This window comes from Stenotrophomonas sp. 169, assembly GCF_014621775.1.
Classification (GTDB): domain Bacteria; phylum Pseudomonadota; class Gammaproteobacteria; order Xanthomonadales; family Xanthomonadaceae; genus Stenotrophomonas.
In genome coordinates, this window is record NZ_CP061204.1 from 3,888,571 (window position 1) to 3,945,341 (window position 56,771).

Genomic DNA, 56,771 nt, shown 5'->3' on the forward strand with positions numbered 1-56,771 from the left:
CCTGTCGCGTGGCGTGTTCGGTGAACCGGTCACCGCGTGGCAGGCGCTGCGTGCGCAGCCGGGCTGGCAGGTCGCCGGCTTCTGGGGTTACCTGGGGTGGCGGCGCTTCAGCGCGGTGCGCAATGTGTGCCTGCCGGTGAACCTGCTGGAAGGCACGGACGCCGCGCACCGCGGTCAGCGCCGCCGCGCGGTACTGTCTGCCGCCGCCGGTCCATCGATGCTGCTCACGGTGCTGTGCATGGGCTTCGAGGCCGTGCTGGTGATCGGCGCGTTGACGGCCGTTTTCATGTTCGTACCGGTGGAACTGCTGTCCGATTCGTGGCGCGCAGCGTGGGAGCTGGTGCGTCAGGACACCCCCGCTTGGGCGAAGTTCGGTATGAACCTGCTGCTCTGGCTGGCGGCCAGTGTGATGGGGCCTTTCCACGTCGGTGCCGGGTTCGGACTCTATTTGAACCGACGCACGCAGATGGAGGCCTGGGACGTGGAGATCAGCTTCCGCCGCCTGCGCGAACGGCTGCAGCAGGCCATGCCGCTGTTGCTGCTGGTGGTCCTGTTCGCGCTGCCTGTTGCCACTGTGCCGGTGCATGCACAGCAAGCGCACGCACACGACGATGCAGGCGCGGCGGATGAGGAGCGGGCAGAAGAGGCTTCCGATGACGACGAGGAGGAGCCGCCGGCCATCGATCCCGCTGACACGCCGGCTGGCATCTTCGGTGACGTGCCCGTGGACACGGCGGGCTTCCGCCAAGCCGTGCAGCGCGCTTACGAAGATCCGCTGCAGCGCCCCACCCGCTCCATCAGCGAGTGGGAACCCCGCAAGAAGGACGACGACGAAGAGGCCAAGCGCAAGGAGCGCGAACGACTGAAGCGCGAGGCCGACGAACAGTCGGCGAAGCAGATGTCCGGTGGTGCGGCGAAGATCGCGGCGATGGTGGCCGAATGGGGCCTCTGGCTGCTGCTGGGCATCGTCGTCGTGGCGCTGCTGCTCACTGCGCGGCGCTGGTTGCCCTGGCTGAGCGGATCGGCGCGGCGCAAGGCCCCGGCCGCGCCTGCGGTGAGCGAAGATTCGATCGTGCTGCCCGAGGTGGTGCCGCCGGATGTGGCCACGCGTGCACGTGCGCTGTGGGCGCGCGGCATGCCACGTCAGGCACTGGCCCTGCTGTATCGCGCCAGCGTCGGCACGGTGGTGGAGCGGACTGGCGTGGCCTTGCCACCCGGCGCAACCGAAGCCCAGGTGCTGCGTGCATCGCGGCGCATGCCGGACGCGCGTGACCGCGACCTGTTCGCGGCGATCGTGCGCATGTGGCAGTACGCCGCGTATGGCAACCGGCTGCCCGACCACGCCGATTTCGAAACGCTGGCCGACGCACTGCAGGCGCAGTACCGGTGGCCGGCATGAAGGCGCGGGTGGTGTGGTCGTTTGTGATCGGGCTGATCGTGCTGCTGGCGGTGCCGCTGGTGGTGCTGTTCCTGCGCACGCACGAAAAAGTGACGCGCACCGAGGTGATGCCGCCGCAAGGCGAGGCCAGCTACAACCCGTTGTACGTGCTCGGCCAAGCGCTGCGCGCCGACGGCCTGCAGGCAGAGTCGCGGGCCCGGCTGGACCTGGCGGCGATGACGCTCGCGCCGGGCGATACAGTGGTGCTGCTGCAGGACAGCGGTGAACTGGCGCCCTCGCAGGTGGATACGCTGCTGGCGTGGGTGAAGCGGGGCGGCCACCTGCTGGTGCGCACGCCCCCCACCGGCGAAGACACCACGCGAAACGAGCCTTTGCTGTTGCAGCGCCTGGGCGTGGAAAGCCTTGGATTCGGCAGTGCCTGCCAGCGTTTCCATGTGGACGATGACACCGGCCACGTGGAGTTCTGCAAGGGTCGTCGCTTCGATCTGACCGAGGCGGCGTACGCACAGGTGCAGCGTGAGTGGGGCAGCGAAGACGGCTTCGTGTTCGCTCGCCTGCGCCATGGCCAAGGCAGGGTCGATGTGCTGGCGGACATGGACTTCATGCGTGGCGTACCTGAAACCACCTCGCTGCTCCCGGCTGCACTGCGGCCGAGCAAAGACCTGGAGCAGCCGCGCGATGGCCTGCACGACCGTGCGCACCGCGACCTGACCCGCCATCTGCTGGCGCCGAATTACGGCAAGGGCACCGTGTGGCTGGTGTATGCCAGCCGACCGCCCTCTCTATGGGCGCGCATCGTGCTGCAGGGTTGGCCGGTCTGGTTGCCGTTGCTGCTGGCGTTGCTGGGCTGGTTGTGGGCGCGCGCGCAGCGCTTCGGCAGCGTGCAGCCTTCGCCGGTGGCAGAGCGCCGCTCCTTGCTGGAACACGTGCGCGCCAGTGGTGAACTGCTGCTGCGCCAACGCCAGGGCCCGCGACTGCATGCGGCCGTACGGGACCTGTTCCTGCGTCGGCTGCAGGCCCGTGCACCGCTGGCGGCCACGCTTGAGGGTGCCGCACAGGAACAGGCCATCGCCGCCTTGCTGCAGTGGCCCGTCACCCGCGTACACACCGCGCTGGCACCGCCAGCCGCCAATGACCAGACCGCGCTGAAAGCGCGGATCACCCTCCTGCTGCAGATGAGAAGCCTGCTATGACCGAACTGGACTCTTCCCCCTCCGTGCCGCCGCCGCTGGCTGCCGTATCGGCCGCAGCCGACGTGCTGGAACGCGTGGACGCCGTACGCGAAGCCGTGGGTCATGCCTTCATCGGCCAGCCAGAGGTGCTCGACCAGATCCTGATCGCACTGCTCGCGGGTGGCCATGTGCTGATCGAAGGCGTGCCCGGGCTGGGCAAGACACTGCTGGTGCGTGCGCTGGCACAGGCGTTGGAGCTCGACCACGGACGTGTGCAGTTCACCCCCGACCTGATGCCCAGCGATGTCAGTGGCCACGCGGTGTACGACCCGAAAAGCGAAAGCTTCAAGATCCGTCGCGGCCCGGTGTTCACCAACCTGCTGCTGGCCGACGAGATCAACCGCGCGCCGGCCAAGACCCAGTCGGCCCTGCTGGAAGTGATGCAGGAAGGCCAGGTCACCATCGAAGGGAAATCGTTCGCGCTCGCGCCGCCTTTCATGACCCTGGCCACGCAGAACCCAGTGGAACAGGAAGGCACCTATCCGCTGCCGGAAGCACAGCTGGATCGTTTCCTGCTGAAGATCGTCATCGATTACCCGGGATTGGAAGACGAAAAGCGCATGGTCGATGCAGTGACCACCGGCCGCAGCGCCAGCGACTTCGACCTGCAGCGGGTGCCCCGCGTACTCAACGCCGGGGATGTCGTGGCGTTGCAGCAGGCCACCGCGGCGATCACCGTGGACGCCGAAGTGATCGACTACGCGGTGCGCATCGTTGCGGCCACACGCAAGTGGCCCGGCATCGCCCTCGGCGCAGGCCCGCGCGGCAGCATCGCGCTGGTGCGTGCGGCACGCGCACAGGCGCTGCTGGCCGGCCGTGACTTCGTGACGCCGGACGATGTGCGCGATATCGCCCGGCCGGCGCTGCGCCATCGCATCGCGCTGGCACCGGAGCTGCAGATCGAAGGACAGGGCGCCGACGATGTACTCGGTGCACTGCTGGCCAAGGTGGATGCACCGCGCCGATGAGGCCTGCCCTGCCCCTGCTCGGATGCCTGCTGGTGTGGGCCGGCGTAGGCGCTGCCGTGCTGGCCGGCTGGCTGCCGCGCTGGAGCTGGCAGGCCGTCTTGGCGATCGTGGTCGCGGTAGCGTTGGTGGACCTGCTGCGTCTGCGCAGGCTGCCCTCGCCGAGCGTGCAGCGGCAGCTTCCCGAAGCACTGGCATTGAACGTGCGACGTGCAGTGCAACTGACCCTGCAGGCTGAGCGCACGCTGCGGCTGGACGTGTTCGATCTGCTGCCGGGCGCCTGGCAGAGCGAGGGCATGCCGCGGCGTCTGCGCCTGCGTCCCGGGTTTGCCGCCACGCTCGACTATCACGTGCAACCGCTGCAACGTGGCCACTTCCGCTTTGACGGCGTACAGGTGCGCCTGCACTCACCGTGGCGGCTGTGGCGGCAGCAGCGCGTCGTGCCGCCTGCGCTCGATGTACGCGTATTCCCGAACTTCGTGCCGCTCACACGCTTCGCCTTGTTCAGTGCCGAACAGGCCTCGCGGATGGTCGGTGCGCACCTGAAGCGGCGCCGCGGTGAAGGCACCGATTTCCACCAGATGCGCGAATACCGCATCGGCGACAGCCTGCGCCAGATCGACTGGAAGGCGACGTCGCGTGCACGGCGATTGGTGTCGCGCGAGTATCAGGACGAAAAGAACCAGCAGATGCTGCTGGTGCTCGATTCTGGCCGAAGGATGATGGCCAGTGATGGCGGCCTGTCGCACTTCGACCAGGTGTTGAACGCCGCCTTGGTGCTTGCCTATCTGGCCCTGCGGCAGGGCGACGGCGTGGGCCTGCATGCGATGGGCGGCGAGCAGCGCTGGGTGGCGCCGAAACGCGGCATGGGCACGATCGATGACCTGCTGCGCGCCAGCTACGACCTGCAACCGCAGCCAGTGGCGACGGACTACCTGGCCACCGCGACACAGCTGTCGGTGCTGCAGCGCCGTCGCGCGCTGGTGATGCTGGTGACCAACGTGCGCGACGAAGATATCGAAGACCTGCTGGCCGCGGTGAAGCTGCTGCAGCGCCGGCACCTGGTGTGCGTGGCCAGCCTGCGCGAGCAGGTGCTGGACCACGCGTTGCAGGGTCCGGTGCAGACGGATGCCGATGCCGCACAGGCCGGCGCGGCGGCCCTGTACCTGGAACAGCGCGCGCAGGCGCATGATGCGCTGCGCGGACACGGCGTGATGGTGCTGGATGTCACCGCCGACGCCCTGCCCGGCGCGCTGGTAGAGCGCTACCTGTCGGTCAAGCGCGACGGCTTGTTGTAGCCGGTTTCAGACGTAGATCTGCGTCGGCGCTTCGTCGATGATCGCGTGCGGAACGAACCGCGACGTATCCCGGGTGATCGCGCTGTCATCCTCGCGGATGCCGATGCCACAGGCCTGGTCGCCGATCACCCAGCTGCCGATCAGTGAATAGCCGCCTTCGAAACGGGTCAACGGATGCGCCTGCTGGATGATCGCCGGACCGTGGTACGGGCCGTCGCTGCGCTGCGTGGTGCCGTCGGCCAGATGCATTTCGATGTTCGCGCCTTCGCGCGAGAACAGCGGCTTGCGTACCCACCCCGCGCGCAGCGTACTGCCATCGTCGAAGTGCGATTCCAGCAGGTTCGGGTGCCCGCGATGACGCTCCCACAGCAAGGGCAGGATGCCCTTGTTGCTCAACACCGCCTTCCAGGCCGGCTCCAGCAGCTGCAGGCCGGATGTCGGCAAGGCGCGACCGAACTCCTCGGCCATCAGGTCTTCCAGCGGATACAGCTTGAACAACGTGCCGATCACCGTGTCGTCCACCGCGGTGAAGCGCCCATCGTCGGACAGCCCGATGTCTTCCACCGCGATGCCTTCGCCATGCAAGTTGGCCTGGGCGGCGCAATCACGCAGGTACTCCACCGTGCCGACGTCTTCCTGCGAACTGCCCACGGCGCTGAAATACAGCGGCGGCGGCAGTCGGGAAGCAAGCTCACCGAAGCGTTCCACCAGTGCTTCATGCAGCGCATTGAACTGGTCAGCGTGCGCCGGCAGGCGGCCGGCGTTGCGCTGTTCTTCCAACCACTGCCACTGGAAAAAGCTGGCCTCGAACAGCGAGGTCGGGGTGTCGTAGTTCAGCTCGTACAGCTTGGCCGGGCCGGTGCCGTCGTAGGCCAGGTCCAGGCGTCCATACAGGTGCGGCTGGCGCTGGCGCCAGCTGTCGGCGATCCAGTCGCGGTAATGCGCCGGGATCGCCAAGCGTTCCATCAACGTATCGGAACCGACCACCTCCTCCACCAGCGCCATTGCCATCTGGTGCAGCTCGGCGCTGGGGTCTTCGATGTCCTGCTCGATCTGCCGCAGGGTGAAGGCGTAGTACGCCGTTTCATCCCAGTACGCCTGACCATCGATGGTGTGGAAGCGGAAGCCGGCTTCTTCGGCCCGAGCGCGCCACTGGGGGCGCTCGGCGATACGGACACGCTGCATCGGTCAGCCGCCGAAGCTGCCGCCGCTACGGCGCGCACTGGTGCTGCCGAAGCCGGCGCGGCTGGCGGTGGTGGCGCGGTTCGGCTGGTTGGTGACCGGCGCCAGGCCGGCCTTGCCCGCGCCGATGCCGCTGGCGGTGTTCAGGCCGCCGCTGCCACCCGGGGCTGCACGCGCCCACCCGGCGTTCTTGTCCTGGAAGGCCGGGCTGGCGGCCGCCGGTTGCTGGGCCAGGCCCGCGCGTCCGCTGTTCATCATCTGCGACATGAAGAAGCCCATCATCATCGGCCCGATGAAGGACGTACCGGCCGAGGTGCGCTGCTCCACGCACTGCTCCGGCTTGTAGTCGGCTTCGCAGGCCGCCTTGTCGGCGTACTTCGGCGCGGCATCGGCAGACTGCTGCTGGGCGGCGGCGAACGCGTTGCGGCACGCCGACGGATCAGCCGTGGCCTCGGTACAGGCCTGCACGGAGGTATACAGCCCTTCCTGCACCTGCACCTGTTCTTCCTTCTGGCAGGCGGTGAACAGCAGCGGTGCGGCGCTCATCAACAGCAGCGCGGTGGTGCGGGAACGTTTCATGGCCTCATGCCTCTCATGCGGGTCAACCCCACAATAATGCCGCATCAGCGGCTGCAACCAAAGTCGGCAAAGCACACAACATGAACGGTGGGTCAGATCGACACTGGCCCGGTGGTTGCAAACGCAACCGGAAAAATTGGGCATCATCCAACGACACCCACGTCGTACGGCCCGCCCGTTGCTGCCAGCCCATGCCTGATTACCGTTCACGCACCTCCACCGCCGGCCGCAACATGGCCGGCGCCCGCGCCCTGTGGCGTGCCACCGGCATGAAAGACGGCGATTTCCACAAGCCGATCATCGCCATCGCCAACTCGTTCACCCAGTTCGTGCCCGGCCATGTCCACCTGAAGGACCTCGGCCAGCTGGTCGCGCGCGAGATCGAGCAGGCCGGCGGAGTGGCCAAGGAGTTCAACACCATCGCGGTGGATGACGGCATCGCCATGGGCCACGACGGCATGCTGTACTCGCTGCCCAGCCGCGAGATCATCGCCGACTCGGTGGAATACATGGTCAACGCGCATTGCGCCGATGCCATCGTCTGCATTTCCAACTGCGACAAGATCACCCCCGGCATGCTGATGGCCGCCATGCGCCTGGACGTGCCGGTGATCTTCGTGTCCGGCGGGCCGATGGAGGCGGGCAAGACCAAGCTGTCCGAGCACAAGCTCGACCTGGTGGATGCGATGGTGATCGCCGCCGACGACAGCGCATCGGACGAGAAAGTCGCCGAGTACGAGCGCAGTGCCTGCCCGACCTGTGGATCGTGCTCGGGCATGTTCACCGCCAATTCGATGAACTGCCTGACCGAGGCCCTGGGCCTGTCGCTGCCCGGCAACGGCACCACACTGGCCACCCATGCCGACCGCGAGCAGCTGTTCCGCCGCGCGGGCCGGGTGATCGTGGAACTCTGCCACCGCTGGTATGGCGGTGAAGATCCGCGCGCCTTGCCGAGCGGTATCGCCACGGCCGCCGCGTTCAACAACGCGATGACACTGGACATCGCGATGGGGGGGTCGACGAATACCATCCTGCACCTGCTCGCTGCAGCACAGGAAGGTGGCGTGGACTTCGACCTGACCCACATCGACGCGCTGTCGCGGCGCGTACCGCAACTGTGCAAGGTCGCGCCGAATACACCGGAGTATCACGTCGAAGACGTGCATCGCGCCGGCGGCGTGTTCGGCATCCTCGGCGAACTGGATCGCGCCGGCCTGCTGGATACGTCCGTTCCGACCGTCCACAGCACCACGCTGGCCGATGCGCTGCAGCGCTGGGATGCCACCCTGACCGACGACGCCAAGGTGCACGAGTTCTTCGCTGCAGGGCCGGCCGGCATCCCGACCCAGGTCGCCTTCAGCCAGTCAACGCGCTGGCCGTCGCTGGACCTGGACCGCGCCGAAGGCTGCATCCGCTCGCTGCAGCATGCGTATTCGCTGGAAGGCGGCTTGGCCGTGCTGCGCGGCAACCTGGCGTTGGATGGCTGCGTGGTGAAGACCGCCGGCGTGGATAAATCCATCCATGTGTTCGAAGGCCCTGCCCGCGTGTTCGAAAGCCAGGACGCCGCAGTGGCCGGCATCCTCGGTGATACGGTAGAGGCCGGCGACGTGGTGGTGATCCGTTACGAGGGCCCCAAGGGCGGCCCGGGCATGCAGGAGATGCTGTACCCGACCAGTTACCTGAAGTCCAAAGGGCTGGGCAAACAGTGCGCGCTGCTGACCGACGGCCGCTTCTCCGGCGGCACCTCGGGGCTGTCCATCGGCCACGTCTCGCCGGAAGCGGCTGCTGGCGGACTGATCGGCCTGGTGGAGGACGGCGACCGCATCCGCATCGACATTCCGACCCGCGGCATCCATCTGCTGGTGGACGAGGCCACCTTGGCCACGCGCCGCGACAAGGCCGACAAGCGCGGCTGGAAGCCGCTGGAAGCCCGCCCGCGCAAGGTCACCAGCGCCCTGAAAGCCTACGCGCTGCTGGCCACCAGCGCCGACAAGGGCGCCGTACGCGACACCACCCTGCTCGACTGACGAGGAGGCCTCAGCACGGTAGCGCCGAGCCATGCTCGGCGGCCTTTCGAGCCCGGCCCTCAGCGCGTTGCCAGCGCGGCCGGGTGATGGCACAGTGCTGGAAACGACTTAATCCCCTCCGTCCCCTTTTTCGACAAGGAAGTTGTGATGGCGTTGATTTCACTCGTGCTCGCCGCCGCGCTGGCCGGCGGCGTGCAGGCGCCCACCGAGGCGGACTGCAGCGTGGACCGCAAGGCGATGCTGGCGTTGTCGTTCGAGGCGTTCGATCAGGACCTGCAGGGCGGCTGGCGTACGTTGGGCGAAGCAAAGGGCTGTCACGCCGAAGCGGCAGACCTGATTGCCGAATACCGCAGGGTCCATCAACCGCAGGAAGGCAACGTGCTGACATGGCACGAAGCGCAGATGCGGGCGAACGCCGGCCAGTCCGCGGCCGCCGTGCCCTTGATGCGGCAGTCACTGCGCGGTCCAGACGGCGAGGCAAGCGGCTGGAACGCCAATGTCGAAGGAAGCATCGCCTTTCTTGAACGGGACAACGCCGCCTTGCAGCGCGCTGTCGCCAAGCTTGCCGCAACACCCCCGCCACCGGGCCTTGATGTGAAGGACGGAAAGTTTCTTATCACCGATCCGGAAGGCAACAGCGTGGAAATCCGATGGCCCGCGAACCTGGACGTGCTGCAGGCGCTGCAACGCTGTTTTGACACGCCGTATCTGCAAGCGATGCAGACCTGCAAGCAGTAAAAAGGGGACGGAGGGGATTAAGTCGTCTTCAGCACAGCCTGCAGATGGCAGGGTGGCAATTACGACTTAATCCCCTCCGTCCCCTTTTTCGGTGTACCGCCCCGGTCAGCCGATCACGCGCTTGAACGGGGGGAGCGCGTCGATGATGCGCTTGCCGTAGCGGCGGGTCAGCAGGCGGGAGTCGAGGATGATCACGCGGCCGGTGTCGGTGCTGGTGCGGATCAGGCGGCCGGAGAACTGGGTCAGCGTGCGCAGGGCATGGGGCACGGCAATCAGGTTGAAGGCGTTCAGGCCGCGGGCTTCAAACCATTCGCTCAACGTGGCGGTCTGTGGATCGGTGGGCACGGCGAACGGCACCTGGGTGATCACCACCGTGGTGCAGGCTTCACCGGGCAGGTCCAGGCCTTCGCCGAAGGAGTTCAGCCCGAACAGCACTGACCCCTCGCCCTCGGCGACACGGCGCAGGTGTTCATCGATCAGCCGCGTCTTGGACATCTCGCCCTGCACCAACACCTGCTTGCGCTTGGCAGCGGGCATCAGGCCGGCGACCTTCTCCATCTTCCAGCGCGAGGTGAACAACACCATCGAGCCCTTCTTCCAGTCCAGTTCCTTGGCGAGGTAGCGCGCCACTTCGCGTGGATGGCCATCGCGGTCATCCGGCGTCACCGGGAACTGCGGCACGATCAACTCGGCCTGGTTGGGCAGGTCGAACGGCGAGGACAGCGACACCATCTCGGCGTCCTCGGGGATGCCGTTGTCGATCGCCAGCGACTGGAAATCACCGCCGCCGGTCAACGTGGCGGACGTCATCACCACCGAATCCACTTCGTCCCACAGCAACTTGCGCAGCACGTGCGCGGCCGACACCGGTGAGCCGTGCAGCACCAGGTCGCCTTCGCGCGTGGCGGTGATCCAGCGTGCCATCGGCGGTGCGCCATCCCTGTCTTCGCGACGCCACGCCTGCCACAGGTTGTACTGGCCTTCGATCATCTCCAGCGCCATGCCGAGGTTGCGCTGCAGGCGTTCGCGCGCGGCATCATCCGGCTTGCCCTTGGCGACCTGCGCGTTGGCCGCGTGCGCCCAGTTGAACAGGCTGCGGGTGTCGTCGGCCAAGGCCTCGATCGGCTCGCGCCACGCTTCGGGCAGGCGACCATTCGCCGCGCGCCACATCGGTTCCTCGTCGGCCGGTGCCGGCATCCACAGCGCTTCGACGTGATCGCGGAACGCGCGCAGCTGCTTGGCCACGTTGGTGGCCACGTCGATGGCTTCATTGGGCAGCAGGTTGCCCAGGCGGTCCTTGTCCACCGCGCGGTACGCCCCGGCGATCAGGATCTGCAGCCGGCCCACGCGCTTGGCCATGTCATCCAGCGCCAGACTGGCTGCGCCCTGGTCGATCGCCACATTGCCGATGTGGTGGCCTTCGTCCAGCACCAGCAGCATGTCCGACGGTGCGGCGATCATCGGCTGACCGTTGTCGCTCTCGCCGATGGACAGGGCCGACAGCAGCAGCGCGTGGTTGGTGACCACGATCTGCGCATCCCGCACGGTGTTGCGTGAGCGCAGCACCGCGCACTGCGCCGAGTACGCGCAGCGCCTGCCCGCACACGCGGATGCCGGCGTGGTAATGCGCCCACGCAATCCGGGACTGATGGTTTCCGGGGCGTTGTCGATGTCACCGTCCCAGCTGCCGGAGGTGAACGCCACCGTCAGGCGCGCGGCGATGTCCATTTCAATCGGGGCCAGCGGGCGGTCGTACAGCGGCTGCTCGTCTTCGAACATGCCACCCTGCGATGCCTCTCCCTGCGCTTCGGCGGCGTTGCGGGTGCACAGGTAACGCGTGCGCCCCTTGGCCAGTGCCACGGTCGCCTCCAGGCCGGTGGCCTTGAGGAAATTGGGGATGTCACGCTCGACCAGCTGCGACTGCAGCGCGACGGTGCCCGTGCTGATCACCAGCTTCTTCTTGGTGGCCAGGGCGATCGGCACGCCTGCCGTGAGGTAACCCAGGCTCTTGCCGACGCCGGTCGGTGCCTCCACCACGCCCACGCCCCCGCTCTTGGCCAGCGCACGCGATACCACGCCGATCATCTGGCTCTGCGAGCGGCGGGTGGCAAAGCCGGGGGTGTTGGCCTGCAGCGTGGTGTAGGCCTTGCGGATCGAATCCTTCAAGGCGTCATCAAGCGCACGCGGGACGGCGACGGGTTCGGTCACGCCAAGGTTACCGTTACAGGATCAGGCCGCGTATTGTCGCACGCCGGGCCCGCGCGCCCGGGCCAGCACGCTGAACCTGTCAGCGTGCTGCGGGCGGGTCCCCGCCATGGCGCCGGCACCGCAGCAGGGTCAGGCCGGGCGCGGCACGCCACCCCGCAGTGCGCGGGTCAGCGCCCACACGATCAGGACCAGACCGAAGGCCTCCAGCAGCGACAGGACGAAGTGGACGACGCCGAAGATCATGTTCATGCCGGAGATCGACTCGTAGCGGCCCATGCTGACCAGCACCATCGGTAGCATGGACGCCAGCAGCCCGATGACCGTGGTCACTGCCAGCAACAGCAGGCCGGCCAGGGCCCCACTTCGCACCGGCCCGCGTGGTACATCCATCACCCAGACCACGCCGACGGTCAGCGCGATCAACACCGGCAGGCGCACACCCACCAAGCTCAACACGGTCATCAGCAGATCGGTACCTTCCATGCTTAGTCCTCCAGGTTGTGGCTGTCGGCACGCAGCTCGGCGTAGACCGCATTGGTATCCGGGCGCACTTCGTGCCACTGCTGGAAGCTCTCGGCGGCCTGCTCCACCAGCATGCCGAGGCCATCGACGGTGTTGCGGCATTCTGCCGAGCGCGCCCAGGCCAGGAAGGCGATGGCGGCGTCGCCGTAGTTGAGGTCAACGGCGGTGGTCATGCTGTTGACCAGCGACAGGGGCAGTTTGAAGGTAGCCGCAGGATCGCGTCCGGCCGAGGTCGCGTTGACGATCAGCTCGAAGTCGCCGAGGTCATGCAGGTCGTCCCAGTAGCGGCTGAGCGCACGGCCCGGCTCACCCATCGCGTCGATAAGCTCATCGGCCCGTTCTGGCGTGCGGTTGACGACCACCAGCTCGCGGATGCCGGCGTCCAGCAGCGACGGGGCGACGCTGCGGGCCGATCCACCGGCACCCAGCAGCAACACGCGACGACCGCGCAGGTCCTGGCCATGGCGATCGGTCAGGTCGCGCACCAGCCCCGCACCGTCGGTGGTATCGCCATGCCAGCGATCCCCCTTGCGCAGCAGCGTGTTGACCGAGCCGGCGCGGGTAGCGCGTGCGGTACGCGTGGTGCACAGCGCATAGGCCGCTTCCTTGTGCGGCAGGGTCACGTTGGCGCCACGACCGCCGTCCGCCGCGAAGGCGTCAAGCGCGGCGAGGAAAGCGTCCGGCGCGGCGTCGATGGCGCGGTAGTCCACGGCGATGCCTTCCTGCCGACCGAAGGCGGCGTGGATGTCAGGCGAACGGGAGTGGGCAATGGGGTGGCCAAAGACAGCGTAGCGATCGGTCATGGAATCCTCGGAGGGTTCAAAGGGGACGCCCTACACTGGGCGGCCCTGTACTGCCTGGACGTGGACGATGCGAACTGCCCTGCCCCTGTTGGCGATTGCCGCCAGTTTACTCTTCGCCCCCGTGGCGGTGGCGTTGAATGAGTTCGGCATCGAGGGCATGGGGGTCGTGTCGACCAAGGCCAACGAAGGCCGGGCCAGCATCAGCGCTGATGGACAGCACATCGTGTTCGCCAGCGACCGCAGCGCTGGCGTGGGCGGCTGGGATCTGTGGCAGGCGACGCTACGCGAGGGTCGCTGGCAGGATCCGCAGCCGCTGGCCTTCAACAGCGCCGGCGATGACGTGGACCCCTATTTCAGCCGCGACGGGCGTTGGCTGCTGTTCGCCTCGGACCGCAACGGGGGCCTGACGCTGTACCGGGTGGCCATCGGCAGCGGCGGGCGCTTTGGCATGCCTGAGACATGGCGAGATCCAGCTGACGCCGCGCCGGAGCGCGCGCCCGCACTGAGTGCCGATGGCCTGCACTTGCTGTTCTCGCGACAGCGGGGCAAGGGGCATGGCTGGGATCTGTTCGCGGCACCTGTAGTCGACGGTCGGCGCGGGGCTGCCATTGCGCTTGAGGGGTTGAACACTGCCGCTGACGAGAGCGACGGCGACTGGCTGGGACGCGACGGCGCGGTGGTATTCACGCGTGCCATCGGTGACACGGCACAAGTGTGGCGCAGTGGCTGTGCGTGGACCGGCGAGGCCGTGCAGCCGGTCGTGCTGTCGTTCAATACTGCGGACGGCCACACTGCCACCCCGGTCGTGGACAACGCCAAGCCGGGCGAGTTGATGCTGGTCAGCCGCAGCGCGCGTGCGCCACGTGCTGGCGGCACCGATGTCTACCGGATGATGACGCCGCGGGTGGAGCCGGTCGCGGGTTGTGGCCCGACGGTGGGCGCGGCGAGTGCCGGCGTCCGATAGAGCGGTCTGCCGGAGGCATGCCCGCGCTCCGCCCGTACGGGTGCAGCCAAGGCGTCAGCCCATTCGATGCATCACCGATGGATCCTGCTGCACGCACGGGTCGGCCTGCACTGTGCTCGGCTCTCGCGCCATCGGCTCGATGCGCGCGAGGCGGGCCAATGAGGCATCCGCGGGCACCGCCAGTGCATCGTCCGTCCCCATCTGTGCACGCAGGTGCGCCGGATCGTTCATGGCGCCCTGCACCACGATGACGTCCGCACCCTGCGCCGCCCTTTCTGTAGCGCTGCTCAGCACGATGTGGTCGATGTGATCAAAGCCGTTTGCCTTGGCGAGGCAGGCCACACTCGCTGCCATGCGTTCGCTGTGCGCGTCGTAGCCGCGTCCCAGGCTTTCTTCCAGGTGCTGCATGGCATCCTGCGCCTGGGCGAACAAGGGGTCGGAGTGTGCATCTCCTGCGGGCGCGTCATGCAGTTGCGCCTGCCCATCGAGAAGTGCGGGCGAAGCGGGGTTGCGGGCGGAGTTCACCGCCGGTGGAAAGATCGTAGGGGCGATGCGCTGCAAGGTGGCCGCATCGAGGTCGCCGCTCTGCGGCAGTTCTTCGGCCGCTTGGTAGTTGATGACCGCCCTCTGCATCGACAAGCGGTAGGTCCCATCCTCTGCGAGCCGCTCTCCGTCTGCGCCGCGAAATCCGCCCTCGTTCAAGCGCTGCTGCACGATCCGCACGACCCCGTTCGATTCGCCGACGCGCGTGACGCCATCATCGACGACCGCGCGCGGTTCGATCCCTGTGCCACGGTCAGCCGGAACCAGTGCCAAGCGGCCGCTGACGAGGTCTTCAACGTAGTTCGCGTACTGCTGATACTGTCCGGTGTCGACTTCCATGTGGACATGCTTGCGTCCGTCCCGACCCAGACCGACGGCTCCCTGCGTACCCAGCGTCTGTCCATACTGGACGGTGTCGCCCACGCTGACATCGATCGGCTTCAGGTGGCGGATCCTGGCCAGCAGTTCACCGTCCTTCCGGTCAAGGATATCGACCAACCCTTGCCCGGGGATGACCCTGCCGACATATCCGGCGAAGGGAGCGGGCACGTCGACGTCGCGCGCACCGCGGCCGAATGGAGCGGTCCGACTGTCTTCCAGGATGAAGTCTTTTATGAGGAGCACCTGGTCCGGGCCAATTGGACTGAATTTGGCGTCGGACTGGCGGGTTTCGAGCTCTTCCAGCTTGCCTCCGATCAGTCCGTAGCTGCGATGTCTGGCATCCTCTACTTCAGTCGGCAGGCCGCCTTTTATTTCGGCGCCAGCATTCGAGATCGGATGGTGCGTGACGAGGCCCTCGAACTCACGCACGGCGACATTTCCAGTCTTCCGATCGTATAGCTGAGCAACGCGGTAATTTCGACGATCACCCACTCCCTTGACCTGAGTCATCTGAACATCCTTCAACAGCACGGACATTCAACGTGCAAGGCTAGCGGCAGCGGCGGTAGTACTTGGTAAATTCTCCATCTGTAATCGTCAGATGATCTCCCTTCAGGACATAGATGTCGCTGGTCACTATCTGCGGAGCGACATCGTTATCAGTCCGAATGACCCACACGGCGGGCACAACGGAAACCCGACGCACCTTGGTTGGGATTTCATTATTCTCATAGCCACGAATCGATGACGCGTCTATCCACTTGGGCGAATCCAGATCCGGTTCAAGTGGCAAGCTGCAAGGATCTGGCCCCAAGTCCCATGTCCCCCAGAGCGCCTTCGGCATCCGTACCGCGTCGGCTGCCACAGTGGTCGAAGACAGCGTCAGCGCGCCCAGCATCAGGAGGGTTGGCCAGCAGGAATAGCGCATGGAGATCCCCAGCAGATGCCGAATCGGCACCGGTCGACCTTAGCGGCTGGGGCCGTCCTTCGTCAGAGCCACCGCCGACGTCTGCGGTCATTCGGGGCATTGGATGCAGAGGTTGACGGCCAGCGGCCGTCACTACCAAGGCGCGGCGTCACTATCAGGAACGACGCCGTCAGTACCGATGATCAGCCTGCGAGCAGCTTTGCGCGTGCCTGCTGGTACTCCGCTTCGCTGATGGTGCCCTTGGCCTTGCGCTCATCGAGTTCGGCCAGGGCCACCTGACGCGCGGCCGAGGGCAGTTCGGGCTTCTGACGGCTCTGGCGAAACGCGGCCAGCGCAAGCCACACGATCAACGCGCCGAATACCACCACGCCGATGATCCAGATCATCCAGTGGCCTGTGCCCAGAATTTCCATCGTTCCGTTCTCCTCGTGCCGAAGCGGCTATTGTCAGCGCTCGTGCAGCCAGCGTGCTACCTGCGGTGCGAAATAGGTCAGCACGCCATCAGCACCTGCGCGCTTGAAGCACATCAGGGACTCCATCACGCACGCGCGCTCGTCCAGCCAGCCATTGGCAACGGCGGCCTTCAACATCGCGTACTCGCCACTGACCTGGTACGCGAACGTCGGGACGCCAAAGGTCTCTTTGACCCGGCGAACGACATCCAGATATGGCATGCCCGGCTTGACCATCACCATGTCCGCGCCTTCCTCCAGATCCAGTGCGATCTCACGCATCGCCTCATCGCCGTTCGCCGGGTCCATCTGGTACGTCTTCTTGTCTGCCTTGCCCAGGCTGCCGGCGCTGCCCACCGCATCGCGGAACGGGCCGTAGAACGCCGACGCATACTTCGCCGAGTACGCCATGATGCGCGTGTTGATGAAGCCTGCGTCGTCCAGTCCGCGGCGGATGGCACCGATGCGGCCGTCCATCATGTCCGATGGCGAGATGACGTCGACGCCGGCCTGTGCGTGCGACACCGACTGCCTCACCAGTGCGTCGACCGTGATGTCGTTGAGCACGTAACCGCTGTCATCGATGATGCCGTCCTGCCCGTGCGTGGTGTACGGATCCAACGCCACGTCGGTCATCACGCCCAGCGTGGGGAAGCGTTCTTTCAATGCGCGCACGGCGCGTTGCGCCAGCCCGTCATCGGCCCAGGCAGCCTCCGCGTCCAACGACTTCAGCGCCGGATCGATCACCGGGAACAGGTCGAGCACCGGGATGCCGAGCGCGACTGCGTCCTCGGCTACTTTCAGCAGCTCCTCGATCGACAGCCGCTCCACGCCCGGCATCGAAGGAATCGCCGTGCGTCCTGCATGCTCATGCACGAACACCGGGTAGATGAGGTCGTCCACGGTGAGCGTGTTTTCGCGCATCAGTCGACGTGAAAAATCATCGCGACGCATGCGGCGGGGGCGGTACAGAGGATGGGACATGAGGGGGCTCCGTCGGGATATCAGGTCACTGCAGGCGATAGTCGCGCGGCAGCAGGGGTTCGGGTAGCGGGCGCTGGCCCAGCGCATCCAGGCGGGCCACCGAGCGCGATTCCAGAATCAGCTGCCCATGGCTTTCGGCCCTCCCACCATCGCTCGTAGCAGGCGCTGTTGCGGAAGCCCAGGAAGATCGACAGCACCAGCCCAAGCAGGGCAAAGGGTGCAGATGACACGCGCTCGATGCCCGGCACATCGCCCAGGTCGGCCACCGCAGCGACCCCGATCGCCAGCAGCAGGATCGCCACCACCTTCGGTGCCACCGCCGGAACGATGGACCCGCGCAGGATGTAGAGAAGCTGCCAGCCGTGGGGACGTGGGCGGATGATCATCAGTAATGAGGGGCGTCGCGCGCCAGAGCCGGGCGCAGGCGATGGCGCGCGCCATCAGAAGCGCCATTGTACGCCCGCTCCGACGACGCGCTCAGCCGCTGCGACGCATCGTCGCACCTGCTGCAGTCAGACGATGCCGCCGCCCAGGCCGAGGCGGAAGATGCCGACCACGATGACGATGCCGTTGAGGATCAGGCCGGTCCAGGCACGGCCCCGTTTGCTGGGATGGGTGAACAGGATGCCGATCGCCGCGACCACCGCGCCTACTGCCGCGAACGGAATCAGAAACCAGTTGCCCCAGCCCAGCAGCGGCACCAGCGCGATGACCATCCACCCCAGTGCCACGATGCCCCACAACAGACTGATCAGTCCCATGCGCCCTCCTCGCCAATGGATTGGGCCCCACCATAGCTGGTCGCGTGGGAACCGGATAGGCCCGCCGAAGCTTGCCATCACGCTCACCACCCCGGTGCTAGCGTCGCCTCAGGGCCCCGGCGTTGGGGCCGATTCAGATCGATGGACCGATGATCCGTTCCATCCAACAGGGGTTCGAGCCATGAAGATGCACGCGATGAAAATGCGCTGGGTTGCCGCCGCCGCCGTGCTGCTGGTTGCGGCCGGCTGCGCCAGCACGTCCAAGGTCATGCTGGGCCAGGCCCGCGCACCGATCGATCCGTCACAAGTACAGGTGTATTCCACCCCGCCTGCCGGCTCGGTGGAAATCGCGCAGCTCGAGTCCTCCAGCGCAGTGGGCTTCGGCACGCAGGGCCAGACCGATGCCGCCGTGGCCCGCTTGAAGCGGGATGCCGCCGCACTGGGTGCCAATGGTGTGATCCTGATGGGCGTCGGCTCCAGCGGGTCACCAGTCGGCATGTCGGTCGGCGCAGGCAGCTACGGTTCGCGCGTAGGCGGTGGCCTGGGTATCGGCATCCCGACCACCCAGCGCAAAGCAGCCGGCGTGGCGATCTGGGTGCCCAACCCGCAACCCGTCCCGCGCCTGCCCGCCCAGCAGATCCCGGCCCGCTGAACGAAAAAAAAGGGGACGGAGGGAGTTAAGTCGCATTTGGCCCACTCGTGGGCCAAATGCGACTTAACTCCCTCCGTCCCCGTTTTGTGCGACTTAATCCCCTCCGTCCCCGTTTTGCTTTACCGGTACTTGGGGACGAACGTTTCGTTCACCGCCTTGGCCAGCTGGTCGGGCGGCAGCAGGCCCTGGTCCAGCAGGAAGTTGTTGAAGGCCTTGCGGTCGAACTTGGCGCCCAGTGCGAGTTCGGTCTGCATGCGCAGTTCCATGATCCGGGTGTAGCCGTAGAAGTAGCTGCCGGCCTGGCCGGGCATGCGCACCATGTAGCGGTCCAGTTCCTGCGTGGCCATCGCCTTGGACAGGCCGACTTCATCGATCAGCACGCGTTCGGCGCTGGCACGGTCGATCTGGCCCAGGTTCAGCATGGGGTCCAGCATCGCGCGTGCGGCACGCAGCAGGCGGAACTGCAATGCGATCAGCTGCCCGTCCAGCGGCTCGTACGGCACCATCTCGGCTTCGGCATACAGCGCCCAACCTTCGACGTTGACCGAATTGAACGCGAACATGGTGCGGGCCAGCGAGATGCCGCGCTCCACCATGGCGGTGAACTGCAGTTCGTGACCCGGGCGGCCTTCGTGCGCACTCAGCGTCCAGGCGGCGGAGCCGAAATTGAAGTCGTCGTACTGCGCGCCTTCGCCGGCTGCCGGATTGCCCAGCGGCAGGACGAACGTACCCTGCTGCCCGGTATTGTTGACCAACGGTGCGGGCAGGAAATGCGGCGCAGGGCTGGCGGCGCTTTCGGCGGCTGAACCCAGGCGCATCTGCATCGGCCGCTGCGGCACGTCGACGATCTTGTGCTCGTGGATCAGCGGGTCGATCGCATCGATCACCTTGCGGTAATGGGTTTCCAGCTGGTCGTTGGGAATCTTTTCCTGCTTCAGCGCGCGGATGACGGCCACGATGTCGGCGGTATCGGCAACTTTCAGGCCCTTGGCCTCCACCACCAGCGGGGCCAGCTGGCGCATCGCCGAGCGGGTTTCCATGAACTCCAGCTGCGCACGCTGCATCAGCTGCTGCGGGGCGATGTCGATGCCGACCTGCTTGAGCTGGAACGCGTACACCGGCGCGGGCAGACGCGCGTCGTCACGGGCCTTCGGCAGTACCTCGGCGCGGGTCCAGGCGGCATAGTCCTTCATCTGGCCGGCGAGGGCCTTCATCGCATCGTCCGCGCCGGTCATCTTGTACTTCTGCAGCAGCGATTCGATGCCGCTCACGTAGGTGTCCACGTTGTCGAGCGACTGCTGCACTTCGATCTTCGTCGGTTGCAGCAAGGCCTTGTTGGACAGACGCTCTTCGTAACGCTGGCGGGCAAGCGTGGTCAGCGCCGTGCTGCCCTGCTGCAGGCCCGCGTAGGCCTTCAGGCGATCCACGGCCTTGGCCCGACGCTCAGCCGGCACCTGGTCGGACAGCAGCAGGTTGAGACCGCTGAAGATGGTCTGCGGCGCATCGCTCCACGGCAGGAAATACTGCTCGGTCAGCGCGCTGCCCTCGATGCTCTCGTTGGCCGCGCCGATCATGATCTCCAGGTCCTGACGGACGTTGGGATCTTTCTCGCTGGCCAACTTAGCCTGCAGTTCGCCCCGCGCCTTGGTCATCGCATCGCGGTAGCGCTTGCCGTTATCCGGACCGAGGTCGGCGACTTTGTCGTCGTAGCCGGGAACGCCGAAGAAGCCGGTACTTTCCGGCTGGAATGGGCCCTGCGCGTCGAGCAGGATCTGCGCCAGCTGGTTGCTGCGTGCCACCCAGGCGGGCGCGGCAGCCGGCTTTTTCGCGGCGGCGGCGGTGGCCGCGGCGGGCGCTGCAGCGGCCGACGGAGCACACAGCAATGGAGTGAGCCCGAGGGCCAGGGCGACGGCAAAGGCAAGCGGCTTCATCAGGCAATCCAGGTGATGGGCAATGCCTGCACCCTACGCATTCACCGGCGGCGCGGCAATCGGCCGGAGGTCACGCCTGCGTTTGGGCCTCCAGCGCGCGGGTCACACGACTCACGGATCGGGGTAGAACGCCGCTATTGCGGACCGTGTCTCATTGAGCACGCGGACATTGTCATGGGATCGCACAGTTCCGGCTGGCAATCCATTGTGGCTGACACGGGGAGAAGACCACCGGTTGATCCGCGCGCAAGCCCTATCGCTGCAATCGTAAGCCATCACCGTCCTCCACCTGTCCGGCGCATTCAACGGCGCCTGATAGCCGTGCCCGTACTCGAATTTTGGGGGACGGATGGAAGCATGTGCCCGATCATGGTCTGCGCCCAGAAGATGACCGATTTCATGAGCCAAACTGTTGATTTCATCAGCGAGACAGCGGCGCTCGACTACCGCAAACGCAGTCTCCTTCGTTGCCAGAAGCCGCTGTGCTTGACCGCATACCGATCCCGGATCTTTGGTGTCGATGATCATGAGCATCAAATCCGCTTTTTCCAGTTGCCTCATCCTGTGCAGCAGCCACAGCGGGCCGGTGCTGCCAAGGACAAGATCATCCAGCGTCTGTACTGCGCTCGACTCGGCGTAGCCAGGCAGCGCGTTTCCCGCTCGCTGCAGCTCAATCAGTACTCCGCTGGCGAGAAACCCCGCATTTGCGTACCTAACTGCTCTGTCCATGGCATCGAACACCTCATCCCTTCCGTTGGCGAGCGCATTGTTCCCGTAACCGAAGGCCACCCGGAGAGTCGACGCCGCATCAGATAAGGGCGCCTCGTCGAGGTTGAGGCGGTCCTCCGGATAGGGATCGCGCACTGTCGGTGCCTCGTTGGGAACGCGGCGGAGGTCGATCCGCACCAAGTAATCCCCAAAGAGTTGATACAGAAAGTGCCCCCGGGAAAACGCAGACCTTAGCTCGCCATTGCCCAACTCGGTAATGACAACGGTGCTCGGCATTCCCCCAGGCCCTCTCACGCCGACGATGATTCCCGTCCAGCGTTGCCTCGCGGCCTCCGAGCTGTGTTGCACCTGATATTCAGTGCCGTCCGTAATGTACGCGGGGATATCGTCCGACGTTTTGTCGGTCGCAGGCGTACGCTCGATGATGAGCGAGTCATCGAACAGATCGACCTGAATCCGGTCAGACACCAGTGCAGCGCGATTCACCCTGACCCGCCGTACCCAGTCGTACATTCCACCGGAGTAACGCTCCCGGACATCCGGCCCAGGATCCCAACTATCGTTGGGCACCTGAATGAACGGTGCCGCAGCCCATCCCTTCGATGCAAGCAATGCGCCACACAGTGTCGCCAACAGTCCCCCAACGATCTTTCGCATCTCTCGGTTCCGCCCGCAGCATTGCCCGATGAGGCAGGTGCTATGGAGACTAGGTCGGGCAAGGAGCGCGAACCTCAAACAGCATCACGGTATGAGCAGAATCAGGATGAACGTCGAATTCCGAAGGCGGCGACTAACATCGCGCCGCTCCACGAAAGAGCTCACGGCTTCAGGCAACGCCCAAGGAAGTCTTCCGCCACCCGGTAGCGATGCAGGGCATCGGCGCCGGACAGTCCATGCTTGGCGCCCGGATAGGTCATCAGTTCGAACGGCTGGCCGCGCTTCTGCAAGGCACTCATCAGCACGGTGGAATTGCTGAAGAGCACGTTGTCGTCGGCCATGCCGTGAATCAGCAACAGACGTGAGCGCAGGCCATCGATGTGCGTGAGTACGCGGGCTTCGGTGTAGCCGGCTTCGTTGCGGGTCGGCAGGTCCATGTAGCGTTCGGTGTAATGGGTGTCATACAGACCCCAGTCGGTCACCGGTGCACCGGCCACACCACACGCATAGCGGTTGGACGCCTTGGCCAGCAGCATCAGGGTCATGTAGCCGCCGTTGGACCAGCCCTGCACGCCGATCCGCCCCGGATCCACCCATGGCTGCTTCTGCAGCCATTCCACGCCGCGCAGCTGGTCGGCGACTTCGACCGTGCCCTGCTTGCCGTACAGCGCGCCACCGAAGTCACGGCCGCGACGCGGGGTGCCGCGGTTGTCCAGCGAAAACACCACGTAGCCCTGCTGGGCCAGGTACTGGTTGAACAGATGATCGCCACGGCCCGGCCAGGCATCGGTGACCGTCTGCGATGCCGGGCCGCCGTACACGTACACCGCAACGGGGTAGCGCTTTGCGGAGTCGAAGTCTGCCGGCTTGATCACGCTGTAGTGCAGCGGCGTGCGGCCGTCGGCGGCGGTCAGCGTGCCGAATTCCACTGGCAACTGGGCATCCTTGTAGCGCGCATACGGATGCGAAGGATCGTCCAGGTCGTTGCTCACCAGCGTGGCGATCTTCTCGCCGTTCGCGCGGAACAGCTCGATCTGCGGCGGCGTGCGCGTGTTGGACCAGCTGTCCACGTACACGCTGGCGTTGCGGGCGAAACTGGCACTGTGCATGCCCGGGGCCTGCGACAGTTTCTTCAGCGCGCCCCCCTGCAGCGGCACGCTGTAGATCTGGCTTTCGCGTGACGATTCGACGCCGGCACGGAAGAACACCTGCCCTGCGGCCTCGTCCACCGCCAGCAGTTCGTCCACCGGCCAGTCGCCGTGGGTAAGCGCACGTGCCTTGCCGGCCTTGTCGATGCGGTACAGATGCTCGAAACCGCTGCGTTCGGAAGACCACAGCAGGCTGCCATCGGCCAGGAAACGCAGGCTGTTGTGCAGCGGCACCCAGGTCTTACTGGTTTCATGGGCCAGCACGCGCTGCGCGCCGCTGTCCAGCGCGGTTTCCACCAGATCCAGCTGCCGCTGGTCGCGGCTCTGGCGCTGGAAGCTGAGGTGCTTCGGGTCACGCCAGTCCACGCGTGCCAGATAGATATCCGGGTCGGTGCCCAGGTCAATCCAGCGCGGCGGCGACCCGGCCACCGGTGCGATCACGCCGAGCTGCACGCGCACGTTGGCATCGCCTGCAGCCGGGTAGCGCTGCTCGATCACATCAGTACGGTCCGGATAGACTTCGTAGCGCTTCTGCACCGGCACCGGGCTTTCGTCGATGCGGGCGAAGGCAATGGCGGAATCATCCGGCGCCCACCAGTAGCCGGTGTGGCGGTCCATCTCTTCGTCGGCGACGAACTCGGCGACCCCGTTGCCGATGGTCGCGCTGCCATCGGTGGTGAGCTGACGCTGCGCGCCGCTGGCCAGGTCGATCACCCATAGGTTGCGCGCACGGATGAAGCTGACGAAGCCGCCGAGGGGTGACAGCTTGGCATCGGTGGCAAAGCCTTCGCCGTGGGTAAGCTGGCGCACGGCCGCGCTGCCCTGTTTCTGCAGGTCATACAGGTACAGCTTGCCGCCCAGCGGGAACAGCAGGCTGCGGGCATCGGGCGACCACTGGTAATCGACGATGCCGGTCATCGCGGCGATGCGCTGGCGCTCGCGGCGGGCCTTTTCTTCATCGCTCAACGTTTCAGTGCCCGGCAGCACCACCTTGGAATCGACCAGCAGGCGGGTCTGCCCGCTGGCGATGTCATACGTCCACAGGTCCAGTTGGTTGCGGTCGCTGTCCTTGCCGCGCAGGAAGCTTACCTGCGACCCGTCCGGGGCGACCTTCGGCTTCATCAGCGTCGGGCCGGACAGCGGCAGCGAGCCGGTGATGGCTTCCAGGGTGAGTTTTTCAGCGTGGGCAGCGGTGGTCGTGGCGAACATCAGGGCAAGGGCAGCAAAAAGGTGGCGCATGGACGGTTCCGGTATGCAGCAACCCCAATCCTAACCCGCTGCGCCAACGGCTGCCTCGCCGGGTGCCTGGTGGTGCGCTGGGACGGGCCACGCCCCAGCGCACGATCTGCTCAGCGCTTGCCGAACAGGTGCTTGCGTTCTTCTTCGCCCATCGGCTTGCCGGCGTCCGGGTTGACCTGCTGGCGCAGGGCGTAGGCGCGCTGGGTGGCGGGCCGTGCGGCAATGGCCTGCTGCCAGCGGTGCAGGTTCGGGAACGCGGCATAGTCGGGCGGCAGCTTGTCGTATGGCCCGATCCACGGGTAGCTGGCCATGTCGGCGATGCTGTATTCGCTACCTGCCAGCCACTCATGCTGCGCCAGCCGCTTGTCCATCACCCCGTGCAGGCGGGTGACTTCATTGCCGTAGCGTTCGATGGCATACGGAATCTTCTCAGGCGCATAGACGGTGAAGTGCCCCATCTGCCCGCTCATCGGCCCCAGCCCGGCCATCTGCCAGAACAACCACTCCAGGGTCTCCACGCGCTCACGGGCGTCGCGCGACAGGAAGGTGCCGGTCTTTTCCGCGAGGTACAGCAGGATCGCGCCGGATTCGAACACGCTCAGCGGTGCGCCGCCGCCGGCGGGTGCGTTGTCGACGATGGCCGGCATCTTGTTGTTCGGCGAGATCGCCAGGAACTCCGGCTTGAACTGGTCGCCGGCCCCGATGTTGACCGGATGGATGCGGTACTCCAACCCGGCCTCTTCGAGGAACAGGGTGACCTTGTGGCCATTCGGGGTGGGCCAGTAATACAGATCGATCATGGCAGTGGCACTCGGCGAGGATGTCCACCGAGTGTAGAACGCGCACTGGCTTGGCACCGTCATCGTGGGCCAGTACTCTGCGCGCTCTCCTGCAACGCAGCATGCCGTCCATGACCCCTCCGTACCGCCCCAACCCCCTGTCCACGCTGATCTTCGCCTCGCGCTGGCTGCAGCTGCCGCTGTACCTGGGCCTGATCGTTGCCCAGGGCGTCTACGTGTTCCTGTTCGGCAAGGAGCTGTGGCACCTGATCATGGAAGCCGGCCACCTCGGCGAACAGCAGATCATGCTGATCGTGCTGGGCCTGATCGACGTCGTCATGATCTCCAACCTGCTGGTGATGGTGATCGTCGGCGGTTACGAAACCTTCGTCTCGCGCCTGCGCCTGGAAGGCCACCCGGACCAGCCGGAATGGCTGAGCCACGTCAACGCCAGCGTGCTGAAGGTGAAGCTGGCGCTGTCGATCATCGGTATCTCGTCGATCCACCTGCTGAAGACGTTCATCGCCGCCGGCGCACTGGATGGCCTGCCGTTGTGTCCGCCGGAGCTGATGAACGCTGCTGCGTCTGCCGCCAACATCGGTGCCGCCCGGTGTTCCACCCTGACCTCGACCGGCGTGCTGTGGCAAACCATCATCCATGCCGTATTCATCCTGTCTGCGATCGGTATCGCCTGGACCGACAAGCTGATGAACAGCGGTAATGAGCCTGCCAAGGATGCGCACCGGACGCACTGAAGGGCACGACGGCACGTACCCCTGCCCCATCACGGGCACGGGATGCTAGATTGCATCCCTGAGTGAATCTGCCGGCGGCGTCGGGAAACGCCGCCGGCCATCGCCTGGGACCAGTGCCGGGCTTTTCGTACCGTCGTATTCAAGGGGAAGTTGGATGTCGTACGTCAGCAAATCCGTGGTTGTCCGTGCGCGCCTGCTGGCGCCTGCCTTCCTGCTGATGGGCTTGGCGGCCTGTTCCGGCAAGGACGAAACCGCCGCGCCTGCGGCCGATGCCGCCAAGCCCGCTGCCGCCACACCGACCGCGCCCGTGGCGCCGCCTGCGGTGTCCAGCAAGGTACAGGCGATGGGCAGCGAAGAACTGCGTGAATCGGCCAGCCAGGCACTGCGCGAAAACCGCATGTACGCGCCGGCCGGTGACAACGCCATCGAGTACTACCTGGCGCTGCGCGACAAGACCCCGGACGACGCCTCGGTGAAGAGCGCGCTGACCGACCTGCTGCCTTACACCCTGATCGCCGCCGAGCAGAACCTGGCACGCGAAGATTTCGAAGAAGGCCAGCGGCTGATCGCGCTGATCGAGAAAGTCGACCCGAAGGCGCCGGCACTGCCGCGCCTGAAGCAGGGCATCACCCGCGGCGTGGAAGTGGCCGCGCAGCGCACCACGGAAGAAACCGACCGGGTGAAGCGCGAAGCCGAGGCCAAGACCAAGCAGTTGGCCGAGCAGCAGAAGCTGGCCGAACAGCGCACCCGTGAGGCCGCCGCTGCGCAGCAGATCGCCGCGCAGCAGCCCGTCGCTGCACCGGCGGCAGCGCCCGCACCGACGCCGGCACCGGCCGCAGCGGACACCGCCCGTCGCGAGGCCGAGCAGCGCCAGCAGCAGGCTGCCGCGCAGGCCGCTGCCGCCGCACGCCAGACCGCTGCCCCCACGCTGCGCCCGGTCAGCACGCCGGCCCCGCGCTACCCGGCCGACGCCCTGCGTTCGAACACGTCCGGCGAAGTATTGGTGGAAATCACCGTAGGCACCGACGGCTCGGTGACCAGTGCGCGCGTGCTGCGCGCCACACCGGCCCGCACCTTCGACCGCGAAGCCCTGAGCGCCGTAAAGCGCTGGCGCTTCGAACCCGTGGCCGCCCCGGTCACCACCCGCCGCACCCTCGCCTTCAGCCCCGGCAACTAAAAAAGGGGACGGAGGGGATTAAGTCGTAATCCCCTCCTTCTGCAGCGCGCGCCATGCCGCGACGGCCGGGTGCGCTGTGCGCTGATATGGATGGGCGACACCGCGGGTCATGCTGTGCTTCCAGCCTGCCTGGAGTGCCCCGCTGATGCCTCGCCATGCCCGTCTGTTGGTCCCCGGCCTGCCTTTCCACGTCGTCCAGCGCGGCGTCAACAAAGGCGCGATATTCTTCGACGATCAGGACCGTGAGCACTTCCTCCGTGTCCTGCACAAAGCGTTCGTAAAATACGGCGTCGCCCTGCACGCCTATGTGCTGATGGGGAACCATGTGCATCTGCTGGCCACGCCACGCGCTGAAAACTCGCTCGCCTTCGCGATGCGTGCGTTGGGCAACGGGTACGTGCAGGCCTTCAATCAGCGCCACGGGCGTTGCGGCCCGCTGTGGCAGGGGCGTTTCCACTCGAGCCTGATCGATCACGACCGCTATCTGCTGGCGGTGTACCGCTACATCGAGCTCAATCCGGTGCGGGCGGGGCTGGTGGACCGTGCCGAGCAGCATCGCTGGTCAAGCGTGCACGGCAACCTGGGGCTGCGGCGCGATCCGTTGCTGGTGGCACATCCTGCCTACCGAGCGCTAGGCGACACGCCGACGGAGATAACCTCGCGCTACCACACGTTCCTGCAGGACAGCCACGCACAGGACGATGCGGCCACCATCCGCCAGCACGAACGCAGGCAGTCGCCGCTGGGGGATGAGCGCTTCCTGGAGATGCTGCGCGAAACGCTGGGCCAATCGGTCGCAATGCGGTGTCCCGGCCGCCCTCGCAAAGAGGGCCTGCACGGTACAGGGGCGCGATGAGAAGACGGAGGGAGTCGAAAACGACTTAATCCCCTCCGTCCCCTTTTTTCAGCCGGAGATCGCGAGGCGTTCCTGCTGGTAGCGGCGGACGGCGGCGTACCAGAGCAGGGCGGCGAGGCCGACGTTGGCGCCGAGGTAGATCGCCCAGATGGTGGGGCTGATGTGCTCGTGGCGGATCACCTTCAGCAGCATCTGGTTCTGCGACAGGAACGGTACGGCGTACTGCCAGAGCACGCTTTTCAGCGGGTACACCATCAGCGCGTAGCTGGGCAGCATCGGCAACAGCATCAGCCAGGTCATGTGGCTCTGCGCCTCTTTCATGCTCTTGGAGGCCGCCGACAGGAAGGTCAGCAGCGAGGTGCCGATCAGCAGCATCGGCAGCATCACCAACAGCATCTGCAGCATCGATCCGAGTCCCATGTTGAGCTGGCGGCCGACGCTGCTGTCCGACAGCTGGGCGCTGATCTTGAACGCGGCCAATGTCAGCAGCAGGGAGACCAGTCCGACCGCACACGCGGCGGCGATCTTGCCGCTGACGATGGCGCTGCGCTTGGCCGGCGTGGCCAGCAGCGGTTCCAAGGATTGCCGCTCGCGCTCGCCGGCGGTGGTATCCATGACCAGGTAGGCGCCGCCAAGGAAGGAGGTGATCGTCAACAGCAGCGGCAGCAGCATCGACAGCATCATGCCCTGCTTGGCTTCGGTCGATGCCATGTCCTGGGAGGCGACGTCCAGCGGACGTGCAACCTGGGCGTCGATACCACGCGCCATCAAGCGCAGCGCGCCGACCTGGCCGTTGTAGGTCTGCAGGGCCGCCTTCAACCGGGCCGTCGGCACATCGGCGGCACGCCGCGTGCTGTCCTGCAGGATCTCCACCAGCGCCGGACGGCCATCGCGCCAGCGCTCATCGAACTCATCGCTGATGCGCAGCGCCACGTCGATGCGCTGGTCGGAAATCGCCTGGTTGAGGTCCTTCGGTGCGTCGGTTGCATTGAGCCCCTGCGCGGCGAGGAAGCGCACCAGGTTCGGCGCGTTCTGTGCGCCGATGGTCGGGATTTCCAGGGGTTGATCTATCTGCGACTTGACCCGGCTTTCGGCGAGTTTGCCCATGCCGAGGATCAGGATCGGGTACAGCAGCGGACCCAACAGCAGGGTCAGCGCCAGCGTGCGGCGATCACGCGAGAGGTCGCGCAGTTCCTTGCGCATCACGGTGAACAACGTGGACATGATGCTCATGCGTGCAGGCCCTCTTCGGTGCCGATCAGTTTGACGAAGGCGTCCTCCAGGTTGCTCTCGCCCGCCTGTTCGCGCAGTTCATCGGCACTGCCGGCGGCCATCACCGTGCCCTTGGCGATGATCACGATGCGATCGCACAGCGCGGCGACCTCCTGCATGATGTGGCTGGAGAAGATCACGCAGCGACCTTCGTCGCGCAGGCCGTGCAGGAAGCGGCGCATGGCCCGGGTGGTCATCACGTCCAGGCCATTGGTCGGCTCGTCCAGGATGACGTTGCGCGGGTCATGCACCAGCGCGCGGGCGATGGCGGTCTTGGTGCGCTGGCCCTGCGAAAAGCCATCCGTCTGCCGGTCCAGGATGTCAGCCATGTCCAGTGCGCGCGACAGCGCCTCGGTGCGCTGGGCGATGGTGCCCGCATCCAGCCCATGCAGTTCGCCGAAATAGGCGATGTTTTCGCGCGCGGTCAGCCGCTTGTAGACGCCGCGCGCATCGGGCAGCACGCCCAGTCGGCGGCGCACTTCCGTCGCATCGACATTCGCATCGATGCCATCGACGGTGACACGGCCCTGGTCCGGGCTCATCAAGGTGTACAGCATGCGCATGGTGGTGGTCTTGCCTGCGCCGTTCGGGCCGAGCAGGCCGGTGATGCGACCATCCTCGGCACGGAAGCTGACGTCCTGCACCGCCTGGATGCGGCCGGTCTTGGTATTGAATGCCTTGTGCAGGCCCTCTGCGACGATCATGGTTCCCATCCGTTGAACGAGGTGAACGCCGGCACGTGGCTCAGCGCGTCCAGACAGCCGGCATCCACTGCCTTGGCGTCTGCCGTTTCGATGTACTGCGCCACCACGCGCGGCATGCAGCCTGCGTTGAGGGTGCCGTGGCCCTGGCCGCGGGCGACGATATGGTGGCCATTGGGCAAGCCTTTCAGCACCTGCTCCGCATAGCGCGGCGGCGTCACCGGGTCCAGCTCGCCCGACAGCAGCAGCACGGATGCGTCACTCTTCAGCGGTACGGCACTGTCGGCCGGGGCCTTGTCGTGGGGCCAGGCTTGGCAGGCAGCGAAGAACATGCCGGCCACGTGCGGGCCGAGCAGTCGATCGCTCTGTGCAGCGGGCTGGAAGCGCGGCGCGTCTTCGCTGCAGATCACCGACCACTGCATGCCGCGGTTGATCTGCAGGTCGACCGCGCGCGATGCATTGCGGCTGAGTGCGGCCAGTGGCGCATACCGCCCGTGCGCGGCCTCATCCAGCACGACCGGCAGCAAGGACGACAGCTCCGGCATATAGGAGAACGCAAACGCCAGCCCGATCACGCTGTCTGGACTGAGCACGTCCTGCCGCGCTTCGGCGGTGGCCGGATCCCGGTAGTCCACCGTCACCGGTGCCGCGGCAAGCGCATCCATCACCGTGCGCAGCTGGGTGCGCGTATTGACCGGGAAGCGCTTGGCGCAGGCCGCGTCTTTGATGCACTGCGCGGACTGCAGGATGATCGCGTCTTCGAAGGTGTTGGCGAAATCACCGCCGACCACCAGGTCGTTGGGCACCACGCCGTCGATGACCACGCTGCGGACGTGCTGCGGGTAGCGGGCGAGATAGTGCTGTGCCACGCGGGTGCCGTAGGAGCCGCCGACCAGGTTCAGCTGCTGCGCGCCAAGCGCCTTGCGCACCGCGTCCAGATCGTCAATGGCCTGCGAGGTGGTGTAGAAGCGCGGGTACGCGCGGCCCTGCAGCGACGCAGCACACCGGCCGGCGTACGCGCGGACGTTGGCCTCGGTGGGTTCGGCCTTCTCGTCCATCGGCAGCTCTTTGCCGTCGGCACCCAGGCAGCTCAGTGGATTGGAGCCACCGGTGCCCCGCTGATCGACCAGGAAGATGTCGCGTTGCTTGCCCACCAGGCGCAGCGCGGTGCTGACGGGCAGCGCGACCTCGCTGGCCGCCTGTCCCGGGCCGCCGGCAATGAAGAACACCGGATCCGGCAGGCCGGTAGCGTTGTTGTCCGCCGGCAGCCAGGCAATGCGCAGGTCGATCCGGCGGCCGTCCGTCGCAGCCGGATTCTCCGCAACCGACAAGGTGCCGCACTGGGCTTCGACATTGGCCGAGGCCACCGAGCCGCTCAACGTGCAGGGCTTGAACTCGATCTGCCCGTAGTGGCGTCCGGTGCCGTCGCCGTCGCCCGCGGAGGGCGGCGCGCTGCAGGACGCGCACAGGACACTGGCCAACACCCCGGCCAGTTTCAGGTGGTTTCTGGACATCTTCCTTGCTTCCCCTTGCTGATGGTCATGCAACCGGGACGGGGCCCGGTCGCGGATGTGACCAAGTTACACCGAAGGGTGGCAGCGGTGCGATGGGCGGTGGCGGCGAGATGCGGCGTTTCAATGGGTTTGGGTTTGGGTTCCGACTTGGGTCTGGACGTTGATTTGGCTTCGGACGCGGCGTTGGCTCTGGATACGGCTTCGGACGTGGACCTGGCTTCGGACGTGGACTTGGCTTTGGCTTTGGCTTTGGCTTTGGTTTTGGCCTTGGCCTTGGCCTTGGCCTTGAACTTGGACTTGGACTTGGCCTTGGACTTGGACTTGGACTTGGACTTGGACTTGGTAGAGCCGACTTCAGTCGGCTGCGGTAAGAAGAGCAGCCGACTGAAGTCGGCTCTACCCTGCGCATTTCCCCGTGCATTCCGCCGGCATTTCCCCGTGCATTCCGCGGCCATTCCCCCGTGCATTCCGCGGCCATTCCCCCGTGCATTCCGCGGTCATTCCCCCGGCTCATTTCGCGGGCATTCCCCATGCATTTCTCGGAATTTCTCGGCCATTCCGCGAGCGTTCCTCGAGCATCCACCCGAGCCACGGGCAGCGCGGCGGTGCGCCGTACAATGTCAGTCCGCCTGCAGCAGGATCCTTCCCATCAGCCAGCCGATGTCCATCGATCGGATCAGCTTGACCACCTTGCGGTTGTTCGTCGCGGTGGCCGAAGAGGGATCACTGACCCGCGCAGCCGAGCGCGAAGCCATCGCCACGTCCGCCGCCAGCCGCCGACTGAACGATCTGGAAAGCGGGCTCGACGTTGCGCTGTTCACCCGCAACTCGCGCGGCATGCAGCTCACCCTGGCCGGCGAGAGCCTGCTGCAGCACGCGCGCCGCATGCTGCTGGCCGCGGCAGCATTGTCGTCGGAGCTGCTGGAGTACCGCCGGGGCATCCGCGGGCACATCCGCATGTTGGCCAACCTGTCGGCCATCGTGGCTTACCTGCCAGAAGCACTGGAGCAGTTCTTCCTGACCCATCCGGATCTGCGTATCGAGCTCGAAGAGCGGCCTACCGGCGGCGTGGTGCGCGGCATCCAGGAAGGATGGGCGGAGATCGGCGTGTGCTCCGGCGATGGCGAACTGGGTGAGCTGACCGCGCTGCCGTTCCGCCGCGATCGGCTGGTCATGCTGATGCGCCCGGACCATCCCCTCGCCGGCGCGGGTCCGCTCGCGTTCGCCGATACGCTGGGCTACGACCAGATCGCGCTGCATGCGGAGAGTTCCATCTTCACCCGTTCGCAGATGGCCGCACGTGATGCGGGCCGGGCGTTGCGACGGCGTATCCACGTGCCGGGTTTCGATGCGATCTGCCGCACGGTCCAGGCCGGCCTGGGCATCGGCGTGGTGCCGGAGCCCGTGTTCGCCCTGTTTGGGCGGGCGATGAACCTGCACATCGAGCCGCTCACCGACGGGTGGGCCCAGCGTGAGCTGAAACTGGTCTGGCGCGGCGATCGGCCCCTGTCTACCGCCGCCCAACAGCTGGTGGAGCACCTTCGACTAAAGGCGTAGGCGTTCGCGATATGCGAACGCTTTTTCGTCAGAAAGGCATGGCGCCGCCTGCATCAGCGACCTACCCTGCGGACCTGCTTCCTGGGAGGGTTGATGATGTCCGGTCCATTGCATGGCATCCGTGTTGTTGAATTCGGAACACTGATCGCAGCGCCGTTCGCCGCGCGCCTGTTCGCCGAATTCGGCGCGGACGTGATCAAGATCGAGTCGCCCGAGGGCGGCGACCCCCTGCGCAAATGGCGCAAGCTGCATGGCGATACCTCGCTGTGGTGGTCGCTGCAGGCACGCAACAAGAAGTCCGTCGCGCTGGACCTGAAGTCCGTGGAAGGCGCCGAGGCCGCACGCCAGCTCGCGGCGAGTGCCGACGTGGTGATCGAGAACTTCCGTCCCGGCGGCCTGGAAAAGCTGGGCCTTGGCTGGGACGTGCTGTCCGCGCTGAACCCCGACCTGATCATGGTGCGCATCTCCGGCTACGGCCAGGATGGCCCCTATCGCGATCGGCCGGGCTTTGGTGCGATCGGCGAAGCGATGGGCGGCATCCGCTACACCACCGGCGATCCGAGCACACCGCCCGCCCGCGTGGGGATCAGCCTGGGCGACTCGCTTGCATCGCTGCATGGGGTGATGGGCGCACTGATGGCCCTGCTGCGGGTGAAGACCGGGCAAGGCCGTGGCCAAGTGGTGGATGTGTCACTGGTGGAAAGCGTGTTCAACCTGATGGAAAGCCTGGTGCCGGAACATGCGATGTTCGGCACGGTGCGTGAGCGCACCGGCGGTGCGCTGCCCGGTATCAGCCCCTCCAATACCTACCCGACGGCCGATGGCAGCTTCGTGGTGATCGCCGGCAACAGCGATCCGATCTTTCGCCGTTTCATGCAGGCCATCGGCCGCAATGATCTGGCTGTGGATGCCGCACTGGCAACCAATCCCGGCCGCGTGCTGCGCAACGCGGAGCTGGACGCGGCGATCACTCACTGGACCAGCGGCCTGCACATCGATGCCGTGCTGGCGGCATTGGACGCGGCCGACGTGCCGGCCGGACGCATCTATTCGGCCGCCGACATCGTCGCCGACCCGCACTACCGTGCACGCGGGATGCTGCTGGAAACCACCCTGCCCGACGGCCAGCCGATCACCCTGCCGGGTATCGTGCCAAAGTTGTCTGAAACGCCGGGGCAGATGCACTGGACCGGCCCCGCGCTGGGTGAACACACCGATCAGGTCCTGACGGAACTGGGGATGGCCGCCGATGCCATCGCCGCCGCCAGTGGCCGGGGAGCACGCGCATGACCGCCGACCGCCGCTTGATCGTGCAGGAAGTCTGCCTGCGCGATGGCCTGCAGATTGAACCGGTGTTCGTCCCCACCGCAGAAAAGATCCGCCTGGGTGACGCCTTCAGTGCGCTGGGCTTCGAACGCATCGAGGTCAGCAGCTTTGTTTCACCGAAGGCCGTTCCGGCCCTTGCCGATGCGGCCGAGGTGTTCGCCGGCCTGCAGCGCGCTTCGGGAACCGTCTACGTGGCGCTGGTGCCGAACCTGAAAGGTGCCGAGCGCGCGCTTGCCGCCGGTGCGGACGAGCTCAACCTGGTGATGTCCGCCGGCCAGACCCATAACCTGGCCAACATGCGCATGACCACCGAGGAAAGCTTCGCCGGCTTCGCGCAGATCGCTGCGTTGCCGCGGGGCGAGACACGGCTCAACGGCACCGTGGCCACCGCGTTCGGATGCCCGTTCGACGGCGACCAGCCGGTACAGAAGGTGCTCGATCTGGTCCGCCGCTACCTTGATCTGGGCTGCACTGGCATCACGCTGGCCGACACCACGGGCATGGCCAATCCACGCCAGGTGGCTACTCTGGTGGAGCAGGCCCTGACGCTGGTCGCGGCCGATGCGTTGACCCTGCATTTCCACAACACCCGCGGGCTGGGACTGGCCAATGTGATCGCCGCCTTCGATGCCGGCGCCCAGCGCTTCGATGCCGCACTGGGTGGGCTGGGCGGCTGCCCGTTCGCGCCCGGCGCGTCGGGCAACATCTGTACCGAAGACCTGGTCGCGATGTGCGAAGAGATGGGGATTGCCACCGGGTTGGACCTGCCGGTGCTGATCACCCTGTCGCGCGGCTTGCCCGCGCTGGTAGGCCACGACACCGCCGGCCAGGTGGCCAAGGCAGGACGCGTGCGCGACCTGCATCCGGCTCCACCGGGGCTGCGCGCCGCGTAACCCTTTCGACCTTTCACAGCGGGCCACGGCTCCGCGCTACAGAACACGCTTCATTCCTGGGAGGGAATCATGCACGAGTGGTTTGTGCTGGCGAACGCCTTGTTCGCCATCCTGTTGATCGTCCTGTTGATCATCTACTTCAAGGTCAACCCGATGATCGCGCTGATCGCCGGCCCGCTGTATCTGGGCCTGTCATCCGGGCTGGGGTTCGGCCCGACCATCGAGGCGATCACCGACGGCTTCGGCGACCTGATGGGCAAGATCGGCCTGCTGATCGGCTTCGGCGTGATGATCGGCGCCTTCCTGCACCGCATGGGGGCCTTCCAGCAGGTGGTGCGCCTGCTGGTCCGTACCTTCAAGCCCACGCAGATGCCGTATGCGTTCGCCACGATCCTGACGTCCATCTTCCCGCCGATCTACACCGACGTGCTGCTGCTGATGTCCGCGCCACTGGCACGTGCCACCGCCAAGCGCATGGGCGGCGACGCGCTACCGAAGATGGCCGGTGCAGTCGGCGTGGGCATCTACCTCGCGCTGACCATGGTGGTGCCGGGCGTTGCCGCGCTGGCGCTGTCGGCGGTGCTGGACGTGGAGCTGGGGACGATGCTGCTGGTGGGCCTGGCGATTGCGGTCCCGACCGTGTTCCTGACCTTGTGGGGGTTCCACTTCCTGCTGCGTCGCGGATTCTGGAATCCAGACACCGATGAACTGCCCGATGACCAGGCACCGGCGGTGGTTGCTGCCGAGATCAAGGACGAAGACAACGCGGTGCCACTGAAGCTTTCACTGCTGCCGATCATCGTGCCGCTGTTGATGATCGCCACCGGCGCACTGGATCGTGCACTGGGCCTGGACATCCCGGCGCTGGCAGCCGTGGGCAACTCGACGTTCGCGCTGTTCTGCGGTCTGGTGCTGGCCTTCGTCATCGCCCGCTTCACCGTCCCTGCGCACGACCGCAGTGGTGCGGTGACCGACGCGTTCAAGGAAAGCGGTCAGATCCTGCTGCTGACCGGCGTGGCCGGCTCGTTGTCCGCGGTGGTCGCCACCACCGGGTTGGGCGACATCCTGTCGGGCTACTTCAGCGCCAACTCGGCCGCACCGCTGTTGCTGGTGTGGGTGGTGGCCGCCATCCTGCACATCGCGATCGGCTCGGTATCCGCCTCGGCCATCACCGCCGCCAGCATGCTGGCCCCGGCGCTGCATTCGCTGGACGTGCCACCAGTGCTGGTCGCCTTGGCGGCGGGCTCCGGGTCGCTGTTCCTTGTGCATGTCACCAGCAACACGTTCTGGCTGATGCAGACCACCTTCGGCATGACCCTGCGCGGCACGCTGAAGACCTTGAGCCTGCCGGTGTCGCTGGCCTCGGTGGTATCGCTGCTGCTGATCCTGGTGGCCAGCGCGCTGTTCTGATCCGTTCTTCCATCTGTGTACGGCGGAGGGGCCGGACTCATGAAACTTGCACGCACTTCTTCATTCATCTGCCTCGGGCTGGCCAGTGCATCGGCACTGGCCGCCGATGGCCAAGGTTTCCTGGCTGGCGCGAGCGCCGACCTGACCGCAACCAACTTCTATTACAACCGTGATTTCCGCAGTGGCAGTGGCCAGGGCAAGCGCGAGGAATGGGCGCAGGGCTTCCTGTTGGACGCGCGCAGCGGCTACACGCCGGGCGTGATCGGTTTCGGCATCGACGTGCTGGGGCTGGCCGACTTCAAACTGGATGGTCTGCGGTCTGAAGTCGGCACCGGCATCCTGCCCTACGACGAAGACGGCGCACGCTCGGCGTTCGGCCGCATCGCCGTGACCGGCAAGGCGAAGGCCGGACCTGCCGAGCTGCGCGTGGGCAGCCACATCGCCTCGGACCTGCTGCTGAAATCCAATACCAGCCGCCTGCTGCCGCAGACCTTCGAGGGTGCGACGCTGGGCGCCCGTTGGGGCAGCGGTCTGGAACTGGGCTATTCCCGCTTCGACCGTTCCTGGTATCGCGACGGCACCGAGCGCGTGGACCTGACCATCACCAACAAGGACCGCCGTTTCAGCGGGACCCCGGAGTCAGATGGCTTCCAGTTGTTCAGCGCTTCGTGGGCCCCGGATGACCGCTTCAAACTGCACGTCGAGCATGGCGAACTGCGGGACCTGTACCGCCAGCAGGTTGCCTCGGTGCAGTTCAAGCAGCCGCTGCCGCTGGGCAAGCTGAGCACCGAAGTGCGCTACTACGTGTCCGATGACGTGGGTCCTGCGCTGGCCGGTGTGATCGATAACCGGGCGCTCAACGGACTGGTCGCGTGGCAGCACGCCGGACAGGAATTCGCGGTCATGTGGCAGGACATGCGTGGCGACACGGCGATGCCGTTCGTCGGCGGCACCGATGGCAACGTGTTCAACTGGACGTTCATCAATGACTTCATGGAACGCGACGAACGCAGCTGGCAGCTGCGCTACCAACTGGACGGCAAGCAGATCAACGTGCCCGGCCTGAAGTTCCTGCTGCGCTACGTGAAAGGCGACAACGCGCGCCCGGCCACGTTCAGCGGCGAGGGCCGGCAATGGCAGCGTGATTTTGAAATCGGCTACACCTTCCAGAGCGAGGCGCTGAAGCACCTGTCGATCCGCTGGCGCAACGGATTCTTCCGCTCGAACTACCAGCGTGATGCCGAAGAAAACCGCGTGATGGTGGTGTACGACGTACCGCTGTGGGCGGGCCAGGGCTAGAAGCGCACAGCAACAGCAACAGCAACAGCAACGGCAACGGCAACGGCAACGGCAACAGCAACAGCAACAGCAACAGCAACAGCAACAGCAAGTGCAACAGCAACGGCAAGGGCAAGGGCCTGCAGGGCTGTGGGTTGGGCGGGGCAGGGTGGGTTGCCGGGGGACGGCAAAAACTGCGTCCATGCGGGCCTTGTTTCGCGCCATCCATGGCGCTCAACACCCCCGCCAACCCACCCTGCCCCACCTTCGACAGGTCCATGGTGGCCATGGGACCTGCGGGCATCGGTAGCGCCGACCCATGGTCGGCGAGCGCAGCGGGCCGTTAGCGGGAATATTCCGCCGACCATGGGTCGGCGCTACCGCAGGCGTCGTTACCCGTCTGGTGGAGGGAGCCCCTGGGTCAGGGGCGGCCGCGAAGCGGCGGGGTGTGGGTGCTGGTGAGACGGGGCCCGCGGTTTGCGCGGCAAAGCGTGGGAGCGGCAGCGCGAATGCGATGACGTGGACCCCGCCATGGATGGCACGAAACGAGGCACGCAGGACGCAGTTTTTGCCGTCCCCCGCGGCGCCCGACCGCCCGGCCCCAAGCTCGTAGCCTGCTGTCAGAGCCCTCCGCGAGGGGGTCTCACCCGTTCGCCGACCTACTTGCTGGAAACGTACTTCTCGCGGCGGATCTGCGGGTTGCCCAGGCCGGCTGCCTTCAGCGCTTCGACACAGGTGTCCACCATGTCCGGGTTGCCGCACAGGTAGGCGATGTCCGTGGCCGCATCCGGCGCGATGTCCGCCAACTGCTGCTGCACATAGCCATGGCGCACGTCCGGCCCCGGCGCAGCCGGCAACTCGCGCGACAGGCACGGCACATAGCGGAAGTTCGGGTGCGCCGCCGCGAAGGCTTCGAAATCCTCGCTGTACAACAGCTCGGCCGGCGTCCGCGCACCCTGCAGCAGCACGACCTTCACCCCGCGCTCGGCCATCGCCGTTGCCAGCAGGGGCAGCATGGAGCGGTACGGGGTGACGCCGGTGCCGGTGGCGATCAGCAGGTAGCGGCCGTTATGGTCACCCGGCTGCAGGCAGAACCGGCCGTATGGGCCGCTGGCGCTGAGCTGGCCGCCGATATCCAGGCCCTCGAACAGGGCCGTGGCGGCCCCGCCAGGCACGAAACTCACCGCGATATCCACTGCCTCGCCCGGCCCGAGGGCATGGTCGTGGATCGTCGCCAGCGAGTAGCTGCGCTTGGTCTCGGTGCCATCGGCGTACTGGAAGTGGACCTGGATGAACTGGCCCGGCTGGAAATCCAGCGGCTGGCCGTCATCGCGGAGGAACTGGTAATGGCCGACGGTGGGCGCCAGCATGCGGCGGTCGACCAGCTTGATGGGAAATTGGACAGGCACGGCGATGGGAACAGTGTGTAGCCGGGGCGAGCCCGTGGGGGGATCTATAATAGCCCCCCCTGAACCCCTCCATGCGCCACCTGCCGGCGCAAAGGCTTCGAGCTTGGCTTCCCTGAACGACAACGCGCCCGCCCTGCGCGTGCGCGACCTGCGCAAGACCTACGACAACGGCACCGTGGCGCTGAAGGGCGTTTCCCTGGAAGTGGCCCCGGGCGACTTCTTCGCCCTGTTGGGCCCGAACGGCGCCGGCAAGTCGACCCTGATCGGCATCGTCAGCTCGCTGGTGAACCTCAGCGATGGCCAAGTGGAGGTGTTCGGCACCGACCTGGTGCGTGAGCGCAGTGCCTCGATGCGGCTGATCGGCCTGGTCCCGCAGGAGATCAACTTCAACCTGTTCGAAAAGCCGTTCGACATCCTGGTGAACTACGCCGGCTTCTACGGCGTGGACCGGGCCGAAGCGGAAAAGCGCGCCGAGGAAGAGCTCAAGCGCGCCCATCTGTGGGGCAAGGCACAGGTGATGAGCCGCACCCTGTCCGGTGGCATGAAGCGCAGGCTGATGATCGCCCGCGCGATGATGACCCGTCCGCGCCTGCTGATCCTTGACGAGCCGACTGCCGGCGTCGACATCGAGATCCGCCGCGACATGTGGCGGGTGCTGCAGGAGATCAACGTCGCCGGCACCACCATCATCCTCACCACCCACTATCTGGAAGAAGCCGAGCACCTGTGCCGCAACCTGGCCATCATCAACCACGGCCAGATCGTCACCCAGGGCCCGATGCGTGAGCTGCTGGCCAAGCTGGACGTGGAAGGCTTCCTGTTCGACATCGACGGCGTGCTGCCGGCGGAGCTGCCGCAGATCGAGGGTGCGACGCTGACCGCCACCGACGGCCACACGCTGGACATCGACATGCCACGGGCGATGGACCTCAACCGGGTATTCGCCGCACTCAATGCGTCGGGTATCCGCGTGCGGTCCATGCGCACCAAGAGCAACCGCCTGGAGGAGCTGTTCGTACGGCTCACCGGCAACCAGGAGAACGTGGCATGAGCACCACCCCGACCCCCGTACTGACCGACGGGCAACGCAACCGCATCGCACTGGCCACCGTGGTCCGCCGCGAAGTGGCGCGCATCCTGCGCATCTGGGGCCAGACCCTGGTGCCGCCGGCAATCACCATGACCCTGTACTTCCTGATCTTCGGCGGCCTGATCGGCTCGCGCGTCGGGGAGATGGGCGGCTACAGCTACATGCAGTTCATCGTGCCGGGCCTGGTGATGATGAGCGTGATCCAGAACAGCTACGGCAACATCAGCTCGTCGTTCTTCGGCGCCAAATTCGGCCGCCACGTGGAAGAGCTGCTGGTCAGCCCGATGCCGAACTGGGTGATCCTGTGGGGCTATGTGGCCGGTGCGGTGCTGCGCGGGCTGATGGTGGGCGTGATCGTGCTGATCATCGCCATGTTCTTCACCCCCGTGCGCATCCCGCACCCGCTGGTGACGCTGACCACGGTGCTGTTGGGCGCGACGATCTTCTCGCTGGCCGGCTTCATCAATGCCGTGTACGCGAAGAAGTTCGATGACGTGGCCATCGTGCCGACCTTCATCCTGACCCCGCTGACCTACCTGGGTGGCGTGTTCTATTCGGTGAAGCTGCTGCCGGGCTGGGCCGAAGCCGCCACGCATGCCAACCCGATCTTCTACATGGTCAACGCGTTCCGTTACGGCCTGCTGGGTACCAGCGATGTGCCGCTGTGGGTGGCCTATGCGTTGATGATCGGCTTCGTGGTCGCGCTGACCTTCGTGGCCCTGTGGCTGCTGCGCCGGGGCGTCGGCCTGCGGAGCTGACGTGATGCGGTTCAGCGAACCGCATCGTATTCGATGATGAGCGTGGCGATCACGGCAGGGACAGCATGGATGACGGGTACCCGTTGTTCGTGCTGTCCTGTTGTCCTAAACGTGTCGTATGAGGATGCTCGCTACAGACAGGCTGTTGATCGCGATGTGGTGAACTACCGATATCCAGTAGCCCTCAGACCTTTTCTGTGGGGAAAGTGCCAGCATTGACATGACAAAGAATCCAGGAATTACCGCTGCATAGGCTAGTTGCCCCGAAAGCAACATGTGAGCTGAGGCAGCCAAGAGTGCGGTAATCAAGGAGGTCATCACGTCGCTGACGATCAGCCTCTTCACGACAAGCAGTGCGCCAAGGAGAAGCAGATTCTCCAATAGAGGAGCTACTGTAAGCCCATAAATCATTGCGCCTACAGTGATACCGTCTTCCACGCTGCGCCAACCGCCTTCGGGAAGCGTGTGCGCGAACAGAAATTCAATTGCGGAAACTATTCCACTTGAGACTGCAAAAGAAATCGGCGCCAAAAGAATAGCGATCAATACCAATTTCCGGATGTCCCGTCTCGCAGCCAAGTCCTCGCACCCCGCAATTGCAAATGACGGATACCTGCAGCAGCTTCGGTAACGAACGAAGGAAGCCGGCGCCTTCCTTTTCACGTTGAAAAAGCAGCTGAGGCACCGTCGACGTTTCAGATATGCGTTACTTCAACATCTTTGAAGCCGCCGCTGTCACGACTCTACCCCGCCCGGAATCTGCGATCCATGCCTTATGGCAGCAACGCAGCAACGCTGTCGCGTGCACAGCGGGTCGGCTATAAACATATCCCTGTTTCCCGAACCTGGAGTGACCTGCAGATGCGCATCCTGATCCTTGGCGCCGGTGGTACGGGCGGCTATTTCGGCGGACGCCTGGCCCAGGCCGGCGTCGACGTCACCTTCCTGGTGCGCCCGGCGCGTGCGGCCCAGCTGCAGCGCGACGGGCTGGTGATCCGCAGCCCGCTGGGCGATGCCGCGTTCCCGGTACAGCACGTCACCGCCGAGACCCTGCCGGCGCTGGTCGCCGAGCGCCCCTTCGACCTGGTGGTGCTGAGCTGCAAGGCCTATGACCTGGACAGTGCGATCGAGGCCATTGCGCCGGCGGTCGGCACGCGCGCCAGCGTGCTGCCGATCCTCAACGGCCTGCGCCATTACGCCGCGTTGGATGCACGCTTCGGCCGCGATGCGGTGCTGGGCGGCCTGTGCTTCATCAGTGCCACCAAGGATGAAGACGGCGCCATACGGCACCTGGCCAAGGCCGCGAAGCTGACCTTCGGCGAACGCGACGACGTCGGGCTCAGTGCGCGCGTGCTGGCGCTGGCGGCGGCCTGTGTGCAGGCCGAGGTGGACCATGTCGCGAGCGAGGATATCGCCCAGGAGCAGTGGATCAAGTACACCTTCCTGACCGCGTTGGCGGCGGCCACCTGCCTGCGACGCGCCGACATCGGCACGATCGTGGCCGGCGACGGCGGCGATGCGTTTCTGCGTGGCCTGTACGCCGAGTGCGTGGCGGTCGCCGAGGCGTCGGGTGAGCCGATCCCCGCCGCCGCGCAGGAGACCGCACTGGGCGCGTTGACCCAGCCGGGCTCCGCCCTGAAGGCATCGATGCTGCGTGACCTGGAAGCCGGACAGCAGGTGGAAGCCGATCACATCGTGGGCGACATGGTGGCGCGTGCACAGGCCTTCGGCCAGCCCGCGCCCCTGCTGGCAGAAGCGTACGCGCAGCTGCAGGCGTATCAGGCCGAACGCGCAGGCTGACGGCGATGCACGACGTGCGCGCCCTGCCCCGCCGGGTGCTGATCCTGGGCATGGGCTACAGCGGGCGGTTGCTGGCCACCCGGCTGCAGTCGCTTGGCGTACAGGTCAGCGGCACGGTGCGCGATCCTGCCGCCGCGCCGCCGGACGGGTTGACCCGCCATGCGCTGGTCGCTGGCCGTGTTCCGGACGCGGCGCTGCTGGCCGCCGTGGATCAGGCCGACGCCGTGCTGAGCAGCGTGCCGCCCGATGCCGACGGCGACCCGGCACTGCGCGTGCTCCACGATGCCCTGCAGGCCAGTTCGGCCCTGCGCTGGGTCGGTTATCTGTCCTCGACGGGCGTGTACGCCAACCGCGATGGCGGCTGGGTCGATGCGCGGTCCGAGGCCGATGGCCGCAGCAGCGCAGCGCTGCATCGACTGCGTGCTGAAGCGCAGTGGCAGGCGTTGGCCACAGCGCGCACGCTCGATTCAGCGGTATTCCGCCTGCCTGCGTTGTATGGGCGCGGCCGCAATGCACTGGTGCAGCTGGCCGAAGGCCGCGCACGGCAGGTGCTGCGACCGGGGCTGGTGTTCAACCGCCTGCACATCGAAGATCTGGCCGCCGTCATCATCGCAGCGTTGCGGCAGCCAAGCGGGCATACGTTGTACCTGCCTGCGGACGATGAACCTTCCCCACCCCAGGACGTGCTGGCCTACGCCGCACGTCTGAGCGGGCGGCCCATGCCGCCGGCGCAGGCGTGGGACGATGCCTCGGTCAGCCCGACGCTGCGCCGCTTCTACGAAAGCAACAAGCGCATCGACAGCCGCGAAACGCGGGCCCTGCTGCAGTGGCAACCCCGTTTCCCCAGCTACCGGGAAGGGCTGCAGGACGCGTGGGTGCACGGCGACGGGCGTCAGTAACGCCCCGCCACGCTCGGCGGAACCTCCGCCATCACCCCGGCAGGCGGAAGAACGCCCGCGCGGCCGCCGTGGCATTCGCTGCGACGACCTCCACCGCTTCACCGCGATCCCGCGCAAGTTCTTCGACGATGTGGGCCAGGTACATCGGCTCGTTGCGACGGTCCTTCGGCATCGGCTTCAGTGACCGCGGCAGAAGGTAGGGCGCGTCGGTTTCAATCATCAAGCGATTGGCCGGGATGTGCTTGACCAGATCGCGCAGGTGCGCGCCACGGCGCTCGTCGCACAGCCAGCCGGTGATGCCGATGTACCAGTCCTGGTCCAGGTAGTCGAACATTTCCTGCCGTTCGCCGGTGAAGCAGTGCACTACCGCCGCGCCGATGCGGCCCTCGAAATTCTTCATCTGCGCCATGAAATCGTCGTGCGCATCACGCTGATGCAGGAACAGCGGCTTGCGTCCGCCGTCCGCAGCGCTGACCTCCGAGGCCAGCTGCAGCTGCCGCTCGAAGGCGCGGTGCTGCGCCGGGCGCGGGGCGAAATCGCGGAAGTAATCCAGCCCGCACTCACCCACGGCCACGACCTCGGCGTGCGCGTGCAGCGCGCGCATCTCGGTATCGCATTCGTCGGTGTATTCCACCGCATGGTGGGGATGCACGCCGGCCGTGGCGTACAGGAAACCGGGATGCTGGCGGGCCAGCTGCAGGGCGAGCGGCGAGTGCTCGCGGCTGGCACCGGTGATGACCATCTGTGCCACGCCCGCCTCGCGCGCACGCGCCAGCACGGCATCGCGGTCACGGTCGAAGGAGTCATGGGTCAGGTTGGCGCCGATATCGATCAGTTGCATGGTCATCGCTGTGGGGAAAACGCCGCGCCATTGTACCCGTGGCCCCATGCGCCCTTATCCTTGCAGGATGAGTACCCCGCACTTCCCGATTTCGTCGCTGTTGCCGCAGGTGCTGGATGCGCTGGCGGCGCACCCCCGGCTGGTGCTGGAGGCCCCCCCGGGGGCCGGCAAGACTACCCAGGTGCCGCTCGCGCTGCTTGATGCCCCCTGGCTGCAGGGCAGGAAGATCATCCTGCTGGAGCCGCGCCGCGTCGCGGCACGCAGTGCCGCGCAGTTCATGGCGCGCCAGCGCGGCGAGGACGTCGGTGACACGGTGGGCTACCGCATCCGCTTCGACAACAAGGTGTCGGCGCGGACGCGCATCGAGGTGGTGACCGAAGGCATCCTGACCCGGATGCTGCAGGACGACCCGATGCTGGAGGGCGTCGGCGCGATCCTGTTCGACGAATTCCATGAGCGGCATCTCAGTGGTGACCTGGGCCTGGCGCTGGCGCTGGATGTGCAGGCACAGCTGCGCGACGACCTGCGCCTGGTGGTGATGTCGGCAACGCTGGATGGCGAACGGCTTGCCCACTTCCTCGACGCGCCGCGTCTGTCCAGCGAGGGGCGCAGCTTTCCGGTGGAGGTCAGCCATTTTTCGGCACGCCGCGACGAACTGCTGGAACTGCAGGTCCGCCGCGCGGTGCAGCAGGCGTTGGCCAGCCATCCCGGCGATGTGCTGGTGTTCCTGCCCGGACAGCGCGAAATCCAGCGCGTACTGGCGGGTCTGCAGGACAGCGTGGACAACGGCACCGAGGTGCTGCCGCTGCACGGCGAGCTGCCGGTGGAACAACAAGGGCGCGTCCTGCAGCCCGCCACCGATGGCCGACGACGCGTGGTGCTGGCCACCAACGTGGCCGAATCATCGGTCACCCTGCCCGGGGTGCGCGTGGTGATCGATAGTGGCCTCGCACGCGAGCCGCAGTACGATCCCAACAGCGGCTTCACCCGTCTGGACGTGGTGCACATCGCGCAGACCTCGGCCGATCAGCGCGCCGGTCGCGCCGGTCGCGTCGCCAGCGGCTGGGCATGGCGGCTGTGGCCGCAGTCGCAGCGGCTGGAGCCCCAGCGCCGGGCGGAGATCGAACAGGTGGAACTGGCCGGCTTGGCGCTGGAGCTGGCGGCGTGGGGCAGCAGCGACCTGCGCTTCGTCGACGCGCCGCCGGCCGGACCGTTGGCCGCCGCGCGGGAGCTGCTGCAGCGTCTGGGGGCGTTGTCGTCCGGCAACGCGATCACGGCGCAGGGCCGTCGCATCCTGGCATTGGGCACACACCCGCGATTGGCCTCGATGCTGCTGGCGGCCGATACGGCAGGCGAGCAGGCGCTGGCTGCCGACGTCGCCGCGCTGCTGGAGGCGCGCGATCCGCTGCGCCAGGGCGGTGACGGGCTGGCCGCGCGCTGGCGTGCCTTGGCCGCATTCCGCTCCGGCCGCGCGCCCCACGATGCGAACCGCAGTGGGCTGGCCGCCATCGATGCGGCCGCGAAGCAATGGCGCCGACGCCTGCGCTGCAATGCCGTGCCGCCCACCAGCATCGAAGCGCATCGACTGGGCGACCTGCTGGCCCACGCCTTCCCCGACCGCATCGCGTACCGACATCCCAACGACCCGCTGCGTTACCTGCTGGCCAACGGCCGCAGCGCGCGCCTGCACGAACTCAGCGACCTGCGCGGCGAGCCGTGGCTGGTGGCCAGCGAGCTGCGCTTCGAGGCACGCGGTGATGCGTTGCTGCTGCGCGCTGCACCGGTGGATGAGCAGTACCTGCGCCGCGCATTTCCGGCGGGCTTCGTCACCGAGGACATCGTGCGCTGGGACGCCGATCGACGCGCGCTGGTCGCGCTGCGGGAAAGCCGTTTCGACCGCATCGTCTTCGACAGCCGGTCGGCGGGGCGCGTCGATCCCGCCCATGCCGCCGCCGCGCTGACCGAGGCAGTGGCCGAACTCGGGCTGCAGGCCCTGCCGTGGACCGACGGCCTGCGCCAATGGCAGGCGCGCGTGCAGGGGCTGCGCCGCTGGATGCCCGAACTCGCCTTGCCGGATGTCGGCGATGCCGCGCTGCTGGCCAGTCGCGCCACGTGGCTGCAGCCTGCCTTCCGCGGTAAGACCCGGCTGGATGCGCTGGATGAGGCCAGCTTTGGCGAGGCACTGAAAACGCCGATGGACTGGTCGCAGCGCCAGCTGGTGGAGCGCCATGCACCGACCCGCATCCGTGTGCCGTCCGGGCAGGAGCGCGCGATCAGCTACGCCCTGGACAGCGAGACCGGCGAGCCCGTGCCCCCGGTGCTCGCGGTGAAGCTGCAGGAGCTGTTCGGCCTGGCAGATACGCCACGGATGGCCGACAACCGTGTCGCCCTTACCCTGCATCTGCTGTCGCCGGGCGGACGTCCGCTGCAGGTCACCCAGGATCTGCGCAACTTCTGGGCGAACACCTATGCGGAGGTGAAAAAGGAGATGAAGGGGCGGTATCCGCGCCATCCTTGGCCGGAGGACCCGTGGACGGCCACGGCAACGCACCGCGCCAAACCCCGCGGGACGTAGGCTGGTCATCAGGAGGTGCGGGATTCCTGAATGGCGGCCATGGAGTCACGCCATCGGCCCGCTTGCCTGACATGCCGTTTACAGCGACCGCGCGACACTGGAGTCCGACCCGAGGCAAAGGACCCTACATGAGCAGACTGACCGTAATCACCGACCGTGCACTGGAACGCGCCCTTGACCTGGCCCACAGCGCCGGCGACGGCATCAAGCACGCAGGCGGCAACCTGGGCGGCAGCCTGCGTCATTTCGGGCCGACCGCTGCAGATTGGCTGAAGACCGGCGCCGCGCTGGGTGCCGTAAAGACCGGTGGCCGGATCGCGACCAAGGCCGTGCGCCGTAATCCGGCGGTGACGATCGCGGCAGCAGCGGTGGGCGTGGGCCTGCTGGGCTATGCGCTGTACCGCAAGCAGCAGAAGAAGAAGCTGGAAGGCGGTCATGTCGTCAACAGCCAGGCCAAGCGCGTGGCCGCCCGTGACCGTCGTGCCAACACGGTGGTGGACGAGCACAGCGATATCGGCAGCGATGCCTGAGCCGACGGGGTGGATCGATGATCCGCCTCCGGTTGTCCGCAACATCGCAGTAACGAAGGGCGTGGTGCAGACCGCGCCCTTCGTCGTTTGCGCGTCAGTCCACCTGCCGCCATTGGCCAGGCTGCAGGTCATCCAGCCGATATGGCCCAATAGCCGCCCGCACCAGCCGCAGGGTCGGCAGACCGACCGCTGCGGTCATCCGACGAACCTGACGGTTGCGCCCTTCGCGCAGGGTCACGGCCAGCCACGCGTCGGGCACGCTCTTGCGGAAACGTACCGGCGGATCGCGCGGCCACAGGGCGGGGGTGGGCATGGATACGGCACTGGCAGGCAGCGACGGGCCATCATTGAGCACCACGCCACGCCGCAACTGGTCGAGCTGGTCGTCGGTTGGCTCCCCTTCCACCTGCACCCAGTAGGTCTTGTCGGCCTTGTGCCGTGGGTCGGTTAACCGATGCGCCAAGCCACCATCGTCGGTCAGCAGCAGCAGGCCTTCACTGTCGTGGTCCAAGCGACCGGCGGCGTACACCTGCGGCGGCAGGCCGAACCCGGCGAGGGTTGGGCGCGGCGGTACGCTGCGGTCAGTGAACTGGCAGAGCACGTTGAAAGGTTTGTTGAAAAGGATCAGGGCCATCAGTGCAGGGCTCGGTCCTGGCCGGCATTGCGATGCGTGCCCGGACGGACAGCACATCCACCGGGCAGGCGTGGCAGGAGGAAAGTACGTCAAGTCTGACGCATGCCGTCCCATCCGTCACAGGGCCTGCCGGCGGAGTGCGGCGGGTGCCCTTGCAAGGCACCCGCCACATCGCGTCACCCTGGATCAGCTACGCGGCTTGATGAAGCGCAGCGTCATGCGGTCGCTTTCACCGATTGCCTTGTACTTCGCGGCGTCGGCGGCATCATGGTTGTTGGACGGTGGCAGGGTCCACACGCCGTTGGGATGATCCTTGGTGTCGCGCGGGTTGGCGTTGATCTCGCTGCTTGCGTCCAGCGTGAACCCTGCGGCCTTGGCCATGGCGATCACCTGCTGCTGTCCCACGTAGCCGGTGTCATCGTCATCACCGACGTCGGCCTTCGCACGGTGCTCCACCACGCCCAGCACGCCACCCGGCTTCAGTACCTCGTAGAAGCCCTTGAACATGCCCGGCGCCTGGCCTGACTTGCGCCAGTTGTGCACGTTGCGGAAGGTCAGCACCACGTCGGCCGAACCCGGCTTGCCGAACACCGGGGCGGCTGGGTTGTAAGCGACCTCGGATGCCTTGTCGAACTGCGCCGGCGCGGAGCCGAACTTTTTCTGCAGGCCCTCGCGGCTGCGCTGCTGGTAGTCCCGTCCACGTCCTTCCGGTACGGACATCGGATCCACGACGGCGGCCACGTACTGGCCCTGCTGGCGCACCAGCGGTGCCAGGATCTCGCTGTACCAGCCGTTGCCCGGGGTGATTTCGATGACGGTGCTGGTCGGCGTCACCTTGAAGAACGACAGCGTCTGCGCCGGATGGCGGTAGGCGTCGCGGGTAATGTTGGCCGGATCGCGCGTAGCGGACTTCACCGCCGCCTCGATCGCCGGGGATGCCTGCATATCCGCTGCGCCGGGGTTGGCAACAGGCGACAGGGCGTGCGCCGGTGCGGCGAGCACCATGGCCAGGGCAAGGCAACAGGCAGATGCGTTCAACAGGGTTTTCATGGATCGGCTCCCGCGGATGGTGGGCGCAGACTAGCAGCCGAGGCGCCCAGGGTGTTCACATAGCGTTATCGCAGCGCACGCGTGCGCAACACAGTTTTGTGGTCACTGCCGCAGCGCGGTCATGCGACACGATCTATGCTGGATGTTCGGTTATCCAGGAGACCTTCGCATGACAGCAACCCGCGAACTCGGCCGCTCCGGCCTGCAGGTGCATCCCATCGCGTTCGGCGGCAATGTATTCGGATGGAGTGCGGATGAGAAGCAGACCTTCGCCCTGCTGGATGCGTTCGTCGATGCAGGGTTCAATCTGGTCGATACCGCCGATGCCTATTCTGCGTGGGTGCCCGGCAACCAGGGCGGTGAGTCGGAGACGCTGATCGGCAGGTGGTTCGCCCGCAGCGGCAAGCGCGACAACGTCCTGCTGGCCACCAAGGTGGCGAAGTGGTCCGAGCGTCCCGGTCTATCCCCGGACAACATCAATGCCGCGGTGGAGGACTCCCTGCGCCGCCTGCAGACCGATCACATCGACCTGTACCAGGCGCACGAGGATGACGAGTCCACACCGCTGGAATCCACGCTGGGTGCGTTCGCCCGGTTGATCGAACAGGGCAAGGTGCATGCGATCGGTGCCTCCAACTACAGTGCATCGCGCCTTGCGGACGCCCTGGAGGTCTCGGCGAACTACCACCTGCCCCGTTATGAAAGTCTGCAGCCGGAGTACAACCTGTACGACCGGGCCGGCTACGAATCGGAACTGGAAGCGCTGGTGGAGCGCGAACAGATCGGGGTGATCAGCTATTACTCGCTGGCCAGTGGTTTCCTCAGTGGCAAGTACCGCCGCGCCGAGGATGCCGCCAAGAGCCCGGCCCGTGGCAAGAGCGTGGTTGAGAAGTATCTCAATCCGCGCGGCCAACGCATCCTGACTGCGTTGGATGACATCGCCAGTCGGCATGCCGCGACGGCATCCCAGGTGGCACTGGCGTGGCTGATCGCACGTCCGTCGATCACCGCGCCGATCGTCAGTGCGACCAGCGTGGAGCAGCTGCGCGACGTGCTGGCGGCGGCCCGCGTTGCCTTGTCCGCACAGGATGTCGCCGAGCTGGAGCAGGCCAGCGCGCAGGGCTGAAACGCCCCCTCCAGGCCATCCCACCGCGAGCGGCCCGGTGTGTGGCTCATGCTGGTTCCTCCTCGCGGGGTTGAATGGCGGCGATCTCGATCATGACCATCAGGCCGCTTCCTGCGATTGGTCATCGGCGTCCGCTGAGGTCTCCGCACGGATGCGCTCGAAGCCTTCGCCTTTCAGCAGCCAGAGCACTTCATCTTCGGCGTATCGCGTATGGGGCCGCAGGTCATTGCGTCGCGCGAAGTCAAGCGTGGCCCCATCGTTCTCTGGCGCGAGCACCAGATTGCGCGCGCTGGTGCCGCTGCGCAGGAAGTAAAGCGTGCCGGGTGTTCCATCGTGATCCACGTAGCGGACTTCTTCGTCCTCCCATACAAAACGGGATCGGGGCGGCAGCGTAGGGGGTGATGCCGGCCTGTCGGTAGTGGCGGGCATCAGAGCGCAGGCGATGGCTGGCCCGCTCACCTCGACGTCGTCCTGCTGTCGGCAAGGGGCAGCCATGTCGCCGGGAATCCAGCCCATGCCGCCGCGTTCAAACCGCTCGATCAGGTCCAGAAGCGGGTACTGATCACCGTCGTGCAGATCGTGCAGGCCCATCAACCTTCGGGTGACGGCACTCTGCGGCGACCTCAGCATCACGTTTCCCGGCACCGACGTTGAGAGCAGCAGCGGTAGCGCGCCCACCTGGCCGTGCTCGTCCATGTGCACCAGGATGTCAGTGCCCAATGAAAAGCTGTTCCGGTAAAGGATGGTCGGCTCGGCCTGCCCCGGCACGTGCACGCTCCTGGCGATCAGGAAGGGCAGATCGTCGTTCAGCATCTGCGGCCTGTAGCGCTCACCGCCGCACCATGTGGACTGCTCACGAACGAAGAGGTGGCGGGCGGGCAGGGCCAGGTCGGCCTCTTCATTCTCGCTGGACCCAGCGGCCGGCAAGGGCGTCGCCTCGAACCGGCAACCGGACATCTTCTGCGCACCTTCCACCAGTGCGTCGAGCGAGCTGCCCGTCAGGCCGAGCCCTGCTGCTTCATCGTGCACGGCGTACTCGCCATCGGCCATCGCGGTCACCTCCAGGAAACCCGCCCGCGCGCCGCGACACGGCGACGCGGCCGCGTTGATGAAGAAAACGAGAAACGTTTTCTGCAGTCCGGACGGCGCGCGGTGCTGCAGCAGGCGGAAACTGTTGCGGGCAAGCACCTGCGCAGACGGGACCAGCCGCCGGCGAAGCTGATCATCGTTGAGCACCGATACCGTCATCAGCGCGTACAGCGCATCGTCACCGAGCGCGGTGGCGTCGCGGGGCTCGGCGCGCTCGATCTGGCCCAGGCCGAAGTACTTGCTGGCCCCGGCGCGGCGCTGCGCGGCGGTGAGGTCCTCGGGCACCGCATGGGTCTTGATCCAGGTTGCCGCCGCGTCGCGTGGCGAGGGCGCGGCGGCGAACGCATCCAGGAAGTCTGCGCGCATGCCAGGCGGCACGCAGAAAGCCGGCTGCAGCGGCAGGAAGCGCATCTTGCCAACCTGCAGGCGCGCCTCGCCGGTGTCGTGGAAGCGCAGGCAGGAAAGGGGCTCGGCTGATGGCTCGGTGGCCGGCGTGGTGTCCTGCCAAGCGGGTGGCGCGGCGGTATCGGGTGGTGCCAGCGGCATGCTGGCGTTGGTCGGCAGGATGGCCCGCAGGCCGGCGGGCGGCGGCGCAGGGGTGAGGCGCGCGTTGCGGCTCATGGCGGGATGGCCTGATTTGGTGCCATGGGCGATCGCCTGCTTGGCCACTGCCGTGCTTTCCTTTGCATGCGGGGGCTGTTGGCCGGCGAGGCCCTGCGGGCGCCACGGCGGGGCCTGAGGATCGACCGCGCCGCGGCCGTCGCTGCCCAAGCGGCCATCCGGCCGCGCATGCCACCGACGGTGGTGGTTAGTCCGGCTGCGGCCCGGAGGCGCAGCAGCACCGGTTCGGCCGCTACCCGTCTGCGACGCCGGTCGCGGTGGCTTTACCGGTACTTTCACCTTGACCTTCGCTACGCCGGCCTCGACGCCCTGCAGCGGCCAGGCACTTGCTTCGGTCCATGTCGGTGCGGCCTGCCCCCCTGCCAGCGACGGCAGGGCAGGCCAGCCCGTCGATCCGACGCGCAGCAGGCCAGTAGCGTTGCGGTGTGCAGGGACGAACGCGACCGGCCTGCCCGCGGCCCGTGTGCGGCCAGACGCGGTGGCAGGCGGCAGTGCAGCATGCAGGCCTGCGAGCACACGCAGCCAGCCGATGCTCGCCACCAGAGCGCGTCCGGGGGCCGTCTGCGGCGGCGACATGGCGGGGCGTTGGCTGGCGCACAGCAGCGCACAGGCGGCCAAGCCCAGCACGATCGGTGCGATGTCGCCGTGCGCCGGCAGGCGTCCTCCCGTGATCTGGTGCAGGCTCGCCGCCAGCACCTGGAGCACCTGCGCAGGCGCCAGCGCGGAGAGCGGCAGCTGCTGCAGCGCGCTCACGATCTGTCCCTTGCCGGCCGCAGACAGCGCCGAGAACAGCTGATACGCCTGGTAGGGGAGACTGACACCGGGAATCAGCCGGTCAGCCTGCTGCACGGCACGGGAGAAACCGAGCACGGTTCCCCAGTGGATCAGTTCGCTGCCTGCGCCGTGCAACACCGCGCGCACTTCGTTCTGCAGCGCGACGGGCAGCACCGGCAGCGGCAGGTTGCCGACGCCGTAGACCGCACGTCCCGCAAGAGCGCCCAGCCCGTCGTGCAACGCGCGAGAGACGCTGAAGGTCATCTGCGAAGCGCAGCGGGCCTGCGCCAGCGGTGCTTCGGAACGCATGGGGGGAGCCCTGCCGTCATCAACTGACGATGATGGTGCACGCTGACGCGGCAGCGGACCACCAGGAATCGCGCGCGTCAGCCGGCGGTGGGGCGGGGACGGCTGTCTTCGGCTACCAGGGCATGATGGATGCCGACGCCGGCACGCACGCCCTCGGCGCTGGCCAAGGTGATGTTGCCGATCACGCTAGCGTCCCCGGCGGCATAGACGCCCGGGACACTGGTCTGCTTCTGCGCATCAACGTCGATCAGTACGCCCAGCGGGCTGTCGACCAAGCGGCAGCCCAGTTGCTCGACCAGCGGCGTTGCCATGGCCTGCAGTGCAGGGGCGAACAGTGCCCGCTGCGCGCTGTGTCGGCCGTCGGCCAGCACCAGTTCGAGCCATTGCGGTTGCTCGCCCTGCACGGCGACCACCGGCGTGGTTTCGATCTGAACGCCGCGCTGCTGCAGGCTGGCCGCCTCGTCGTCGGTGATCGGCAGGCCTTGGCTGAAGAACGTGATCGTGCCCCAGTCGGCCAGCAACGCCGCCTTTGCAGCGGCACCCTCCACGCCCCCCAGTACACCGATGGCCCCGCCACCTACTTCGTAGCCATGGCAGTAGGGGCAGTGCAGTACGGTGCTGCCCCAGCGCTCGGCCAGGCCCGGGATGTCGGGCAGCTGGTCACTGATGCCGGTCGCAAGCAGCAGCTTGCGCGCGGTGGCGAGGGTGCCGTCTGCCAAGCTCACCTGCACGCCGTCGGCGCCGACGGCAGCCTCCACCGCTTCACCGCTGAGCCAGCGCACGCTGGGGTAATCCAGCAATTGCTGGCGCGCGGTCTTCAGCAGGTCGCTGCCGGCGATGCCATCCATCCCCAGCACGCCATGCGAATGGCTGGCAAAGCGATTGCGCGGCTTGCCGGCATCGATGACCAGCACATCGCGGCGGGCACGGGCGAGCATGAGCGCGGCGGACAGGCCGGCGAAGCTACCGCCAACTATGATGACTTCAGTCTGCATGGTGCGCTCCGTGGTGGTGGTGCTGCAGGTGGCGGGCAAATTCCGCCCCCAGCGTGTCAAGCGTGGTCGAGCGCAGGCGTGCTTCCAGCAGGCGTTGTGCCTCCACGGCGCCTTCGTGCAGCGCCTGATCGACGAGCTGGCGGATCGGGCAGCCGATACCCTCGTGCTGCGCCTGGCCCTGCACCAGCGAGGGCGCGCCGACAGCAAGGTAGATGTCATGCAGCGAGATCGTTGCGGGCGGTCGGGCCAGCATGCTGCCGCCGCCGTGGCCGCGCGCGCTGTGCACCAGGCCTGCCTGCTGCATCTGCGAAAGCAGCCGCCGGATCACCACCGGATGGGTGGGAAGGCACGTGGCCAGCTGCGTGGAGGTCATCGGCATGGTCTGGCCCACCAGATGGGCCATGACGTGCAGGGCGTCGGACAATGGGTTGGCAGCTTTCATGTAACTAACATAGTTACATTTAATGCTGATGTCTATGGTCTTGATTCGTTCCATAGACGCAGACTCAAGCGCTATCACGAAGCTTTCATCTCATTGAATGCAACACAAACCGTGACCGAATTGGCACTTAAGCGGGGCGTTGTTTGACCGATACCGGAATTCCCTTCCCGGATCAGACAGCTCATGCGCACCGCCAGCCCGGCTTCCTCCCTTCCTGCGCGTGGCATCCAGTTCAAGCTGGTCGGTGCTACGGCGCTGGGCTTGTTGCTGTTGGTCGCTAGTGCCCTGGCTGGCCTGGCGTCGGCCTGGTTTGACCTGGGCACCGCAATGCCTGCCTCTTATGCGGTGAACCGCGATGCGGAGAAGCTGCAGCGCGAGTTCCGCCTGCAGGTGCAGGAATGGAAGAACGTGCTGCTGCGCGGCAGCGACGATGCGCTGCGCGAGAAGCATACGGCTGCACTGGTCGAAGAAGGCCGCAAGGTGCGCGATCTGGCGGCCACCGTTGGCCGTGCTGACGATGCGACGACCCGCGAACAGGTGGCCGCCTTCATGGCCGATCAGGACACGCTGGAGCGCGATTACCAGAGCGCACTCCAGGCCTACATTGCATCCGGTTACGACCCGGCTGCCGGCGATGCGCCGGTGCGCGGGCGCGACCGGCCCTTGGCCCAGGCGTTGGATACGCTTGCCGCACATACCGCGAAGGTCGCCGATGCGGCCATCGCCCAGCGCGCTACGGATGCGCGCGAACTTCTGGTGACCAGCGCCGTCGTGACCGTCGTCGCCGCGCTGTTGCTGCTGCTTGCCTTGGCTTGGTGGCTGCGCCGCGCCGTTGTGCGCCCGGTGGCGGCGGTGGAAGCGGCCGCACGTGCAGTGGCGGCCGGCGACCTTGATTACCGGGTGCCGGTGCAGGGCAATGACGAAATCGGTCGACTGGCCAAGGCGATGCAGGACGTGCAGAGCACGCTGCGTGGCGTGCTGGCCGCGCAGGCGGAAATGGCCCGTACCCACGACGCCGGGCAGATCAGCTACCGCATGCAGGCCGACGCCTTCCCCGGCGCGTATGGGCGCATGGTCGCCGATTGCAACGCACTGGTTGCGGCCCATATCCAGGTGAAGATGCGGGTGATCGACATCGTCAGCCGCTACGCGGTGGGTGACCTGTCCGAAGACATGGACCGACTGCCCGGCGAAAAGCAGGTGATCACCGATACGCTGGATCGGGCGAAGGTGAATCTGGGCGCGATCAATGCGCAGATCAAGCAGCTTGCCGGTGCTGCTGCGTCGGGCGACTTCAGCCAGCGGGGCGACGTGGCACGCTTCGATCATGACTTCGCCGACATGGTCGCTGGCCTCAACCAGTTGATGCAGGTGACCGATGGCAATCTGGGCCAGGTGTCGACCATGCTGCGCGCCATCGCCGATGGTGACCTGCGTGCGCGGATGCATGGCGAATTCCACGGCGTGTTCGCGCGCATCGCCGGCGATGCCAACACGACGGCGGCGCAGCTGGCCACGATCGTCGCCGACATCAAGCAGGTGGCGAACAGCGTGCAGGATGCGGCCGCCGAGATCGCCACGGGCAACAACGATCTATCGCAGCGCACCGAACAGCAGGCGGCCAATCTGGAAGAAACCGCCGCCTCGATGGAGGAACTGACGTCCACCGTTCGCCAGAACGCTGACCATGCGCGCACGGCGAACGAGCTGGCACACCGCGCCGCGACGGTCGCCTCGGAGGGCGGCGAGGTGGTTGGCCAGGTAGTGGCCACGATGAGCGGCATCGAAGCCTCGTCGCGACGCATCGCCGATATCATCACGGTGATCGACGGCATCGCGTTCCAGACCAACATCCTGGCGTTGAACGCAGCCGTGGAAGCCGCGCGCGCCGGTGATCAGGGTCGCGGCTTCGCGGTGGTGGCCAGCGAAGTACGCACGCTGGCACAACGCTCCGCTGCCGCCGCGAAGGAGATCAAAGACCTGATCGCG

50 protein-coding genes (2 of these 50 only partly in view) are annotated in these 56,771 nt (G+C 66.5%); 24 read left to right on the forward strand and 26 right to left on the reverse strand.

The genetic code is table 11. From position 1 onward, the window contains the following. The 4 genes in view from ICJ04_RS17020 to ICJ04_RS17035 are tightly spaced (each overlapping or abutting the next) and all read left to right on the forward strand, a layout consistent with a single transcriptional unit that may run on beyond the window. Positions 1–1,399, forward strand: partial view of a DUF4129 domain-containing protein gene (locus tag ICJ04_RS17020; RefSeq protein ID WP_188325343.1) — the 3' portion only. It extends 239 nt beyond the left edge of the window; only the last 1,399 of its 1,638 coding nucleotides appear in the window; its start codon lies off the left edge, out of view; its stop codon occupies positions 1,397–1,399. Beyond that, positions 1,396–2,592, forward strand: a complete 1,197-nt coding sequence (locus ICJ04_RS17025; RefSeq protein WP_188325344.1) for a DUF4350 domain-containing protein — start codon at positions 1,396–1,398, stop codon at positions 2,590–2,592. The genes ICJ04_RS17020 and ICJ04_RS17025 overlap by 4 nt, the downstream gene beginning before the upstream one ends. Next, on the forward strand, positions 2,589–3,599 hold the full coding sequence (locus ICJ04_RS17030) for a MoxR family ATPase (protein ID WP_188325345.1): 1,011 nt from the start codon (positions 2,589–2,591) through the stop codon (positions 3,597–3,599). Before ICJ04_RS17025 ends, ICJ04_RS17030 begins: the two co-directional genes overlap by 4 nt. After that, positions 3,596–4,894, forward strand: coding sequence for a DUF58 domain-containing protein (locus ICJ04_RS17035; RefSeq protein ID WP_188325346.1), 1,299 nt, complete (start codon positions 3,596–3,598; stop codon positions 4,892–4,894). Before ICJ04_RS17030 ends, ICJ04_RS17035 begins: the two co-directional genes overlap by 4 nt. Before the next feature lie 6 nt (positions 4,895–4,900). Here the strand turns inward: ICJ04_RS17035 and ICJ04_RS17040 are convergent, their stop codons facing one another. Both ICJ04_RS17040 and ICJ04_RS17045 read right to left on the reverse strand, forming a co-directional pair. Beyond that, positions 4,901–6,079, reverse strand: a complete 1,179-nt coding sequence (locus ICJ04_RS17040) for a glutathionylspermidine synthase family protein (RefSeq protein WP_188325347.1) — start codon at positions 6,077–6,079, stop codon at positions 4,901–4,903. 3 nt (positions 6,080–6,082) lie between these two features. Continuing rightward, complete coding sequence (locus ICJ04_RS17045; protein WP_188325348.1) at positions 6,083–6,655, reverse strand: DUF1190 domain-containing protein; 573 nt, start codon at positions 6,653–6,655, stop codon at positions 6,083–6,085. Positions 6,656–6,846: 191 nt separating this feature from the next. Here ICJ04_RS17045 and ilvD point away from each other — a divergent pair, with 191 nt between their 5' ends. Continuing rightward, positions 6,847–8,682: a dihydroxy-acid dehydratase gene (gene ilvD, locus ICJ04_RS17050; RefSeq protein ID WP_188325349.1), complete on the forward strand. Its 1,836-nt coding sequence runs from the start codon at positions 6,847–6,849 to the stop codon at positions 8,680–8,682. Positions 8,683–8,829: 147 nt separating this feature from the next. After that, entirely contained in the window at positions 8,830–9,420 is a 591-nt protein-coding gene (locus ICJ04_RS17055) for a hypothetical protein (protein WP_188325350.1), read from the forward strand. A gap of 105 nt (positions 9,421–9,525) precedes the next feature. On the opposite strand, the gene dinG is transcribed toward ICJ04_RS17055, so the two are convergent. The 3 genes from dinG to aroE all read right to left on the reverse strand — a co-directional run bounded on the left by dinG (position 9,526) and on the right by aroE (position 12,953). Next, positions 9,526–11,628, reverse strand: a complete 2,103-nt coding sequence (dinG, locus tag ICJ04_RS17060) for an ATP-dependent DNA helicase DinG (protein ID WP_188325351.1) — start codon at positions 11,626–11,628, stop codon at positions 9,526–9,528. Positions 11,629–11,757: 129 nt separating this feature from the next. Then, on the reverse strand, positions 11,758–12,111 hold the full coding sequence (locus tag ICJ04_RS17065; RefSeq protein WP_188325352.1) for a hypothetical protein: 354 nt from the start codon (positions 12,109–12,111) through the stop codon (positions 11,758–11,760). Positions 12,112–12,113: 2 nt separating this feature from the next. Next, positions 12,114–12,953, reverse strand: a complete 840-nt coding sequence (gene aroE / locus ICJ04_RS17070; protein ID WP_188325353.1) for a shikimate dehydrogenase — start codon at positions 12,951–12,953, stop codon at positions 12,114–12,116. Positions 12,954–13,020: 67 nt separating this feature from the next. On the opposite strand from aroE, the gene ICJ04_RS17075 reads away from it, so the two are divergent. After that, on the forward strand, positions 13,021–13,917 hold the full coding sequence (locus tag ICJ04_RS17075; RefSeq protein ID WP_188325354.1) for a PD40 domain-containing protein: 897 nt from the start codon (positions 13,021–13,023) through the stop codon (positions 13,915–13,917). Positions 13,918–13,971: 54 nt separating this feature from the next. Here ICJ04_RS17075 and ICJ04_RS17080 read toward each other — a convergent pair whose 3' ends face one another. The 6 genes from ICJ04_RS17080 to ICJ04_RS17105 form a co-directional block, all read right to left on the reverse strand. Beyond that, the gene (locus ICJ04_RS17080; protein WP_188325355.1) at positions 13,972–15,351 is read right to left on the reverse strand and encodes an XVIPCD domain-containing protein; all 1,380 of its coding nucleotides are present in this window, start codon (positions 15,349–15,351) and stop codon (positions 13,972–13,974) included. Positions 15,352–15,391: 40 nt separating this feature from the next. Beyond that, positions 15,392–15,769 carry a hypothetical protein gene (locus ICJ04_RS17085; RefSeq protein WP_188325356.1) on the reverse strand — a complete coding sequence of 126 codons (378 nt, stop codon included), beginning with the start codon at positions 15,767–15,769 and terminating at the stop codon, positions 15,392–15,394. Between the two features lie 182 nt (positions 15,770–15,951). Further along, positions 15,952–16,182 (reverse strand): SHOCT domain-containing protein, encoded by a 231-nt coding sequence (locus ICJ04_RS17090; RefSeq protein WP_188325357.1) that lies wholly within the window; start codon positions 16,180–16,182, stop codon positions 15,952–15,954. Positions 16,183–16,215: 33 nt separating this feature from the next. After that, positions 16,216–17,205 (reverse strand): porphobilinogen synthase, encoded by a 990-nt coding sequence (gene hemB, locus ICJ04_RS17095; protein WP_188325358.1) that lies wholly within the window; start codon positions 17,203–17,205, stop codon positions 16,216–16,218. Between the two features lie 20 nt (positions 17,206–17,225). After that, entirely contained in the window at positions 17,226–17,591 is a 366-nt protein-coding gene (locus ICJ04_RS17100) for a bestrophin family protein (RefSeq protein WP_223202928.1), read from the reverse strand. 126 nt (positions 17,592–17,717) lie between these two features. Then, the gene (locus ICJ04_RS17105) at positions 17,718–17,966 is read right to left on the reverse strand and encodes a hypothetical protein (RefSeq protein ID WP_188325359.1); all 249 of its coding nucleotides are present in this window, start codon (positions 17,964–17,966) and stop codon (positions 17,718–17,720) included. Between the two features lie 196 nt (positions 17,967–18,162). On the opposite strand from ICJ04_RS17105, the gene ICJ04_RS17110 reads away from it, so the two are divergent. Next, positions 18,163–18,618 (forward strand): hypothetical protein, encoded by a 456-nt coding sequence (locus ICJ04_RS17110; RefSeq protein ID WP_188325360.1) that lies wholly within the window; start codon positions 18,163–18,165, stop codon positions 18,616–18,618. Between the two features lie 119 nt (positions 18,619–18,737). Here the strand turns inward: ICJ04_RS17110 and ICJ04_RS17115 are convergent, their stop codons facing one another. The 4 genes from ICJ04_RS17115 to ICJ04_RS17130 all read right to left on the reverse strand — a co-directional run bounded on the left by ICJ04_RS17115 (position 18,738) and on the right by ICJ04_RS17130 (position 25,122). Further along, the gene (locus tag ICJ04_RS17115) at positions 18,738–20,549 is read right to left on the reverse strand and encodes a DUF885 domain-containing protein (RefSeq protein WP_188325361.1); all 1,812 of its coding nucleotides are present in this window, start codon (positions 20,547–20,549) and stop codon (positions 18,738–18,740) included. A 111-nt stretch (positions 20,550–20,660) separates the two neighbouring features. Next, the gene (locus ICJ04_RS17120) at positions 20,661–21,935 is read right to left on the reverse strand and encodes a M12 family metallo-peptidase (RefSeq protein WP_188325362.1); all 1,275 of its coding nucleotides are present in this window, start codon (positions 21,933–21,935) and stop codon (positions 20,661–20,663) included. A 161-nt stretch (positions 21,936–22,096) separates the two neighbouring features. Continuing rightward, a complete protein-coding gene (locus tag ICJ04_RS17125; RefSeq protein WP_188325363.1) occupies positions 22,097–24,322 on the reverse strand; it encodes a DPP IV N-terminal domain-containing protein in 2,226 nt (741 codons plus the stop codon). Positions 24,323–24,432: 110 nt separating this feature from the next. Then, entirely contained in the window at positions 24,433–25,122 is a 690-nt protein-coding gene (locus ICJ04_RS17130) for a glutathione binding-like protein (RefSeq protein WP_188325364.1), read from the reverse strand. A gap of 110 nt (positions 25,123–25,232) precedes the next feature. On the opposite strand from ICJ04_RS17130, the gene ICJ04_RS17135 reads away from it, so the two are divergent. The 3 genes from ICJ04_RS17135 to ICJ04_RS17145 all read left to right on the forward strand — a co-directional run bounded on the left by ICJ04_RS17135 (position 25,233) and on the right by ICJ04_RS17145 (position 27,889). After that, positions 25,233–25,856 carry a TIGR00645 family protein gene (locus ICJ04_RS17135; RefSeq protein ID WP_188325365.1) on the forward strand — a complete coding sequence of 208 codons (624 nt, stop codon included), beginning with the start codon at positions 25,233–25,235 and terminating at the stop codon, positions 25,854–25,856. A gap of 154 nt (positions 25,857–26,010) precedes the next feature. Continuing rightward, a complete protein-coding gene (locus ICJ04_RS17140; RefSeq protein ID WP_188325366.1) occupies positions 26,011–27,033 on the forward strand; it encodes an energy transducer TonB in 1,023 nt (340 codons plus the stop codon). A gap of 145 nt (positions 27,034–27,178) precedes the next feature. Then, the gene (locus ICJ04_RS17145; RefSeq protein ID WP_188325367.1) at positions 27,179–27,889 is read left to right on the forward strand and encodes a transposase; all 711 of its coding nucleotides are present in this window, start codon (positions 27,179–27,181) and stop codon (positions 27,887–27,889) included. A gap of 48 nt (positions 27,890–27,937) precedes the next feature. On the opposite strand, the gene ICJ04_RS17150 is transcribed toward ICJ04_RS17145, so the two are convergent. The 3 genes from ICJ04_RS17150 to ICJ04_RS17160 are packed head-to-tail and all read right to left on the reverse strand — an operon-like array spanning position 27,938 to position 31,376. After that, a complete protein-coding gene (locus ICJ04_RS17150; RefSeq protein ID WP_188325368.1) occupies positions 27,938–29,122 on the reverse strand; it encodes an ABC transporter permease in 1,185 nt (394 codons plus the stop codon). Next, positions 29,119–29,865, reverse strand: a complete 747-nt coding sequence (locus ICJ04_RS17155; RefSeq protein ID WP_188325369.1) for an ATP-binding cassette domain-containing protein — start codon at positions 29,863–29,865, stop codon at positions 29,119–29,121. Before ICJ04_RS17155 ends, ICJ04_RS17150 begins: the two co-directional genes overlap by 4 nt. Further along, positions 29,862–31,376, reverse strand: a complete 1,515-nt coding sequence (locus ICJ04_RS17160; protein WP_188325370.1) for an alpha/beta fold hydrolase — start codon at positions 31,374–31,376, stop codon at positions 29,862–29,864. Before ICJ04_RS17160 ends, ICJ04_RS17155 begins: the two co-directional genes overlap by 4 nt. 660 nt (positions 31,377–32,036) lie before the next feature. Between ICJ04_RS17160 and ICJ04_RS17165 the strand changes: the two genes are divergently transcribed. The 5 genes from ICJ04_RS17165 to ICJ04_RS17185 all read left to right on the forward strand — a co-directional run bounded on the left by ICJ04_RS17165 (position 32,037) and on the right by ICJ04_RS17185 (position 37,861). After that, positions 32,037–32,933, forward strand: a complete 897-nt coding sequence (locus ICJ04_RS17165) for a LysR family transcriptional regulator (RefSeq protein WP_188325371.1) — start codon at positions 32,037–32,039, stop codon at positions 32,931–32,933. A 93-nt stretch (positions 32,934–33,026) separates the two neighbouring features. Beyond that, positions 33,027–34,223 (forward strand): CaiB/BaiF CoA-transferase family protein, encoded by a 1,197-nt coding sequence (locus ICJ04_RS17170; protein ID WP_223202929.1) that lies wholly within the window; start codon positions 33,027–33,029, stop codon positions 34,221–34,223. Continuing rightward, the gene (locus ICJ04_RS17175; protein ID WP_188325372.1) at positions 34,220–35,152 is read left to right on the forward strand and encodes a hydroxymethylglutaryl-CoA lyase; all 933 of its coding nucleotides are present in this window, start codon (positions 34,220–34,222) and stop codon (positions 35,150–35,152) included. The genes ICJ04_RS17170 and ICJ04_RS17175 overlap by 4 nt, the downstream gene beginning before the upstream one ends. A 69-nt stretch (positions 35,153–35,221) precedes the next feature. Continuing rightward, positions 35,222–36,562 carry an SLC13 family permease gene (locus ICJ04_RS17180; RefSeq protein ID WP_188325373.1) on the forward strand — a complete coding sequence of 447 codons (1,341 nt, stop codon included), beginning with the start codon at positions 35,222–35,224 and terminating at the stop codon, positions 36,560–36,562. 39 nt (positions 36,563–36,601) lie between these two features. Continuing rightward, complete coding sequence (locus tag ICJ04_RS17185; protein ID WP_188325374.1) at positions 36,602–37,861, forward strand: OprD family outer membrane porin; 1,260 nt, start codon at positions 36,602–36,604, stop codon at positions 37,859–37,861. A gap of 638 nt (positions 37,862–38,499) precedes the next feature. Here the strand turns inward: ICJ04_RS17185 and ICJ04_RS17190 are convergent. Further along, complete coding sequence (locus tag ICJ04_RS17190; protein WP_188325375.1) at positions 38,500–39,249, reverse strand: ferredoxin--NADP reductase; 750 nt, start codon at positions 39,247–39,249, stop codon at positions 38,500–38,502. 103 nt (positions 39,250–39,352) lie between these two features. On the opposite strand from ICJ04_RS17190, the gene ICJ04_RS17195 reads away from it, so the two are divergent. Together ICJ04_RS17195 and ICJ04_RS17200 are read left to right on the forward strand one after the other, a co-directional pair. Then, positions 39,353–40,300 carry an ABC transporter ATP-binding protein gene (locus ICJ04_RS17195; protein WP_188325376.1) on the forward strand — a complete coding sequence of 316 codons (948 nt, stop codon included), beginning with the start codon at positions 39,353–39,355 and terminating at the stop codon, positions 40,298–40,300. Then, on the forward strand, positions 40,297–41,097 hold the full coding sequence (locus ICJ04_RS17200) for an ABC transporter permease (RefSeq protein WP_188325377.1): 801 nt from the start codon (positions 40,297–40,299) through the stop codon (positions 41,095–41,097). The genes ICJ04_RS17195 and ICJ04_RS17200 overlap by 4 nt, the downstream gene beginning before the upstream one ends. Positions 41,098–41,202: 105 nt before the next feature. Here ICJ04_RS17200 and ICJ04_RS17205 read toward each other — a convergent pair whose 3' ends face one another. Then, positions 41,203–41,643: a hypothetical protein gene (locus ICJ04_RS17205; RefSeq protein ID WP_188325378.1), complete on the reverse strand. Its 441-nt coding sequence runs from the start codon at positions 41,641–41,643 to the stop codon at positions 41,203–41,205. Between the two features lie 315 nt (positions 41,644–41,958). On the opposite strand from ICJ04_RS17205, the gene panE reads away from it, so the two are divergent. Both panE and ICJ04_RS17215 read left to right on the forward strand, forming a co-directional pair. After that, complete coding sequence (gene panE, locus ICJ04_RS17210; protein ID WP_188327378.1) at positions 41,959–42,897, forward strand: 2-dehydropantoate 2-reductase; 939 nt, start codon at positions 41,959–41,961, stop codon at positions 42,895–42,897. Positions 42,898–42,902: 5 nt separating this feature from the next. Next, positions 42,903–43,796 (forward strand): NAD(P)H-binding protein, encoded by an 894-nt coding sequence (locus ICJ04_RS17215; protein WP_188325379.1) that lies wholly within the window; start codon positions 42,903–42,905, stop codon positions 43,794–43,796. Between the two features lie 31 nt (positions 43,797–43,827). Here the strand turns inward: ICJ04_RS17215 and ICJ04_RS17220 are convergent, their stop codons facing one another. Further along, the gene (locus ICJ04_RS17220; protein WP_188325380.1) at positions 43,828–44,637 is read right to left on the reverse strand and encodes a TatD family hydrolase; all 810 of its coding nucleotides are present in this window, start codon (positions 44,635–44,637) and stop codon (positions 43,828–43,830) included. 67 nt (positions 44,638–44,704) lie between these two features. On the opposite strand from ICJ04_RS17220, the gene hrpB reads away from it, so the two are divergent. Beyond that, positions 44,705–47,212 carry an ATP-dependent helicase HrpB gene (gene hrpB / locus ICJ04_RS17225; protein ID WP_188325381.1) on the forward strand — a complete coding sequence of 836 codons (2,508 nt, stop codon included), beginning with the start codon at positions 44,705–44,707 and terminating at the stop codon, positions 47,210–47,212. Positions 47,213–47,340: 128 nt separating this feature from the next. Then, positions 47,341–47,742, forward strand: a complete 402-nt coding sequence (locus ICJ04_RS17230; RefSeq protein WP_188325382.1) for a hypothetical protein — start codon at positions 47,341–47,343, stop codon at positions 47,740–47,742. Positions 47,743–47,836: 94 nt separating this feature from the next. On the opposite strand, the gene ICJ04_RS17235 is transcribed toward ICJ04_RS17230, so the two are convergent. Further along, complete coding sequence (locus tag ICJ04_RS17235) at positions 47,837–48,376, reverse strand: pseudouridine synthase (RefSeq protein ID WP_188325383.1); 540 nt, start codon at positions 48,374–48,376, stop codon at positions 47,837–47,839. A gap of 186 nt (positions 48,377–48,562) precedes the next feature. Then, positions 48,563–49,381: a methyltransferase gene (locus tag ICJ04_RS17240; RefSeq protein ID WP_223203089.1), complete on the reverse strand. Its 819-nt coding sequence runs from the start codon at positions 49,379–49,381 to the stop codon at positions 48,563–48,565. A gap of 214 nt (positions 49,382–49,595) precedes the next feature. Here ICJ04_RS17240 and ICJ04_RS17245 point away from each other — a divergent pair, with 214 nt between their 5' ends. Beyond that, positions 49,596–50,552, forward strand: a complete 957-nt coding sequence (locus ICJ04_RS17245; RefSeq protein WP_188325385.1) for an aldo/keto reductase — start codon at positions 49,596–49,598, stop codon at positions 50,550–50,552. 99 nt (positions 50,553–50,651) lie between these two features. On the opposite strand, the gene ICJ04_RS17250 is transcribed toward ICJ04_RS17245, so the two are convergent. The 3 genes from ICJ04_RS17250 to ICJ04_RS17260 form a co-directional block, all read right to left on the reverse strand. Continuing rightward, positions 50,652–53,345, reverse strand: a complete 2,694-nt coding sequence (locus ICJ04_RS17250; RefSeq protein ID WP_188325386.1) for a hypothetical protein — start codon at positions 53,343–53,345, stop codon at positions 50,652–50,654. 77 nt (positions 53,346–53,422) lie between these two features. Continuing rightward, positions 53,423–54,340 (reverse strand): NAD(P)/FAD-dependent oxidoreductase, encoded by a 918-nt coding sequence (locus ICJ04_RS17255; RefSeq protein WP_188325387.1) that lies wholly within the window; start codon positions 54,338–54,340, stop codon positions 53,423–53,425. After that, complete coding sequence (locus ICJ04_RS17260; protein WP_188325388.1) at positions 54,330–54,782, reverse strand: Rrf2 family transcriptional regulator; 453 nt, start codon at positions 54,780–54,782, stop codon at positions 54,330–54,332. The genes ICJ04_RS17255 and ICJ04_RS17260 overlap by 11 nt, the downstream gene beginning before the upstream one ends. A gap of 183 nt (positions 54,783–54,965) precedes the next feature. Here ICJ04_RS17260 and ICJ04_RS17265 point away from each other — a divergent pair, with 183 nt between their 5' ends. Continuing rightward, positions 54,966–56,771: the 5' portion of a methyl-accepting chemotaxis protein gene (locus tag ICJ04_RS17265; protein ID WP_188325389.1), read on the forward strand. The gene runs 318 nt beyond the window's last position; only the first 1,806 of its 2,124 coding nucleotides appear in the window; the start codon lies at positions 54,966–54,968; the stop codon falls past the right edge of the window.

Coding starts and splice junctions, on each gene's coding strand:
- ICJ04_RS17025 (WP_188325344.1), top strand. CDS start 1,396: ATGAAGGCGCGGGTGGTGTGGTCGTTTGTGATCGGGCTGATCGTGCTG.
- ICJ04_RS17030 (WP_188325345.1), top strand. CDS start 2,589: ATGACCGAACTGGACTCTTCCCCCTCCGTGCCGCCGCCGCTGGCTGCC.
- ICJ04_RS17035 (WP_188325346.1), top strand. CDS start 3,596: ATGAGGCCTGCCCTGCCCCTGCTCGGATGCCTGCTGGTGTGGGCCGGC.
- ICJ04_RS17040 (WP_188325347.1), bottom strand. CDS start 6,079: ATGCAGCGTGTCCGTATCGCCGAGCGCCCCCAGTGGCGCGCTCGGGCC.
- ICJ04_RS17045 (WP_188325348.1), bottom strand. CDS start 6,655: ATGAAACGTTCCCGCACCACCGCGCTGCTGTTGATGAGCGCCGCACCG.
- ilvD (WP_188325349.1), top strand. CDS start 6,847: ATGCCTGATTACCGTTCACGCACCTCCACCGCCGGCCGCAACATGGCC.
- ICJ04_RS17055 (WP_188325350.1), top strand. CDS start 8,830: ATGGCGTTGATTTCACTCGTGCTCGCCGCCGCGCTGGCCGGCGGCGTG.
- ICJ04_RS17065 (WP_188325352.1), bottom strand. CDS start 12,111: ATGGAAGGTACCGATCTGCTGATGACCGTGTTGAGCTTGGTGGGTGTG.
- aroE (WP_188325353.1), bottom strand. CDS start 12,953: ATGACCGATCGCTACGCTGTCTTTGGCCACCCCATTGCCCACTCCCGT.
- ICJ04_RS17075 (WP_188325354.1), top strand. CDS start 13,021: ATGCGAACTGCCCTGCCCCTGTTGGCGATTGCCGCCAGTTTACTCTTC.
- ICJ04_RS17080 (WP_188325355.1), bottom strand. CDS start 15,351: ATGACTCAGGTCAAGGGAGTGGGTGATCGTCGAAATTACCGCGTTGCT.
- ICJ04_RS17085 (WP_188325356.1), bottom strand. CDS start 15,769: ATGCGCTATTCCTGCTGGCCAACCCTCCTGATGCTGGGCGCGCTGACG.
- ICJ04_RS17090 (WP_188325357.1), bottom strand. CDS start 16,182: ATGGAAATTCTGGGCACAGGCCACTGGATGATCTGGATCATCGGCGTG.
- hemB (WP_188325358.1), bottom strand. CDS start 17,205: ATGTCCCATCCTCTGTACCGCCCCCGCCGCATGCGTCGCGATGATTTT.
- ICJ04_RS17100 (WP_223202928.1), bottom strand. CDS start 17,591: ATGATCATCCGCCCACGTCCCCACGGCTGGCAGCTTCTCTACATCCTG.
- ICJ04_RS17105 (WP_188325359.1), bottom strand. CDS start 17,966: ATGGGACTGATCAGTCTGTTGTGGGGCATCGTGGCACTGGGGTGGATG.
- ICJ04_RS17110 (WP_188325360.1), top strand. CDS start 18,163: ATGAAAATGCGCTGGGTTGCCGCCGCCGCCGTGCTGCTGGTTGCGGCC.
- ICJ04_RS17115 (WP_188325361.1), bottom strand. CDS start 20,549: ATGAAGCCGCTTGCCTTTGCCGTCGCCCTGGCCCTCGGGCTCACTCCA.
- ICJ04_RS17120 (WP_188325362.1), bottom strand. CDS start 21,935: ATGCGAAAGATCGTTGGGGGACTGTTGGCGACACTGTGTGGCGCATTG.
- ICJ04_RS17125 (WP_188325363.1), bottom strand. CDS start 24,322: ATGCGCCACCTTTTTGCTGCCCTTGCCCTGATGTTCGCCACGACCACC.
- ICJ04_RS17130 (WP_188325364.1), bottom strand. CDS start 25,122: ATGATCGATCTGTATTACTGGCCCACCCCGAATGGCCACAAGGTCACC.
- ICJ04_RS17135 (WP_188325365.1), top strand. CDS start 25,233: ATGACCCCTCCGTACCGCCCCAACCCCCTGTCCACGCTGATCTTCGCC.
- ICJ04_RS17140 (WP_188325366.1), top strand. CDS start 26,011: ATGTCGTACGTCAGCAAATCCGTGGTTGTCCGTGCGCGCCTGCTGGCG.
- ICJ04_RS17145 (WP_188325367.1), top strand. CDS start 27,179: ATGCCTCGCCATGCCCGTCTGTTGGTCCCCGGCCTGCCTTTCCACGTC.
- ICJ04_RS17150 (WP_188325368.1), bottom strand. CDS start 29,122: ATGAGCATCATGTCCACGTTGTTCACCGTGATGCGCAAGGAACTGCGC.
- ICJ04_RS17155 (WP_188325369.1), bottom strand. CDS start 29,865: ATGATCGTCGCAGAGGGCCTGCACAAGGCATTCAATACCAAGACCGGC.
- ICJ04_RS17160 (WP_188325370.1), bottom strand. CDS start 31,376: ATGTCCAGAAACCACCTGAAACTGGCCGGGGTGTTGGCCAGTGTCCTG.
- ICJ04_RS17165 (WP_188325371.1), top strand. CDS start 32,037: ATGTCCATCGATCGGATCAGCTTGACCACCTTGCGGTTGTTCGTCGCG.
- ICJ04_RS17170 (WP_223202929.1), top strand. CDS start 33,027: ATGATGTCCGGTCCATTGCATGGCATCCGTGTTGTTGAATTCGGAACA.
- ICJ04_RS17175 (WP_188325372.1), top strand. CDS start 34,220: ATGACCGCCGACCGCCGCTTGATCGTGCAGGAAGTCTGCCTGCGCGAT.
- ICJ04_RS17180 (WP_188325373.1), top strand. CDS start 35,222: ATGCACGAGTGGTTTGTGCTGGCGAACGCCTTGTTCGCCATCCTGTTG.
- ICJ04_RS17185 (WP_188325374.1), top strand. CDS start 36,602: ATGAAACTTGCACGCACTTCTTCATTCATCTGCCTCGGGCTGGCCAGT.
- ICJ04_RS17200 (WP_188325377.1), top strand. CDS start 40,297: ATGAGCACCACCCCGACCCCCGTACTGACCGACGGGCAACGCAACCGC.
- panE (WP_188327378.1), top strand. CDS start 41,959: ATGCGCATCCTGATCCTTGGCGCCGGTGGTACGGGCGGCTATTTCGGC.
- ICJ04_RS17215 (WP_188325379.1), top strand. CDS start 42,903: ATGCACGACGTGCGCGCCCTGCCCCGCCGGGTGCTGATCCTGGGCATG.
- ICJ04_RS17220 (WP_188325380.1), bottom strand. CDS start 44,637: ATGCAACTGATCGATATCGGCGCCAACCTGACCCATGACTCCTTCGAC.
- hrpB (WP_188325381.1), top strand. CDS start 44,705: ATGAGTACCCCGCACTTCCCGATTTCGTCGCTGTTGCCGCAGGTGCTG.
- ICJ04_RS17230 (WP_188325382.1), top strand. CDS start 47,341: ATGAGCAGACTGACCGTAATCACCGACCGTGCACTGGAACGCGCCCTT.
- ICJ04_RS17235 (WP_188325383.1), bottom strand. CDS start 48,376: ATGGCCCTGATCCTTTTCAACAAACCTTTCAACGTGCTCTGCCAGTTC.
- ICJ04_RS17240 (WP_223203089.1), bottom strand. CDS start 49,381: ATGGTGCTCGCCGCACCGGCGCACGCCCTGTCGCCTGTTGCCAACCCC.
- ICJ04_RS17245 (WP_188325385.1), top strand. CDS start 49,596: ATGACAGCAACCCGCGAACTCGGCCGCTCCGGCCTGCAGGTGCATCCC.
- ICJ04_RS17250 (WP_188325386.1), bottom strand. CDS start 53,345: ATGCGTTCCGAAGCACCGCTGGCGCAGGCCCGCTGCGCTTCGCAGATG.
- ICJ04_RS17255 (WP_188325387.1), bottom strand. CDS start 54,340: ATGCAGACTGAAGTCATCATAGTTGGCGGTAGCTTCGCCGGCCTGTCC.
- ICJ04_RS17260 (WP_188325388.1), bottom strand. CDS start 54,782: ATGAAAGCTGCCAACCCATTGTCCGACGCCCTGCACGTCATGGCCCAT.